The organism is Pseudomonas chlororaphis, assembly GCA_001023535.1.
GTDB classification, from domain to species: Bacteria; Pseudomonadota; Gammaproteobacteria; order Pseudomonadales; family Pseudomonadaceae; genus Aquipseudomonas; species Aquipseudomonas chlororaphis_E.
This window is the reverse complement of record CP011020.1, coordinates 230,686-288,356: the sequence shown is the minus strand read 5'-3', so window position 1 is coordinate 288,356 and position 57,671 is coordinate 230,686. Positions and strand designations below refer to the sequence as shown.

The window sequence follows — 57,671 nt, the reverse complement described above, 5'->3', positions numbered from 1 at the left end:
TGGTTGAAGCCGATCTGGTTTGCCAGGATGGTCTTGCCCGACCCTGGCCGCCCTTGAATGATGTAGGACGAGCCGGCGATGAGGCCTCCCTTCAACAGCGTATCGAGGCCATCAATCCCGCTCTCAAGGCGTTTAAGCTGTTTCAACTCTGGTCCCTCTGCGCTGATCTTCATCGAGATTCGGATGGTGCGCCGCTCATTCACGGCGCGTCTCGTATGCAAAGGTTGTAGTGTAACCCTGCCACACGGATTTACGGCTCAATGTTTATGGATATGCATGGAGACTGCCGGGACTGTGAAGAGTTCGCGGAAAGCGAGGGGAGGTTTCAACGTGCAGGTTCGGAAAAAACCACTCAGTGAGTGGTTTTTTTCAACGCGTGCACCGCTGGGGTAACCGTCGGCATGACCAGTCCGAAGGCCGCCGCTGCACCGACGGCCTGTTGGCGGTTCACCGAGCCGAGCTTGCGTCGGGCGTTGAGCAGGTGGAAGTCGATGGTCCGTTCCGAACACGTCAGGATGTGGCTGATTTCCCAGGTGGTCTTGCCGGCGCTGGCCCAATACAGACAGTCCAGTTCCTTGGGCGTCAGGTCCTGGCGGGGAGGGGCCGGCCCGCGCAACTGATGGCTCATCCCGGCGAGCAGGTAGGGGATGAGCATGAACAGTTGGTAGACGGCGGGGTTGGAAAACGCGTCCGGCTCGGTGATGTCGGTGTCATCGAGGGCCACGCTCAATGTCCCCCTGAGCAGTTCGTAGCGCAGCGGAATGCTCAGGCCGCTGCGCAGGCCATAGAGCTCGCGCTGCTGCCAGAAGTGCCGGGAGCGCCCCCGAGCACGCCGGCGTTCGCGGTCCCAGAAAAACGGCACCAGCTCGCGTCGGCAATGCCTGAGTATCGGGTCGATGTCGATCAGCCCGTCGCCGCGATAATGGTCCAGCCAGCGTTTGGGAAAGGTGGTAATGAGGCCGGCGAGCGGGTCGGTGTCCCTCGGCGTCGCCGGGCCCAGGCTGATGAGGTAGCTGCTGAAGCCGAGTTGGCGCAGCACTTTGTTCAACTGGCGCTCCCAATCGCAACGGTGGGCATCCTTGGCGAGATTCATGAAGGCGGCCAGCGGTGCGGTACGCCCGGCCGGCGGCCGGGGGGAGTTGTGTTTGTCCATAAACGAGTCGCTCTTGTCATAGCGGGAATGAAACGGCTGCAGCACGGGAAGAAGGGGCGCGTGCCCCTTCGAGCGGATCACTGGCGCACGTAACACTTGATGAAGCTGCGGAACAGGTCCAGGCCGTTTTCGGTCAGGATGCTCTCCGGGTGGAACTGCACCCCTTCCACCGACAGGTGACGATGGCGCACGCCCATGACATAGCCATCGTCCGTGGACCTGGACGTCACTTCCAGGCAATCGGGCAGTTGCTGGTCGCTGATCATCAACGAATGATAACGAGTGGCTTGTATGGCACGTGCATCGGTGTGGTCATAGACGCCCTTGCCGTCGTTCTCGATCGTGCTCACCTTGCCGTGCATCACGTGCGGGGCCCTGCACACCTGGGCGCCGAAGGCCAGGCCGATGGCCTGGTGGCCCAGGCAGACGCCCAGCAGCGGCAGGCGTCCCTGGAAATGATTGATCACCTCTATGTAACCGACATCGGCCGGATGCCCAGGGCCAGGGCCCAGCACGCAGAAATCCGGGGAGAACGCCTCGATGCGCTGGAGAAGGTCTGGCACGTCGTGACGCTCGACGCGGGTTTCCAGCCCCAATTGTTCCAGGTATTGGCTGATGATGAAGACGAAGCTGTCATAGGCGTCGATGAGGAATACTTTCACAGTCCGATCTCCTGTCCGGTTACCGCTCGGTACACGGAACCCATTTTGTACAACGTTTCTTTCCATTCCATCTCGGGGACCGAGTCGGCGACCACGCCGGCGGAGGCCCGCAGGTGGTAGGTGCCTTCATCGAAGACCGTCGAGCGGATGCACAAGGCGGTGTTGACGCTGCCGTCGAAACCGACCAGGCCCAGGGCCCCGGCGTAGATGCCACGGCGGTTGCTTTCCATGCCCTCGATCAGTTCCATCGCCCGGACCTTGGGTGCGCCGGACATGGTGCCGGCGGGGAACGAGGCCTTGATCACGTCGTAGGCGTCGAGCCCGGGACGCAACAGGCCGCGGACGTTCGAGACCATGTGATAGAGGTGCGAATACTCTTCCACCAGCATGAACTCATCGACCTCCAGCGAGCCGGCCTGGCAGACGCGGCCGATGTCGTTGCGGCACAGGTCGATGAGCATCAGGTGCTCGGCGCGCTCCTTCTCCGAGCGCGTCAGCTCCAGGACCAGTTCGGTGGGGTCCACGCCGGGTTTCTTGCCGACGGTGCCGGCGATCGGGCGCATCTCGATCAGGTCGTCCCTGATCCGGACGAACAGCTCGGGGCTGGCGCCGATCAGGTCGATACCGCCCACGTGGGCCAGGTACATGTAGGGCGACGGGTTGCGAAGCCTCAGGTTCTGGTACACCTCGAACGGTGTGACCTGCGAGCGAATGCGGATCTCATGGCCGAGCTGGATCTGGTAAACGTCACCGGCGCGGATGTGCTCCATCGCCACTTCGACGCGCTGGTGAAACTGCTCCGGGGACACCGTGCGGGTTTCCTCGAAGGTCGCTGGGTACGCCGGCAACTCCGGCGTTTGCGCGGGCTCGGCGGCGCTCAGAAAGGGGTAGTCTTGCACGGTGCGGGCCGCCCACAAGGGGTGGTTGTTGATCAGGGTTTCGACGATGCCGTTGCTGTGCAGATACACCAGGGTCTGGTAGACCGACAGGGCGATGAGCGGGTAGTCGTAGGTTTGCTCGGCCAGGTCGGGAAGCCGCTCGATCAGGCGAACGCAGTCGTAGGAAAAGTAGCCGAAGAACGCCAGGCTGGAAGGAGCATTGGCCGCCGGCTGGAACGCCGCCTGGATGGCCCGCAGCAGGTTCCAAGCCGCCTCGCTGTCCGGCAGGTGGATCTTGTGTTCGTGATCGATCTGCACGCCGTCTTGTTGCAGGTGCTCGCGCAGGTGCTCGCAAAGCGCAGGGCAACCGCGCAATTGTGCCTGGCCTTCATCGATGCATACTTCGAAGAGCGGGTCGAGCCCGATGATCGTCGCGCGGCGGTCGCGGCTCGGGCCGGAGAGTGATTCAAGAATAAAGACAGACTCACGACCTCGTTGAGCCGCGGCACTTGCATATATACCCAATGCGTCCATGGGTCGACGTTCTTCACGGCGAGTTACTTTGACGTCAATTAATTTTCTGTTCACGGTTAATACCATTTTCGAGGTGCAGCGATTCAGGCACTCCATTAAAAGAGCGCCACGGAAATATAAAGTGCGTAAACACTTTAAATAGGAATGGACGAATATCCTGAATGTTCGGGACGAACGCTGTTTATGCCGCGCGCAATACCAGGCCGGCCACGGATTGCGGCCAGTCAACGTGCAGGGCACAAGGCGCGAACGCCTTCGAGTTCAAGGATGAAGAGTCAGGATGTTGCTGGCAGGCAGCAGACAGGCGCTGGTCTTCGCTGGATTAGCGACGCCAGATATTGCTTTTGAAGATGGCCAGAATGGCCCGGGAACAGCTGTCGGGGCAGCTGTGGGAGGAACTGATAGCAGAAAGGTGATAGTACATTTTAGACATCCCAGTCTTGGCTAGGCACTGCGGGAAATAAACGGCAGTGCGGCGAAATTACCAGTGCCCCCCTGGGCTGTCAACCGTAAACCGGGACGGATATTCATCTTTCATTCATTGCTTAATGTTGATCAGCGCAAACGCTGTCCCTGTCCATTATGTAAACGCGCGTGCTCATAACAAGAAACGCGTGTGCGCACAACTGTGTAATCGCTCAGCTGGGTATTTGTAACTTCAGTCACTAACGTAGCGGCCGTTGAGTTTCAGTAACCCATCAACCCTGAGCGGCTGACATGAAAGAGCATCTAGAGACATTCAAGAAACGGTACGATCCGATCCACCAGGCCTATTGGACCGACGTCCTCAGCGACGCCGCGCTGGCGGCATGGCACCAGGAACAGTTGCGGGAAGTGATCGGCCATGTGAAGCGATCCTCGCCGTTCTACTCCAGGCACCTCGCCCAGGTCGACGAGCGTTCGCTGACTCTGGATGACCTTGCCAGCGTGCCTTTCACCACCAAGGATGACCTGCGCGAGGCCGGTTTCGACATCTTGTCCGGCCCCCTCGAAGACAGCATCTTCTACTACGAGACCACGGGCACCACCGGGCCTGCCACGCCATGCCCACGGGACCGCAAGGAAAGCTACGCGAGCAATCGCCAACTGGCCATGGCCTACCAGGCCGTGATCGAAAAGCATTTTCCGGGGGAGAAGACGGTCGTCGGCATCATGGGCCCGACCGAGGTCCATTCCTTCGGTGACACCCTGGGCGATGTCTGCACCCAGCTTGACCTGTGCAATGCCAAGATCTGGCCGCACTCGCCGGTGATCGGCTGGGCCAAGTCCCTGCAGTTGCTCAAGGATCTGCGCATCGGCGTGCTCGCATCTGCGCCGGGGTTGTTGCTGGCCATGGCGAAGGAAGCCGAGCGCCAGGGCTTCAATCCGCGCGAGGATTTCGCCTTGCGCGCCTTCATGATGAGCGGCGAACTGTGCACGCCGGCGTTGAAGAACAACCTCTACAGCTTGTGGGGCGCGCAGGCCTACAACAGCCTGTATGGCTCCCAGGAAGCGATGATCATCGCGGCCTGCAACGCCAACGATCAACTGGTTCCCCATCGCCTCAACTACATCATCGAAGTGCTCGACCCCAAGTCCGGGCAAAGCCTGGGCAGCACCGGCGATGGCGAGCTGTGCGTGACCATGTTGATTCCCGGCAGCAAGCCTTTGGTTCGCTACCGCACCGGGGACCTGGTCTCGATCCAGTCGCGGCCCGGCTACCCGCAATCGATGCGCCAGACCGTCAAGGTGGTCGGCCGGGTGAAGGACGCGGTGCAACTGAATGATCGTGCCTTCTCGGCCGCGCAGATCGAGCAGGCGCTGCTTGAAGGCGTCAAGCAGTGCCTTGGCTACCAGATCGTCCTCAGTCGCGCCAATGATCGCGATACCGTCATCGCCAAGCTGGAGATGTCGCGCTTCTTCGAGGGCGACCGCGGCCGCCTGGTGCTGCTGATCAAGGAACGCCTGCGCGAACGGCTGGGGGTCGAGGCCACGGTCATGGTGGTGAGCGACCTGGCCGATCACGTGAACCTCGGCAGTTGGTTCAGCTGGAAAGAAGCGCGCATCGTCGATCAGCGTCAAGGCCAGTGAGGTCAGCGATGAGCCTGTCTGTTCGCGTGATCGACCACGCCAATGAGCTGTTCGAGTCTGTCCGGCAACTGCGCAACCGTTACCTGGGGACCAACCCGGCCAGGGAGGATGACTTCGAGCGACGAGAGCAGTTGCGCGACGCCTTGTCCTATCACCTGGTCTACCTGGACAACGACGAAGTGGTCGGGACCCTGCGCGTCACGCCCCTGGGCCATGGCCTGAGTTTCGTCGAGCGGGCCGTCAACGTGCACGCCTATTTCCAGCAATCGACCGATGCCTTCGATGCCAATCGCCTGGTGCTGGATGAGCGCTATCGCGGGGGACGGCACCTGCGCCTGTTTCTCTTGCAAGCGGCCATCTGGCTGAGGGCCAACACCCATCTTCGGTTCATCTCGGCACTGTGTCGCGGCCCGTTGGCCGCGCTGTATGTCGGCCTGGGCGGGCGCGTGCTGGTGGATGACGTGACCTGGACCGGAGAGCAGGTCGAGCGGCGCTACAGCCTCGTGTACCTGGAACTCGAAAATGTTTACCACACCGTTAAAGGAGCCATTTGAAATGCAAGCATTCTTCAAGGAACTCGACGCCATCGTCGACGCGGGCTGGGCCCAGATCAAGCAGGGCGCCTACTGGAAATTCAGTCAGGAAAACCCGACATCGCCCGCGCTCTATCAGCAGTTGATGCTGCAGGTGTACCACTACACCCGCTACAACTCGGTCAACCAGGCCGCGTGTGCCTTCAGCGCCGATCCGGAAGAAACGACCCTGCTGCGTTTCGTCTACAAGCACGCCCTGGAAGAGCTGGGCCACGAGCGCATGGTGCTGCGCGACCTCGAATCGGTCGGGCTGCTGCCGCAGGAAATGCCGGCGCCCCTGGCGCCGACCCAGGCGCTGATTGCGTTCCTCAACGACGTGGCGATCCGCAAAGGGCCGATTGCGCGGCTGGGCTACAGCTACTGGGCCGAGGACGTCTACGAGCACATCCAGCCGATCCTGGAACGGTTCCGCGCCGACCTGGGCCTGAAGGACGAGCAGATGACCTTCTTCGTCGCTCACTCGACCATTGATGAGAAGCATGCCGAGGAAGTGCGCGTGGCCATGCAACGAGCGGTGAAGACCGAAGAGCATCGCCGCCAGATCAAGGAAGTGGCGCGTGTCACGTTGTGGCTGACCGGGCAACTGATGGAGGAGGCGTTACGCGCTTACCTGGTGAGTGAAGAAGGGCTGCGGGAGGCGTCCTGAATCATGAACCTGACCATCATTGTCGGTTCCAGCCGACCTTGTGGGGTCAGTGCACGGGTGGTGGCGCTGGTGCGCCGCCACCTGGGCGAGGAGGTCGAGGTCGATGCCATCTGGCTCAAGGACTACCGGATCGACTACTGCGACGCCGATAACGCCTGCTCGGAACAGGACTGCGCGATGCAGGACGACGTCGGGCAGTTGGTGGCGCGGCTGGATCGCGCCGATGCGGTGCTCTACCTCCCCGTCATGCACGCCTACGGTACCAACAGTCGCTTCCAGGCGTTCCTGGAGCGCGTCGGCTACGGCTTCCTGCGGCCGCGCCAGCGCCCCTTGCGCGACAAGCTCGCGGCGATTGCGGTCGTCGGCCGGCGCTATGGGCACACGGCCGTTTTCTCCCAGGTCGCGTTGAACGTGCTGCTCAACAAAATGATCCTGGTGGGGTCGGGCTTTCCACCGTGTTTCCAGACACAACTGGCCCACGACCCCGAAGCGGAGCAGGCCTTGTGCGAGACGCTGGACCGGCTCTGCGAGCACCACCGTCGACTTCACCCCACGGGGCTCGTGCCGGCCAAGCCGGAACGGATCCTGCGCCCCATTCAGTTTCAGAAGGGATAACCGTCATGCCATTGAAAGATTCATTGCTGGCGCTGCTGGTCGCGCTGCTCTGGGGCGCGCAGGTCACCGCCGTGAAGATCGGCGGCGCCGAGTTGCCACCGATCCTCATGGTCGCCATGCGCTACGCGATCATGGCGCTGTTTCTCCTGCCGTTGCTCAAGCGTCTCAAGCGCGAACAATTCGGGACCGTGGCGCTGGTCGCGACGATCACCGGCACCTTGCACTTTGGCTTGCTGTATTGCGGCATCGCCCGGGTAGATGCCTCGACCTCGGCGATCATCTACCAGTTGGCGGCCCCCTTTACCCTGATCCTGGCGTTCGCGTTGTTGGGCGAAGTGCTCAAGGTGCAGGTGCTGGTGGGCATCGTGCTGGCGTTCGCCGGGGTGCTGGTGCTGCTGGCCAAACCGTCGGCGAGCGGGAGTGTCGTGGGCATGCTGCTGGTGGCGCTGGCGGCCCTGGCCTTCGCGCTCGGGTCGGTGTTGACCAAGCGCCTCGGGCCGTTGGACCCGCTGGCGTTGAGTGCCTGGACCGCTGTGATTGCCGCACCGCAACTGCTGCTATGGTCGTTCATCCAGGAAGGCGGGCAATGGGCAAGTGTCCAGGCGGCCAGCGCCCAGGCCTGGTGGGCGGTCGTGTATACGGCGCTCAGTGGCGGCCTGCTGGGGTTCGGCCTGTGGTTCTGGTTGCTGGGGCGTAATTCGATGCAGCAACTGAGCCCGTACCTGCTCCTGGTGCCGTTGTTCGCGATCGCCGTCAGCCAGATCCTGCTCGCAGAAGGGATCAGCCAGCGCCTGGTGATCGGTGCCGCGTTGACGCTGTCGGGCGTGGCGTTGTGCCAACTGCGCGTGGCGCAACGGCTTTTTTCCAGGCTCGCGGGGCGCAAGCGGCAAGAGGTGGCGGATGAACAGCGTTGATCGGCTGTTGCTCGGCACCTTGCGCCTGGTCCACCGCTGGCAGTTCGGCCTGAAGCTGCGCTGGCACACGAGTGAGCAGTGACGCCTGGCGTACCTGCAAAGCACCGGCGAGCGGACAGGCCCGACCCTGGTCATCCTGCACGGCCTGGGCGCCAGCAAGGATCAGTGGGGGCCTGCGATCCTGGGCATGGCGCGCCGTCACCCGTGTCTCTTCGTCGATCTGCCGGGCCATGGCCAGTCCTTGTACGCGCCGTCCGCGGGTTACGGGCCGCAGGCCTTGCTGGCAGCACTTGAGGGCCTGTTGGATAAGGTCATCGAAGGCCCCTTCGTGCTGGTCGGCAGCTCCCTGGGCGGTTGCGTGGCCGGCCTGTACGCCGCCAGGCATCCCCAGCGGGTCAGTCACCTGGTCCTGTTGGCGCCGGCGGGACTGGGCCCGAACGCGCTCGGCCCGGCGTTGCAAGCAGGCCTGCAAGGGCAGGGCAGCGTCTTTGGTTATCGCACGGTCGAGGAAATGCGGCAGTTCTGGCGCTTGTTGTTCCGCCAGCCGCCCCGGGTAGGCGGGCGCCTGGCGCAGGCCATGGCCGCCAGCGGCAGGGCGAGGTTCGCGGCGGTACAGCGAGTGGTCGAGGACTTTCGCCGCGAAGGCCTGGATGTGCTGCTCGATCGGCTTCCGCAAATCGTTTCGAGAACGTTGGTGATCTGGGGGCAGCATGACCAGGTGTTCCTTCCCGCGACGCTGGATCACCTGCTCCAGCAATTGCCCGATGCCCGTGGCCAGTTGATCGAAGACTCGGGGCATGTGCCCTACCTTGAGCGGGGCGCCGAGGTCGTCGCGGCCATCACCGGGTTCATCTCGGCCCCCGGGCCTGCGCGCTGACCGTGGCGCGCCTGGGCATCAGATCTGCTCCAGCAACCAGCTACGGAACGCCCGCAGCGACGGCAGCATTTCGTTGCGGGGCGGGTAGGTCAGGTAATAGCTGCGGCGGCTGGCGACCGGCAGGTCAAGGCTGATCAGTTCGGCGTTGGCCAGCTCATCGGCCACCAGGATGCGCGGTACCAGGCCGATGCCGATGTCCGCCTTCACCGCCTGGATCAGGTGAGAGGTGAGTTCGAAGCTGGGGCCCAGGCGCATCATGCGGTGGGGCAGGTTGTAATGGCTGAACCAGTCGCCCCAGACGGTGGGGTTGTTCGCGACGTTGAGCAGCATCTGTTCGCTGATCCGCTGGGGGGTCCATGTCTGATGGGCCTTGGCCGCTTGCGCGGAAATGACCACGGTCAGTTCTTCGGCGTGCAGGCGATGGCTGATCAGGCCGGGCATATCGGCATGGCCGACGACGATGGCGGCATCGATGTCGCTGGTGTCGAAGTCGATGGCATCGATCCGGGAGTTGATGTGCACCAGGATGCCGGGGTGGGTCTTGTAGAACGCATGCAGCCGCGGCAGCAGCCACTTCGAACCGAACGTCGGCAATGTCGCCAGGCGCAAGGTGCCACTGCCGGACTGATACGCCATCGCCTGAAGTGTCGCGCTACGGATGCGCCCGAGCGCCTCACTCATTTCCCGCTGGTACAGGCGTCCGACGTCGGTCAGCCGGACCTGCCGGCCTTCACGACGAAACAGCGTCAGCCCCAATTGTTCTTCCAGAGCCTGCACCTGCCGACTGACGGCGCTTTGGGTCAGCGACAGTTCCACGGCGGCGCGGGTATAGCTTTCATGCCGGGCCGCGGCTTCAAATGCCAGCAGCAGCGACATGGACGGTGTGAGGTGGCGATAATTCATTCGTAAAAGTCATCGATAGCGGCAGGATTATCCGTTTGTCTGGCCGCAGAGCCTAAGGGAACATTGGCTAAAATGCCGGTAGGAGCCTGACCGATTCATGCGCCGGCGACAAGTATGACCTGATGAGACCCTTGAGAGGCCATTAAATGATCGCCCAATTGCCGGCCGTTGCCCCTGCGGCCCATTACCCGGAATTTCTCGAGGCCCTGCGCGCCAGCGGCTTTCGTGGCCACCTGAGTGCCGACTACGCCACCCGTACCGTGCTGGCGACCGACAACTCGATCTACCAGCGCCTGCCGCAAGCCGCGGTCTTTCCCCTGGACGCCGATGACGTCGCGCGCATTGCCCGGCTGATGGCCGAACCGCGCTTTCGCCAGATCAAACTGACGCCACGAGGGGGAGGCACTGGCACCAACGGCCAGTCCCTCACCGACGGCCTCGTGGTCGACCTGTCGCGGCACATGAACACCATCCTTGAGATCAACGTGGCCGAGCGCTGGGTGCGGGTGCAAGCGGGCGTGGTCAAGGACCAGCTCAACGCTGCGCTCAAGCCCCATGGGTTGTTCTTCGCCCCGGAGCTGTCCACCTCCAACCGCGCCACCGTGGGCGGCATGATCAACACCGATGCCAGCGGCCAGGGCAGTTGCACCTACGGCAAGACCCGCGATCATGTGCTGGAACTGCACAGCGTGCTGCTCGGCGGTGAGCGCCTGCACAGCCAGCCGCTGTCCGACGCCGAGCTGACGCAGGCCTGCGCCGAGCCCGGGCGCATCGGCGAGGTGTACCGCACCGCGCGGCAGATCCACGACACCCAGGCCGACTTGATCGAGTCGGTGTTCCCCAAGCTCAACCGTTGCCTGACCGGTTACGACCTGGCGCACCTGCGCGATGAGCAGGGGCGTTTCAACCTCAACAGCGTGCTGTGCGGCGCCGAAGGCTCGCTGGGTTTCGTGGTCGAGGCCAAGCTCAACGTGCTGCCGATTCCCCACTATTCGGTGCTGGTGAACGTGCGCTACGGCAGCTTCATGGACGCCCTGCGCGATGCCAATGCGTTGCTGGCCCACGAGCCGCTGTCGATCGAAACCGTGGATTCGCGGGTGCTGATGCTGGCGATGAAGGACATCGTCTGGCACAGCGTCGCCGAATACTTTCCGGCAGACGCCGAGCGCCCGACCCTGGGCATCAACCTGGTGGAATTCAGCGGCGACGACGCCGCCCAGGTGAATGCTCGCGTGGCGGCGTTCGTGGAGCACCTGCAAAGCGACAAGACCATCGAGCGCCTGGGCCATACGCTGGCCGAAGGCGCCGCGGCGGTGAACCGCGTCTATGCCATGCGCAAGCGCTCGGTGGGCTTGCTGGGTAACGTCGAGGGCGAGGTTCGCCCGCAACCGTTCGTGGAGGACACGGCGGTCCCGCCGGAGCGGCTCGCCGACTACATCGCCGAGTTCCGCGCATTGCTTGACAGCCACGGCTTGAGCTACGGCATGTTCGGCCACGTCGACGCCGGGGTGCTGCACGTACGCCCCGCCCTGGACATGAAGGACCCGGCCCAGGCCGCGCTGGTCAAGCCGATTTCCGATGCCGTGGCCGCACTCACCCAACGCTACGGTGGCTTGCTGTGGGGTGAGCATGGTAAGGGCCTGCGCTCGGAATACGTGCCGGCGTTCTTTGGCGAACTGTACCCGGCGTTGCAATCGCTCAAGGGCGCATTCGACCCTCACAACCAGTTCAACCCCGGCAAGATCTGCACGCCGCCGGACGCCAGCGAAGGCCTGCTCAAGGTCAACGAAGTGACCCTGCGCGGTGAACTGGATCGGCAAATCGACGAGCGCGTGTGGCAAAGCTACGGCACCGCCATGCACTGCAATGGCAACGGCGCCTGCTACAACTTCGACCCCGACGACGCCATGTGCCCGTCGTGGAAAGCCACCCGCGAACGCCAGCACTCGCCCAAGGGCCGGGCGTCGTTGATGCGCGAGTGGTTGCGCCTGCAAGGCGCGGCCAATGTCGATGTACTGGAGGCGGCACGTGACGGAGCGTCCTGGCTCAAAGGCTTGCCGACGCGGTTGCGCAACAACCGTGCGCGGTCACAGGGCGAGGCGGATTTCTCCCATGAAGTCTACGACGCCATGGCCGGCTGCCTGGCCTGCAAATCCTGCGCGGGGCAGTGCCCGGTCAAGGTCAACGTGCCGGAGTTCCGCTCGCGTTTCCTGCAGCTCTACCATGGCCGCTACCAACGGCCGCTGCGCGACTACCTCATCGGCTCGCTGGAATTCACCATCCCCTACATGGCTTACGCACCGGGTCTGTACAACGCGGTAATGGGCTCCAAATGGCTGAGCCGGCTGCTCGCGCGCCAGGTCGGCATGGTCGACAGTCCGCTGATCAGTCGCTACAACCTCCAGGCCACCTTGACCCGCTGCAAGGTCGCCGTCGCCAGCGTGCCCGCCCTGCGTGAGTTGAGCGCCGCACAACGTGAGCGAAGCGTGGTGCTGGTGCAGGACGCCTTCACCCGCTACTTCGAAACACCGCTGCTGGCGGCCTTCATCGAGCTGGCTCACCGCTTGGGCTACCGGGTTTTCCTTGCACCCTACAGCGCCAATGGCAAGCCGTTGCACGTGCAGGGGTTCCTCGGTGCCTTCAACCAGGCGGCGATCCGCAACGCCACCCAGCTCCAGGCCCTTGCCGACTGCGCGGTGCCCCTGGTGGGCCTCGACCCGGCCATGACCCTGGTCTATCGCCAGGAATACCAGAAGGTGCCGGGGCTCGACGCGTGCCCGAAGGTCTTGCTGCCCCAGGAGTGGCTCGTCGATGCGGTGGCGCCGCAGACGGCGCCCGTGGCGCGCACGTTCCGCTTGCTCGCACACTGCACGGAAAAGACCAACGCGCCCGCCAGCACGGCCCAATGGCAGACCGTGTTCGCCCAGTTGGGGCTCAAGCTGGTGACCGAGGCGACCGGCTGCTGCGGCATGTCCGGCACCTACGGGCATGAGGTTCGCAACCAGGACAGCTCGCGAACCATTTTCGAGCAGTCCTGGGCCGATAAGCTGGACAAGGAAGACGAAGCCTTGGCCACGGGCTATTCCTGCCGCAGCCAGGTGAAGCGCCTGGCGGACAAGCAGCTGCGTCACCCGCTGGAGGTGGTCTTGGAGCAGGTGTTGGCCGGGCAGACGCAAAAGGCTGGCTGAGTCCGGTGGGCTCAGCCGGGGATCTACTCTCTGGCTGGGCCTGCGCTTTCGCGAGCAAGCTCCCACACGCGGATTTGCCGGGGTGTGTGAACCTTCCGTGGATACAGCGCTCACTTGTTAAGCCGTCGCGCCGAGTGATCGTGCTGTCTCATCGCCGATAAGGAATTCGCATGCTCCACACCTCGCCACCGAATCCCCTCGACAGCCCTGTGCAACGCGAGCTCAGCCTGCGAGCGGTCACGACCGGGATCGTGCTTGGGATCCTGTTGACGCCTTCCAATGTGTACGCCGGGTTGAAGATCGGCTGGTCGTTCAACATGTCGATCATTGCCCTGCTGATCGGCTACGGCATTTGGCAAGGCCTGGCCCGGCGTTCCGGCGCCGGGGTGCCGTGGACGCTGCACGAAAGCAACATCAACCAGACCGTGGCGTCTGCCGCGGCCTCGATCATTTCCGGTGGGTTGGTGGCGCCGATTCCGGCGTACACCTTGCTAACCGGGCAGCAATTGGATGCCCTGCCGATGGTGGCCTGGGTGTTCTCGGTGAGTTTTCTCGGGATCTGGATTGCCTGGTACCTGCGACCGTCGTTGCTCAATGACAAGGCGCTGAAGTTTCCCGAGGGGATGGCGACGCTGGAAACCCTGTTGCACATCTACAACCACGGCCATGAGGCAGCAACGCGCTTGAAAGTGTTGCTTGGCGCTGCGTTCGTGTCCGGGCTGGCCAAGTGGGTCGACACGTTTATGTGGGCCTTGCCACGCTGGGCGCCGACGGGCCAGTTGGAGCGCCTGACCTTCACCGCTGACCCCTCGCTGCTGTTGCTGGGGTTCGGCGGCATTATCGGGATTCGTGTCGGCCTGAGCCTGCTGCTGGGGGCGTTGCTGGCCTGGGGCGGGTTGGCGCCGTGGTTGCTGGGGCAAGGCTTGGTGCAGTTGCCTCCTGGCAGCAGCGGTCCGCAGTTCGCGGCGCTGGTGGAGTGGTTGTTGTGGCCGGGCGTGAGTCTGATGGTCTGCTCGACGCTGGCCTCCCTGGCGATTCGCCTGTGGTCGTTGCACGCGTCCACCCAGGCCGGTGGCGGGGTGCTCTGGCGGGTGCCCAAGGTGGGGCCTGCCGCCGGTTTCGGGCTGGCGATTGTGCTGGTGGTGAGCCTGCAAGCGCTGCTGTTCGGCATCAACCTGTGGATGGCCTTGCTGACCATTCCCCTGGCCATCTGCCTGGCCGCCGTGGCCGCCCGGGTGGTCGGCGCCACGGGTATCCCGCCCGTCGGGGCCATCGGGCAACTGTCACAGCTGAGCTTCGGCATCGTGGCACCTGGGCAGGTGCCGATCAACCTGATGAGCGCCAACACCGCCGGCGGCTCGGCCGGACAGTGCACCGACCTGATGAACGATTTCAAGGTGGGCCGGGCGATCGGCGCGACGCCTCGCAAGCAGTTGATCGCCCAGACCCTGGGGATTTTCGTTGGCAGCATCGTCGGGGTACTGGCCTATCTGGCCTTGATCCCGGACCCACAGGCCATGCTGCTCTCCGAAGAATGGCCGGCCCCGGCGGTCGCCACCTGGAAAGCCGTGGCGCAAACCCTGACCCATGGCCTGGATTCCCTGTCGACGAGCATCCGTTGGTCGATTTTCGTCGGCGGCCTGGCCGGCTTGCTGCTGGGCATACTCGACAGCATGTTGCCCGAACGCCATGCCCGGCTGCTGCCCAGCACGGCGGCCCTGGGCCTGGCGTTTGTACTGCCGGCATCGGTGTCGTTGATGATGGCTTTCGGCGCCGTGCTCACCTGGCTGGTGAGCTGCCGCTGGCCGACCGTCACGGAACGGTTCGCCATCACCGCGGCAGCGGGGTTGATTGCCGGGGAAAGTATCACTGGGGTCGGGGCGTCACTGTGGGCGATGCTGGGCAACGGAGGATAGGCCTACCCCACACGGTGGCGCCGTCATCTCTTTGTGGGAGCGGGCTTGCCCGCGAAGGCGGAGGGTCAGTTTGCTCCGGTGCTGGATGGGCCACCGCCTTCGCGAGCAAGCTCGCTCCCACAAGGGGATCTGTGGCGGACACACCTCTCCAGTCCGCCAAATGACTCTGTGGGAGCGGGCTTGCCCGCGAATGCGGTGGGTCAGTCGCTGGGTTGGCTGGTTGAAATGACGCCTCGCTCTCGTCGTCTGACGGTTTGACTGAATGAAGAAGGGACCTTAGGGTCGCCTTGCGCTTGCGGCATTTGAGCGTCAGTGCCGCTGTCAATTATCTTCGGGCCAATGCCCTTGCCGAGGCCTACGTGGATCGACACCTGGATCGCCGCAATAACCTGTCCCTGGACAGCCTGAACTTCTTCCTCGCCGACGTCCGCGACGGGCTGGGGCCATACCTGGCCATCTATCTATTGGCCGTGCATCAATGGCAACCCTCCAGCATCGGCATGGTCATGACCCTGGCGGCCGTCGCCGGGCTCATCACCCAGGGCCCCGCCGGCGCGTTGATCGACCGCGTTCGCAGCAAGCGCGCGGTGGTGGCGGTCGCGGCCTTGCTGGTGACGCTGGGGTGCCTGGTGTTGCCATTCACCTCTTCGTTTGGTCTGGTGGCGTTGACCCAGGCCCTCAGTGCCGTGGCGGCGTCGGTGTTCGCCCCGGCCATCGCGGCCATTTCCCTGGGCATCACCGGGGCGAAAGCCTTTACCCGGCGGACCGGGCGCAACGAAACCTTCAATCATGCGGGCAACGCCTGCGCCGCGTTGCTGGCCGGTGGTTTCGCCTGGCTGTTCGGTCCCATCGCGGTGTTCTACCTGATGGCGGCGATGGCCTTGGCCAGCATCATCGCGGTCAGTTGCGTGTCCGCCGAAGCCATCGACCATGATGTGGCCCGCGGCCTGGAGACCGGCCAGACCGTCACCGGCGAGATGCCTTCGGCGTTACGGATCCTGCTGGATAACCGCACGCTGTTGCTCTTCGCCATGTGCTGCGCGCTGTTCCACCTGGCCAATGCGGCGATGCTGCCGCTGGTCAGTCAGAAACTCGCTCAGGCCAACGCGCACCTGGCCACGCCGCTGACCTCGGCGTGCATTGTGGCGGCGCAACTGGTGATGGTGCCGATGGCCTGGCTGGTGGGCCTCAAGGCCGACATCTGGGGGCGAAAGCCACTGCTGCTGGCCGGATTCCTGATCCTGCCGATTCGCGGCGTGCTGTACGTGCTTTCGGACGATCTTTACTGGCTGGTGGCGGTGCAATTGCTCGACGGCATCGGCGCCGGGCTGTTTGGCGCGCTGTTTCCGCTGGTGGTCAAGGACCTGACCCAGGGCACGGGACGGTTCAACGTCAGCCTCGGCGTGCTGTCCACTGTGTTCGGCCTCGGCGCCGCGTTGAGCAACAGCCTGGCGGGCTTCGTAGTCGAAGGGGCGGGCTACAGCGCGGCATTCCTGACACTTGCCGCGATTGCTGCGCTGGCCTTCGGCTTGCTGTTGGCCATGCCGGAGACCTGCCTGTCACGGCGTGCAACACGGCCTGAGGCCGCCGTGGCCATGGAATGATCTGCTTCGCATTTGAACGTCTGGCCCGGCACAACCTCTGAACCTTAAGCAAGGCGACACGCGCCTTGCCTTTGATCTTCGGAGGAGCGGTTAAGATGAACATTCTAATGGTCCTTACATCTCACGATCAGTTGGGCGATACCGGCAAGAAAACCGGCTTCTGGCTGGAGGAGTTCGCCGCGCCCTACTATGTGTTCGTCGACGCCGGGATGGACGTCACGCTGGCTTCTCCCCAGGGCGGGCAGCCGCCGCTGGACCCCAAGAGCAATGAAGAGGACGCCCAGACCGACGCCACCCGCCGGTTCCGCACGGACACCGAGGCCCAGGCTGCCTTGGCCAGCACGGTGCTGCTGGGCGAAGTGGATCCCTATGACTTCGACGCCGTGTTCTATCCCGGCGGCCATGGCCCGCTCTGGGACCTCGCCGAGGACCGGGACTCGAAGATCCTCATCGAGGCGATGTACGCCGCGAACAAACCCGTCGCCGCCGTTTGCCATGCCCCTGGCGTGTTCAAGAACGTCGTCGCCCCCGATGGCCAGCCGCTGGTCAAGGGTAAGAAAGTCACCGGCTTCACCAATTCCGAGGAAGACGCGGTGGGCCTGACCCAGGTGGTGCCGTTCCTGGTGGAAGACATGCTCAAGGCCAAGGGCGGCGAGTACTCCAAGGCGGCGGACTGGGCGGTCTATGTGGTCGAGGACGGACACCTGATCACCGGCCAGAACCCGGCGTCTTCCGAGGCCGTCGCCGAGGCACTGCTCAAGCGGTTGGAGCAGGAACAGACGGCCTAGCGCGGCCGAGGCCGAACGGCTGGGCAACCGCCTGAGCGCCGGTGGCTGCGTGCACAGGCGGCTTGGCGCCGTGGTCCGGGCCAGGGTCTTTTAATGAACCCGGGCCCGTCCATCAGGTCACTCCTGTGTCAGGAACGACACTACGATGGAGCTGCCTATGCGACCTATGGATTTCACCAGCCTGTCTTTCGCCGCACTGTTGTGCGCCGCTTGTTCGAGTCAACCGCCTGCCACATGGAGCTATGAAGACGCCAAGGAACGTACCCCTCTTGCCCCCGACCACGCGTACCCGGAGCTGTTTGAAGCGGTGCAGCGCCAGGGGATCTTCACCGACCAGAAACACTTCGTCGATGCGCTGCCCAAGCGCGATCCCGCGAAGATCCGCGCCGATTATCTTGCCCTTCATGAGCGCGACGGTTTCGACCTGAAGGGCTTCGTCCAAGACAACTTCATCGAATCCGGCGAAGCGCAAAGCCCACCGCCCAAGCCTGGCGCGCCGATCGAGGCGCACATCGATTCGCTCTGGCCGGTATTGAGCCGCACCTACCGCGAGGTGCCACAGTACAGCAGCCTGTTGCCGCTGCCGCAGCCCTACGTGGTGCCGGGCGGACGCTTTCGCGAGATGTACTACTGGGACTCGTATTTCACCATGCTGGGCCTCGAACACAGCGGCGACAAGGATCAGGTCCGGCAGATGACCGACAACTTCGCCTACATGATCGACACCTACGGTCATATCCCCAATGGCAATCGCACGTACTACCTGAGCCGGTCGCAGCCGCCGTTCTTCGCCTACATGGTGGAGCTGCAGGCTCGCATCGAAGGCGACCAGGCCTACGCTCGCTACCTTCCCCAACTGCAACGTGAGTACGCCTACTGGATGGACGGTGCGCAGACGCTCAAGCCCGGCGCGGCCGCCCGGCATGTCGTCAAGCTGGCCGACGGCAGCGTGCTCAATCGCTATTGGGACGCCAGCGCGACGCCCCGCCAGGAGTCCTGGCTGCAAGACATCAAGACCGCCGCCCAGGCGCCGGACCGGACGCGCCAGGAGGTCTGGCGCGACTTGCGCGCCGGCGCCGAAAGCGGCTGGGATTTCAGTTCGCGCTGGCTGGGTGACGGCAAGCGCCTGGAGACGATACGCACCACCGCCATCGTGCCGGTGGACTTGAACAGCCTCATGTATCACCTGGAGCGCACCATCGCCAAGGGCTGCGAGACCCTTCGCGACGTGTCGTGCGTCCAGGCTTACGGCCAGCGCGCCGACCGGCGTCAGCAGGCCATCGAACGGCACTTGTGGAAGGCCGATGGCGGTTACTACGTCGATTACGATTGGCAGCTCGACCGACAGCGTCCGGACCTGACGGCTGCGGCGCTGTTCCCGCTGTACACCGGGCTGGCGTCCAACGAGCACGCCAGGCGCACGGCCGAGGCAGTGCGCGGCGGCCTGCTGCGTGCTGGCGGGCTTGCCACGACCCAGGTCAGCAATGGCCAGCAATGGGACGAACCCAATGGCTGGGCGCCGTTGCAGTGGGTGGCGGTGGAAGGGCTGGACCGCTACCAGCAAGGCGACCTCGCGGCACAGATTGGCCAGCGCTTTCTCCAGCAGGTCCAAAACCTTTACCGCAAGGAGGACAAACTCGTGGAGAAATACAACGTGTCTGGCCAGGGGCAGGGCGGTGGCGGCGGTGAATACGCGTTGCAGGACGGCTTCGGCTGGACCAACGGCGTGACACTCAAGTTGCTGGAAAAATATGGAGCGAACGCCTCCAAAGCCCGCACAGGTGAATGACAGATACCCTCCCTATGGTGGACACACCTCTCCAGTCCGCCAAACAACCCTGTGGGAGCGGGCCCGCCCGCGAAGGCGGCGGGTCAGTTTGCCCCGATGCTGGATGGACCATCGTCTTCGCGAGCGAGCCCGCTCCCACAAGTGGATCTGTGGTGGACACACCTCTCCAGTCCGCCAAATAACCCTGTGGGAGCGGGCTTGCCCGCGAATGCGGTGGGTCAGTTTGCCCCGATGCTGGATGGACCATCGTCTTCGCGAGCAAGCTTGCTCCCACAAGTGGATCTGTGGTGGGCACACCTCTCCAGTCCGCCAAACAACCCTGTGGGAGCGGGCTTGCCCGCGAATGCGGTGGGGCAGTTTGCCCCGATGCTGGATGGACCATCGTCTTCGCGAGCAAGCTCGCTCCCACAAGTGGATCTGTGGTGGACACACCTCTCCAGTCCGCCAAACAACCCTGTGGGAGCGGGCTTGCCCGCGAATGCGGTGGGTCAGTTTGCCCCGATGCTGGATGGACCATCGTCTTCACGAGCGAGCCCGCTCCCACAAGTGGATCTATGGTGGGCACACATTTCCAGTCCACCCCATAACACTGTGGGAGGCGGCTTTAGGTCCCCAGCGCCAGGGCCGGGCCGTCGCCCTCTGGCACTGCGATGGCTGAGTCGCCGGGGGTCAGGATGACCTTGCGGCAATCTTCCTGTTTTTTGTCAAAGATCTTGTAGCCCTCGGCCGCCTGCTCCAGGGCCATTCGATGGCTGATGATGACCTCGGGTGCCAGGCGGCCGGTCTCGATGTGTTCGAGCAATTCGGGAAGGTAACGCTGCACGTGGGTCTGGCCCATCTTGAAGGTCAGCCCTTTGTCGAACGCGTCGCCAAACAGAAAACCGTGGATGAACCCGGAATACACCCCTGGCACACTCACGACCCCACCACGGCGTACGGCGGCAATGCACTGGCGCAAGGCCTTGCCACTGCTGCCTTCGAGCTTCAATGTGGCGAGCACGGTTTCGGTGGTGCTGCCCTTGGCTTCGAAGCCGACCGCGTCCACTACACCGTCGACCCCGCGCATGCCTTGGGTCTGGCGAATGATCGTGTCGGCGGGGTCATCGTCTTCATCGAAGTTGATCGGAATCACACCGTAGGTGCGTTGTGCGTAGGCCAGTCGATAGGGGTGATGATCGACCATGAAAATCCGCTCGGCCCCCAACATTCTCGCGCACGCCGCACTCAACAGACCGACCGGCCCGGCACCGTAGATCGCGATGCTCGAACCGTTGCCGATGCCCGTGTTGGTGACGGCTTGAAACGCGGTGGGCAAGATGTCCGAGAGGAACAGCACTTTCTCGTCCGCGAGGGTGCCCGGCACCTTGAACGGGCCGGTGTTGGCCTTTGGCACTCGCACATACTCGGCCTGGCCACCGGGGACGCCGCCGTACAGGTGGCTGAAGCCGAACAGTGCCGCTCCCGGTGGAATGGACTTCTTGTTCAGGATCGCGCCGCGGCCGGTGTTGGTGGTTTCACAGGCGGCAAACAAATCCATCTGGCAGAAAAAGCAGCTGCCGCAGGCGATCACGAATGGGATCACCACGCGGTCGCCGGGTTGTACGGCGGTCACCGCAGAACCCGTTTCTTCGACGATGCCCATGAACTCGTGGCCGAAGATATCGCCATGCTCGACCGTGGGGATCTTGCCGCGATACAGGTGCAGGTCCGAGCCACAGATGGCTGTTGCCGTTACACGCAAGATGATGTCGTCGCTGTCCACCAGAACCGGGTCCGGGACCGTGTCGACCTTGACGCTGTGCGCGCCGTGATAAGTAAGTGCTCTCATGACGTCCTGCCTTTTTAATCGGGTGATGGTAAAGGGCAGAGACGCAAGGTCGGATGGAAGTTCAGAGAGATCTCGTGGGCGCAGGACTGGCGGTTGTCCTGGGCTGGGGGACCTTGTGGTGGGTTGGAGAGGGCTTGCCGGCCTCTTCGCGAGCAAGCCCGCTCCCACAAAGAGATCTATGGCGAAAACACCTCTCCAGTCCGCCAAACAACCCTGTGGGAGCGGGCTTGCCCGCGAAGACGGTAGCGGGGTCAGCCCAGGGGCACGGCCGCTTGCCGGGCTTTGCGCTGGACCCACTGGGCCTCGTCCTTGAGTTCGAGGACTTGCCAGTGAATCTGTTCCAGCGAGGTGTTGTGCCCGACGCTGATCAGGATCGATTCCGGCAGGGCCTGCTTGAGCAGTTGGTAGCAGCGCTGTTCGTTGGCCGCATCCAGGGCCGAGCTGCTTTCGTCGAGGAACAGCACCGTGGGCCGGGCCAGCAGGGCGCGGACGAAGGCGCAGCGTTGCTGTTCGCCGATGCTGAGGGTCTGGGCCCAGTCCCGTTCCTGGTCCAACTGATCGCCCAGGTGCTGCAGGCCGATGTGCTCCATGGCCTGGCGCAGCGCCGCGTCTTCCTCGCGCCTTGGCGGGTTGGGGTACCACAGGGCTTCGCGCAGGCTGCCCAGCGGCAGGTAGGGTTTTTGCGACAGCGTCAGCGCCCGTTCACGGTCATAGTGGCTGCTGCCTGTGGCGTGGGGCCAGAGCCCGGTGATGGTGCGGATCAGCGTCGATTTGCCGTAGCCCGACGGCGCACTGATCATGAGGCTGTCACCGGGCTTGAGAGACAGGTTGAAGCCCTTGAACAATTGCCGGCCGTTCGGCAGCCAGACGTCCAGGTCCTTGATGTCGAGGCCGCTGGCCTGCTGTTCGAGGCGCACCGCAGACTTGACCTCGACGTTGTCCAGGCGCTCCTGGAACCCGTTCAAACGATCGATCACCGATTTCCATTCCGACAGCTCCGGAAACACGCTGACCAGATAGGCGATGGCCGCGTGCACTTCGCCGAAGGCCGCGCTGATCTGGGTCAGGCGGCCGAGGGGAAAGGCACCGGCGAAGAATTGCGGCGCCATGATGAACATGGGAATGACCGTGGCGCTGCGCAGGTAGAACGTCGAGTAGCCCATGATCAGCTTTTGCTTCTTGACCAGCGCCCAGAAGTTTTCCAGCGCCGCCTCCAGGCGTCGGTTGAAGCGTTCGTTCTCCACCGCCTCACCGCGGTATTGGGCCACCGAGTTGGCGTTTTCCCGCAGGCGAATCAGCGAGAAACGAAAGTCCGCCTCGCGCCGCTGTTGCATGAAGTTGAGGCCGGGCAGGGCGCGCCCCAGCCAGAACGCCAGGCCTGTGCCCAGCAGCGCGTACACCAGGGCAATCCACACCAGCAGGCCGGGGATGACCACCGACTGGTCGTTGAACGGCACGCTCACCAGGCTGGAGGCCTGCCAGAGAATGTTCAGGAACGAAAACAGCGACACCACCGACGTCAGCAAGCCCAGGCTCAACTTCAGCGACTTGACGATGAACAGGTCGATGTCCTCGGCGATCCGCTGGTCAGGGTTATCGACCTCGGTCTCGGTCAGCTTCAGCTTCTGGTAGCGCTGGCTGCCCAGCCATTGGTCGAGCATGTTGCGCGTGGCCCAGCGCCGCCAGCGTATGGTCAGCTTCTGCTGGAAGTGGAACGCGCCCACGGTAAAGGCGGCCGTGCCGACCTGCAGCAGGATGAATTGCAGGCTGCCAACGAGAAAACCGTGGTAGTCCAGGGCCTGCAAGGCGTTGTAGAAATGCAGGTTCCAGAAATTGTTGAGGATATTGACGCCCACCAGGCATAGGGTCATCAGCACGGTGCCCAGCAGCAGCAACAGGGCCGGGTACTTTTCCTCGGATACCCAGAAAGGCCGTGCGAGGCGCCAGAAATTGCGAAGTGTGTGCATGAGGTCTTTGGTAAGCCTGGTCGCTGACGACGTTGAGTTTACAGGGGCGGGAGGATAGGATCAGCCAATGCTAATCGTTTGCATTAATTAGGGAAAGTCACGGGAGCCCGTTATCGAATTTCCAGAATGGCTGAACCAGGCCTGGCCGCCGATAAAGCGCGTGATCCGACAGGGGCCTGGCGATCAGCCTTGCATCGCGTTGAACCAACTGGCCAACCCCGATGTGCTGCAGCCTTTGCTGGCCCGCTTCGCGCTGCGCTACCCCGGCGTGAACCGCGCGGCCGTGGTCTCGCAATGGTCGATGAACTACATGAGCATCGTCCTGCCGGCCACCCTGGCCTGTGTGTTGACCCGTCACTGCGCTATCGACTTCTGGGGCGAGCAAGCACAGTTGCTGCACGATGATGGCCAACCGTCGGCGCTGGGCCTGCCGAGCCGCCTGCCGGCCCTGGGCGCGCAAGAGCGCGCGGCCTACTGGTCGCGGTTGGTCCATGAGCACCTGGCGCCGTTGTTCATCCCGCTGGCGGCTGCCGGTGGCCTGGCACCGAAAATACTCTGGGGCAACATGGTTGCCATCTGGGACGGCGCTTTCGCGAGAATGGACCCCGACCTCTCCCGGGACGGGTTCGCCGAGGCGCACCGTTGGCTGGAGCAAGCTACGGTCAACGACGGGCGCCTGAAGTTGCGGGGCCTGCAACGCATGGTCGAGTCGCCCGCGCCGCAGATTTGCCCAACCTTGCCCTTGCGCCGGCATTGCTGCCTGCACTATCAGTTGCACGAGCCCGTCGAAGGCCAGCCACCGGTGCTCTGCGAGTCCTGCCCGAAACTGCATCGCCTGCCCCTGGCGGAGCAGGTGAGCTATCTGCATTACATCTATGAATAGGCGTGAGCCCCGGTAACGGGGCTCGCCAGATTATCCACGGGTCTGTCGACGACCTCAGGACAACACCGCCGAGGCCTTCGCCGCAGCCTGGGGCGCCACTTCGCTGAGCGTGCCGTGCTCGATGCGGATCAGCCGGTCGGCCAGGCCGAAGTAGGCGTCGTCGTGGGAAATGACGATCAGCAATTTGCCTCGCTCGCGCAGGTCCGGCAGGATCCGGGTGTAGAAAAAGTGCTTGAACACCGGGTCCTGGTCGGCCGCCCATTCGTCGAACAGGTAGCACGGGCGATCGTCCAGGTAGGCACTGAGCAGCGCCAGGCGCTTGCGTTGCCCGGTGGACAGGGCCAGGGTCGTCAGCTTGCCTTCCTCGATTTGCACCTTGTGATCCAGCTGCAGCTGGATCAGGTAGTCCTGCGCCTGCTTCACCAGGTGCGGATCGTCGCCGTCGAACAGGTTCTCGAACAGGCAGAAGTCGGTGAAGATCGCCGAGAAGTGCTGGCGGTAATGGTGGTTGTCGTGGCTGGAGGAGACTTGCTCGTCGAGCACGATGTCGCCGTTTTCCGGCCGGTAGAGGCCCGTCAGCAACAAGGCCAGGGTGGTCTTGCCGCTGCCGTTGCCGCCGGTGATGAACACCACTTCGCCGGCATTGAGCGTAAGGTCGATGGGGCCCAGCGTGAAATGGCCGTCCTCGCGCTCGCGGTAGTAGGTATGGCTGACCTGCCGGCACACCAGGCTGCGCACCTGGGTCGGGGTGATCGTCTCGATGGCCTCGTCGGCGGCCTGCATCTCGCCTTCCAGGGCGCGAATCTTGTTCAGCGCGACACTGGCCCGGCCCAGGGTCGGCAGGGCGTGCATCAGCTCCGACAGCGGCGTGATCATGTAGAGGATCGCCAGGATGTAGCCGGTGACCAGGCTGACCTGCAGCTCGATGAAGTGCGGCGCGGCGAACAGCACCACGCCGATCAGCAGGTAGAACACCGCATTGCCCCAGTTCATCACCAGCGCATAGATGCTCATGCCCCGCACGAAATCCCGGCGATATTGCTGGCTCACCGGAATCAGCAACCGAGTGAAGAAGTGTTGCCGGCGCGGGTGGTTGAGTTGCAGTTCCTTGCTGCCGTCGGTGAGCAGGCGGTACTGGTCGAACAACTGGTCCTTGAGCTCACGGGCCCGTGAGATCGAGGTCAGTGCCCGGCGTTGCGGCCAGTTGAAGCTGAGGCTGCCCAGGGCGATCAGCAACAGCGTCAGGCCGAGCAACGGCAGGCTCAGCCAGCCCAGGTAGGCCAGGCAGGCGGCGATGATCCCGGCGTTGACCAGCAGGATCGGCACCAGCTCCACCGCCTGGCTGATGGTTTGCGTATCGTCGGTCAGCATCGCCAGCAGGCGGTGCTTGCCCAGGCGCTGCAACTGCGCGTACGGCGTGTCGATCAGCTTGGCGCTCAGGTGCAGGCGCATGTCATTGACCGCTGCTTGGCCCAGGCGCAGCAGGCTGACGTCGGAGATCACCCGCGACACCGCCACCAGCGCCACCAGGGCGCCGAAGTACACGCCATCCATCGGCCGCAGTTGGTCGAACACCGTCAGGCTGTGGTTGATGTTGGCGATCAGGCCAGCCGCCGCAAGGCCGCAGATCAGGCCCGTCAAGGTCGCCACCAGCAGGGCGCGCCATGAACGTTTGGCCATGAGTAACAACAGATCCATTTCAAACCGCTCCGTGTGTCGCAAGGGCCTCGAGACGCGCCGCCAGTTGCTGCTGGAAGGCGGGCTGTTCGAGGACAGTGAGGTGCTGTGCCGGGATGACGTCGCGGGTCAGCGAACCGCTGCTCAGGCGTTCCCAGTGTGGATCGGCAAAGTCAGCCTGGGCCAGGGTGTCGCTGGCCCACCAGACATGCACCGGGCAGCTCAGCCGGGCCGGCTTGAAGCTGGCCAGCAAGTGCTGGGTATGCTGCTGGTAGCGCAGCCGCGTCTGCAAATGTTCCCAGCTGTCGCCATCGAGTTGCAAGCCTTGCTGGCGCGCCCACTGCACCAGTTCCGGCAGGCGTGCCGCCGCAGGCAGGGCATCCAGTTGCGCGGTCAACGCGCTCATCAGCGGCGCCGGCAATTGGCGCATCAGCGCCTGGCTGTCGGGGGTCAAGGCCTCGACCGCCGATTCCAGCAGCGCTTGGACGCTGTCCTCCGGCGCCTGGTGCTGGTATTGCGAGTCGATGATGCCCAGGAAGGCGACCTGTTCGCCCAGGCTTTCCAGGCGCGCCGCCGCGGCGATCGCCAGCAGTCCACCGAGGGAGAAGCCCAGCAGGTGATAAGGCCCGTGGGGTTGCTGTTGGCGCAGGTGTTCGACGTAGAGCGCGGCGAGGCTCTCGATGTCGCCTCCCAGCGCCGTGCTGTCCTCGGCCAGGTAGGCCGCCTGCAAGCCCCAGAGGTTCCAGGCCTGCAACGGCGCCAACAGCGCGCGGTAGTCCTGCACATGGCCGGTGGACGGGTGGAAGCAGAACAGGTTGGCCGCTTCGACGCCGGGCGGCGACAGCCTGACCAGCGGCGACAGTTTCAACTCGGCCTGCACCAGCGCCGCAAACGCCGAGACGCTGGGCGCGTTGAACACGGCGTTGACGGTCACTGGCGCCGACAGGGCGGTCTGCAAGCGGCTGGCCAGCGTTACCGCCGCCAGGGAATGGCCGCCCAGCTCGAAGAAGTCATCGTCGATGCCCACCCGCTCCAGGCCCAGGACCTGCGCCCAGACCTCGGCGAGCAGGGCCTCCAGCGGTGTGCGCGGCAAGGCACTGCCGACCGTGTCGAGCACTTTGTCGGCCCATTGCTGCAAAGTCTTGCGGTCGAGCTTGCCGTTGCCCATCAGCGGCAACGCTTCGACGATCCGTAGGGTCGGCAGCATGTAGTCCGGCAGGCAATCCTGGGCCTGGCCGTGCAAGCGCGCGACGCTGGTCGAATGCCCGGGTGCCAGGGTCATGAAGGCGAACAATTGCTGGCCGAGTTCGCCACGGGGAATGCACTCCACCGCCGCTTGGGCCACACCGGGCAGGCCGGCCAGTTGGGCCTGTATCTCGTCGAGTTCCACGCGAAAGCCGCGGATCTTCACCTGGCGGTCCGCACGCCCGGCGATCTCCAGGCTGCCGTCATGGAGGTAGCGCGCCACGTCGCCGGTGCGATACAGGCGCTCGCCGGGCTCTTGCGCCGACTCGATGAACCGTCCGGCGTCCTGTTGTGCATCCAGGTAACCGCGCGCCAGTTGCGGGCCGGCGATGTACAGCTCGGCACTTTGGCCGGGGGCGACGGGCGCCAGTTGCTCGTCCAGCAGGTGCAGGCGCATGCCGTCGAGACGGTCGCCGAGGGGCAGGCGGCGATAGTCCACGGCCGGTTCGAGCTGGTGCATCACCACCCCGACCGTGGTTTCGGTGGGGCCGTAATGGTTGAAGATCGTCAGGGCCGGCGCGTGTTCGCGAATGCTGCGCAGCAGGCGGGGCGAGCAGTTTTCACCGCCGAGGATCAGTTGCTTGCGCGGCAGCACGGCGGCGCTTTGGGCGTGAATCAGCCAGGCGTCGAGCAACGACGGTACGACCTTCAAGTGATCGACCGGATGCTGCGCCTGCCACGTGGCCCAGGCCTGGGCATCCATGGCGGTTTCCTTGTCCAGCAGGTGCAGTTCGCCGCCGCTGAGCAGCGCCGGGAACAGCAAGGTGTAGCCCAGGTCGGCGGCCAGCGAGGTGACCACCGCGCTGCGCTCGCCGGCCGCCAGGTGCAGGCGCCGGGAGACACTGGCGACGTAGCTGGCAAGCTGGCGGTGCTCGACGATGACGCCTTTGGGCGTGCCGGTGCTGCCGGAAGTGAACAGCACGTAGGCGGCGTCTGCGGGTTGGACCTCGTGCTCCGGTGCGTGGCTCGGACCTTGCTGCCAGAGCGTTTCCTCGCGCAAATCGAGGCTGGCGACGGCGGGCAGGGCGGGTGCCGGGCCCGCCGCGCCGCTGAGGATGAACGTCGGTCGCGCCTGTTGCAGGATGGCCAGGGAGCGTTGGGCGGGTTGATGCACGTCCAGCGGCACGAACGCGGCACCGCTTTTCAGCACGGCGAGCATCGCCAGCACCATCGGCGCCGAGCGATCCAGGTACAGCGCCACGCGGTCTTCGCGACCGATACCCTGGGACCGCAGGTAATGCGCCAGTTGGTTGCTGCGTGCGTCCAGCTCGGCGTAGTCCAGATGCCCATGGTGGTCGCGCAGGGCCACGTGATGAGGGTATTGGCTGGCGCAGGCGCTGAAGCGCGCCGGTACGCTGGCCAACACCGCTGCGCTGTCGAGTGGGCCCTGTAGCGCCGCCAGCGTTGCGGCGAAGCTTGGGGCCTGCAACGACAGCGCCGACAGCGGCGTGGCAGGGTTGGCGAGGGCATCGAGCAGCAGCGACTGCAGCTGTTCCAGCAGCATCGCGGCGGCCTGTTCGCTGTAGCGGTTCGGCAGGTGAGACAGGCTCAGGCGATAGCCACTGCCCGTCGTTTCAGCCACCAACAGCAGCTCCATGCCTGCCGGGATGGCGTGGGCGTCCAGTACCGTGAGCGTCGAGGCGCTGCTGCCCAGGACGTCGAGCCGCTCGGGCAGTTGCGCGCCCCACTGGAAGCCGTAGTGCGACGCTTCGACTGCCTGGGCGGTGCTGACGCCGCAGTATTCCTGCCATTCGGTGGCTTGCTCGCAGAGGTTTTGCAGGTGTGCCAGGGCCTGGGCGAACGAGCTCTCGGGGGCCGGTTGCCAGCGCAGGGGCAGGGGCTTGGCGAACAGGCCCCAGCAGTCGGCGAGTTCTTCGTAGTCGTCGCGGCAATCATGGACCCAGTTCAAGGTCAGGGCCGGGCTGTCGCCGCTGCTCAAGCGTTGCAGCAACACGGCCCAGGCGGTCATCAGCACCTGCTCGGCAGACGCATCGTGGCGCTGGCAAAAGCTGTCCAGGGCCGCGTTCAACAGCGGGCTGGCGAGCAGGCGAGTGGTCACCGGGGTGGCGGCGCGGTCGCTGCGCACCTGGCGGTAAAACAGTTCACCGGTGGTCGCGGGCTCCACCGCTTGAGTGGCCCAGAAGCGCCGGCCATGCTCGGCGTCTTCGTCGGCCTGCAATTCGTAGAGCCAGGCGCTGTATTGGGTGTAGGTCATGGCTTCGTCGTCGACCGTCGGCGCCTGCGCGCAAGCCAAGGCCTGGGCCAGGCGCAGCAAGGTCCCGCGGTCCGCGCCCAGGGCTGGCAGTTGCAGGCTGAGCCGATGCCGATCGGCCCCCACCGATTGCACCTCGACACGGATGGCGTCGTGTGCGGTGACGGCCGACTCCACCACCTGCAACGGCAGCAACAGGCCCGGCTCGGGCCGTACCCGCAGGCGTAGCGCTTCGTGGCAGGCGCTCAGCGCGGCGAGCCGTTGCTGCACGCGCTCCAGGGCCAGCGCGCCGCTGATCTCCAGCTCCAGGCGCGCCGACGGCAAACCGCCCAGCCACTGGCTGCGTTGCTGTGGCGAGAGGGCGAAGGCTTCTTCACGCTTTTCGTAGGCGCTCATGCCTGCACCTCCGCCGCCGGCTGCGGCGGCACGGCGGGCAAAGCCCCCTTCAATTGGTCACGGCGCATCATCTGGCCCATGGCGACACAGATCTTGCGCTCGCCTTCGAACGGGTCGCGGGCGTGGGCCACCAGCATGTTGTCGAGCATCACCATGTCACCTTTTTGCCAGGCGAACCGCACGGCGCAGTCTTCGTACGCCGCACCGATCACGTCCATCACCGCGTCTTCGATCACGCTGCCGTCGCCGTAATAAACGTTGCGCGGCAAGTGTTGCGGGCCGAACAGATTGATCAGGTTGCTGCGCACTTCAGGCTCCAGGCAGGCGGTGTGGTGCAATTGCACCTGGTTGAAGAACGACAGCTCGCCGGTCTCGGGGTGCTCGACAATGGCCGGGCAGTGCTGGGCGATGCGCAGGTTATCGGCCCCCAGCCATTCCCAGCGCATGCCCGATGCCTGGCATTGGCGCTCGACTTCCTCGCGCTGTTGGGTCTTGAAGAAGTCCTGCCAGCGCACGTCCAGCTTGTCGGTGAAGTGGCGCACGTAGAGCAGACCCTGGCTCTTCAAGCGGGCAACGATGTCGTCCGGCAGGCGCGCCAGCACCTGGCGGCAATCGACGATCGGCGTGCAGCCGCCCACCGGCGACGGTGTTTCGCAATAGAACCACTGCTTGCGCGGCCACTGCGGCAGGTGCGAGCTCTCGTTGTGGAAGAGAATCATGTGTTGTTCCGGGTACGGCGTGGAGTGGTAGATGTTCTTGCCGGAGGTGTTCTTCGGCAGGTCACCGTAGGTCCCGTAGAGGTCCGGTTCGATGGCCTGGGCGAACTGTTCGAAGGCGGCGGCGTCCGGCAGGTTGAAGCCGCGGAACAGCAGCCCGCCGTGGGTGCGCAATTGCTCGTTGATCCATGCCCGGGCTTGCAGCGCCCAGTGCGCCGGGTCGAGGTCGCCCAGCAGCGGTTCGATGACCAGCGGCAGGGGCTGCCCGGCGATCAGCGTGCGGGTGCGCACCTGTTCGTGGGCCAACTGGCTGACGGCGGTGGCCCGGGTCTGCTTGAGCTTGCTCAGCTTGGACAGCTTACGCGCGCTGCGTGCCGTCGCGTCGTCGGCCGGTGCTTCAGGCTGGGTCGGCGCGCTGCTGTCCTGAGGGTGCGCCAAGCGCCAGGACCAATCGTCCAGTGCTTGCCCGGAAGCCGAGGCGATCCGCTCCACCAGGCTTTCGAAGCCCTGTTCGAGGCGCTTGACGGTCGCTTCCTGCAGCACGCCGGTGCGGTACACCCAACGCACATTCAGGCCTTGGGCTTCGTCTTCCTCGACAAACACGGCGAGGTCGAACTTGCTGCTTTCCTGGCGCGGCACCAGGTGTTCCACCGCAAGGTCGGCCAGGCTGGCATTGCCGGTGGGCGTGTTCTGCATGACGAACAGCACCTGGACCAGCGGGTTCACCCCTGGCGTACGGGGCGGTTGCAGTTCCTCGACCAGTTTGTCGAACGGCACCTGCTGGTGCTGGAAGGCTGACAGGCAGTCTTCACGCAGGCGTTGCAGGCGCTCGTCGAACCCTTCGCCTTCGCTCAGGCGTGCGCGGATGGGCAGCACGTTGACGAAAAAGCCGATGAGGTGTTCCAGCGCCGGGTGTTCGCGGTTGGCCAGGTCGGTGCCGACGATGAAGTCGTTGGCCCCGGTGGCGCGCTGCATCAGGCTGTTGAAGGCGTTGAGCAGGACCATGAACAGCGTCGCTCGCTGCTGTTGCGCATAGGCCTTGAGCACCTGCGCCTGGGCCGGGCTGAACCGTTGCTCCAGGGCCGCGCCCTGGTAGTCGGGACGCGCCGGGCGCGGGTAGTCGAGCGGCAGCGGGATCAGCGTCGGTGCAGCGTCCAGTTGGCGGCGCCAGTAGTCGATGGCCCGTGCCAGTTGGCGTTGCTGCGCTTCGCTGCGTTGCCAGTAGGCGTAGTCGGCGTACTGGACCGGCAACACCGGCAAGTCCGGGGTCGAACCGCGAGTGTAGGCCTGGTAGCCGGTGATCAGCTCCTGCACCAGGATGCCCATGGACCAGGCGTCGGTGGCGATGTGGTGCAGCACCAGTTGCAGCACGTGATCGTCCGCGCCCAGGCGCAGCAACCGGGCGCGCAGCATCGGCGCCTGTTGCAGGTCGAATGGGGTGCCGGCCTGCTCGTCGATCAGGCGTTGCAGGGTGTGCGCCTGCTGTTCGCCGTCGAGCGGGGCCAGCTCGGTCGGCGTCAGGTCGACCACGGGGGCCGGGCTGATCACTTGGCAAGGTTGGTTGCCGTTGAGCTGGAAGGCGGTGCGCAGTGATTCATGGCGCTCCAGCACGGTTTGCAACGCCGCTTGCAGCGCCGGGATGTCCAGTGCGCCGCGCAACCGCACCACGGTGCTCATGTTGTAGGCGGCGCTCGGGCCTTCGAAGCGATCGAGGAACCACAAGCGTTGCTGGCTGAACGACAACGGCAGCGGCTGGTGCCGTGGCGCCAGGGCGATGTCGCTGTCGCCCGCGGACTCGACCGGGGCCTCGCGCTGGCGGTCCACCGCGGCGGCCAACTGCTCCAGGGTGCCGCGCTCGAACAGCGTGCGCAGCGGCAGGTTCACGTTCAGGCGTCGACGAATCCGCGACAGCACCTGGGTCGCCAACAGCGAGTGACCGCCGATGGCGAAGAAGTCGTCGTGCACGCCGACCGTGTCCAGGCCGAGAATCTCCTGCCACAGTTGCGCCAGGACCTGTTCGGTTTCGGTGCGCGGGGCCACGCACAATGCTTCGGTGGTCTCGGCCTGGGGCACACCGCGGGCGGCGAGGGCGCGGCGGTCGACCTTGCCGTTGGCGTTCAGCGGCAATTGCTCCAGCGCCAGCCAGCGCGCCGGCACCATGTAGCTCGCCAGTTGCGCGCCCAGGTAAGCGGCCAGCACCTGTGGCGCGGGCTCGTCGCCCAGGTCGGCGGTGCTGTCCAGCACGTACCAGGCGACCAGTTGCAGGGCTCCCCGGGTGTCGGGCAGCGCCAGGACGGCCGCGCTGTTCACCGCCGGGTGTTGCATCAGGCGGTTTTCGATCTCGCCGAGTTCGATCCGGTGGCCGCGGATCTTCACTTGCTGATCGCGGCGGCCGAGGTATTCGAGCACGCCATCGGCGCGCAGCCGGCCGATGTCACCGCTGCGGTACAGCCGTGCATCCGCCTGGAACGGGTGCGGGACGAAGGCTTCGCGGGTGCGCTGTGGGTCGTGCAGGTAACCGCGCCCCACGCCGACGCCACCGATGCACAATTCACCGGGAACGCCGATGGGCACCATGCGCAGTGCTGAATCGAGCACGAACACCTGGTTGTTGGCGGTGGGTTTGCCGATAGGCATGTGCAGGCAGTCGTCGGCCGGGGCTTGGGTGATTGGGTGGAAGGCCACGTCGTCCGAGCATTCCGCCGGGCCGTAGGCGTTCATCAGGGCGATGGTCGGGAAGCGTGCGAACCAGTCCCGCGCCAGGGCCGGTGGCAAGGCTTCACCGGTGGGCAGCAACCAGCGCAGGCTTGCCAGGGTATGGTGCGCCTGGCTTTCCTGGAGCATGCCGCGGATCAGCGCCGGCACGGTTTCCAAAAGCGTCAGCCCGTGCGCTTGGACGGCGTCGAGCAGGGCCACCGGGTCATGGGCCTGGGCGTCGGGAAGAATCTGCACGGTGGCGCCGAACAGCGGTGCGGCGAGGAACTGCCACACGCAGATATCGAACGCCGCCGACGCGGTCTGGGCAATCCGGTCGTGCTCGCCCAGGCCCAGGCTCGGGACCTTGCCGAACATGTTGTTGAGCATCCCGCGTTGCTCGACCATGACCCCTTTCGGTGTGCCGGTGGAGCCCGAGGTGAAGATCACGTAGGCCAGTTGGTCGGGGTCGTGGACATAGGTGACCGCCGGTGCCTCGCTGCCTTGCCAGAGCGCCTGGGCGATCAGGCAGGTGGGTTGTCGACGCAGGTGTGGCAGGACGTTGTCCAGGGTCGCGCTGGCGCTGTCGCACACCAGCAGCAGCGGGGCTTCGCCGAGGTCCAGCAGCTCCGCCAGGCGGGCCGGCGGCTGCTGGATGTCGAGGGCCTGGAACGCGGCGCCGGCCTTGAGTGTGGCGATCATCATCGTCAGCAGGGCCAGGCCACGCTCGGCAAACAGCGCCACCAGGGTTTCCGGGCCGGCGCCAGCCTGTTGCAGCGCGTGGGCGATGGCGTTGGTGCGACGGTCCAGTTCGGCGTAGGTCAGTGATTGGTCCTGGCAGACCGCGGCGATGTGCTGCGGGCGGCGACGGACCTGATCGGCGAACAGCGAGGCATAGCCGCGCTCCAGCGGGAAGTCGACGGCGCTTGGGTTGCACTCGACCTGCAAGTGACGGCGCTCCGCTTCGGGGAGCATCTGCAAGCTGCCCAGCGGTGCCTGTGGCTGGTCGAGCATGCTGGACAGCAATTGCACCAGGTGGCCGAGCATGCGCTGCACGGTGTCGGTGGTGAAGCGCTGGCTGTCATAGGACAGGCGAATGCCCAGGCGATCGCCGGGGTAGAGCACCACGGTCATCGGGAAGTTGGTGTGCACCCGGTCTTCATAGATGTCGATGCTGAAGGCATCCAGTTGCACGCTGCTGATGTCCAGCGGGGCGTTCTCGAACACCACCAGGCTGTCGAACAGTTGCTGGCCGCGGGGTACTTCGCTGCAACGCTGGATGTCCACCAGCGACGCGCTTTCGTGCTCGCGCAATTGCGCGTTGTGCGACAGCAGCGCTTGCAGCCAGTCGGCGACCGGCGCTTGCGGGTCGACGTCCACCCGCAGCGGCAGGCTGTTGATGAACAGCCCGACCATTTCCTCGACGCCGGCAAGGTCGGTGGGACGACCGGCCACGGTGACGCCAAACAGCACGTCGCGGTTGCCGCTGTAGCGCGACAGCAACAGCGCCCAGGCACCCTGGATCCAGGTGTTCGGCGTCAGTTGGTATTGCTGGCACAGCTGCTGCAAACGTTGGGTCTGGGCGATGCTCAGGGTCTGGTCGAAGTCACCCACCTGTTCCGGCGCCTGTTCGGGGCGCGCCACGGGGCTGTCCACGTGCAGTGGCGTCGGTTCGCTGAAACCGGCCATCTGCGCCTGCCAGAAAGCGTGGGCGGCGGCCATGTCATGGCGCTCCAGCCAGCTCATGTAGCCACGGAACGAACGCAGGCGCGGACGGGCTACCGGCTCCTCGCGCACGATGGCTTGGTAGATCGCCAGCAGGTCTTCCATCAGCAGGCCGAAGCACCAGGCGTCGGTGAGGATGTGGTGGAAGCTGCGCACCACGGCGAAGCGACGCTCATCCAGTTGGAATACCCGCAGGTGGGTCAGGGGCGCACACGCCATGTCGAAGCCTTGCAGGCGCTGGGCTTCCAGGGCCTGGTCCATCGCCAGGCGTTGCTGCTCGGTATCGAGATGGCGCAGGTCCTGCCAGTCGAACGCCGCCTGGGTCTGCCGGTAGACGCATTGCAGCGGTTCGTGGTCGTCCTGCCACCAGAATGCGGTGCGCATCATCGGGTGGCGTTGCAGGAACAGTTGCCAAGCCGCTTCCATCGCCGGGCGTTGCAACACGCCGTCCCAGCTGTAGCGCTGTTGCATCAGGTAGATCCCGCTGTGGGGTTGCAGCAGGGTGTGCAGCAGCATGCCCTGTTGCATTGACGACAGCGGGTAGACGTCTTCGATGTTCAGCCAGTCCAGCGGTTCGGCCGCCAGGGTCGCCGCTTGCTTGTGGCACAGCGGGAAGGCCTGGCTGGCGGGGCGCAGGTCGGCGGCGTTGATCAGCCCGGCCAGTTCGCCCAAGCGTTGCACGAGCTGCGGCGCCCAGGTGGCGGCGAGGGCACCCTGGCAGCGCACGTGCAGGCAACCGTCCTGCCACCAGGCGTCCAGGGTCAGCGGGCAGCTCGTTGCCGGCAATGGGCTCGCCGCCTCGACCTGGGCCAGGATGCCGTGTGCTTCGCGGTGACTGTCGCGGTTACCCTGCCAGCGAATGGCGACGGCTGCCGGCGGCAGGTCACGCAGGGGTTCTTGCAGGTACGCGTTGTCCGACAGGTAGCGCAGGGCACCGTAGTCGACGCCGTGCTGCGGGTAGGCCCGCCACTGCGCGGCCAGCGCCTGCACGCGTTGCAGCAGGTTGTCGCCTTCGGCCTGGAGGAAGTACGGCACCGCCAGGTCCAACGGGCCGAGGATGCGGGCCGGCTCAAGGTCGGCCACGGCAATCGGTGCATTGACGGGCAAGCGTTCGGCGGTGGGGCGCCCACCCTGTACGCTCAGCGCCAGCAGGCCGGCGCCGCCGTGCTCACGGCACTGTTCGGCCACGGCAGCGGCCAACAGGCTGTTCCAGTCCAGTTGCAGCACTTGGGCCACGCGCTTGAGGTCGCTGGAGAGGCTGGCCGGCAGCGCCTGTTCGACCAGGTCGGCCGATGCCTGGCTAGCAGGCAGTTGCAGGGTATCGGCACCGGCGTATTGCAGCCAGTGCTCCCAGGCCTCGTCCAGGGCATCCCCTTGGGCGTGGTCCTGCTGGTGCCGGGTCCACTGGGTGAAGTCGCCGCCACCATAGGACAGCCGCACCGGCCGTTGATAGCGCAGTTGCGCCAGCGCCAGGTTGAGGTCGCTCAGCAGCAGTGACCAGGACGCCTCGTCAACGCACAGCGGGTGAGCGGCCAGCAGCAAGAATGGCTTGCCGGCCACGTCCAGCAGTCGGGCATGCAAGGTCTGGCCGGCGTCCAGCTCCAGGGCATCGACGCCGGTCTGGGCCAGGCGCTGCAACTGCGCCGGTGTGCAGGCGGCCAGGGTTTCGGTGCCAATGACCGAGGCCTTGGCCGCGCCCAGCACCCGTTGTTGCCATTGGCCTTCGGGCAGCGCCTTGAGCGCCAGACGCAAAGCCTGGTGGTGTTGCTGCAATGCACTGATCGCCTGGCCCAGCAGTTCGCCGTCAAGGGCCCGGGCCAGCGCCACGCAGCGCCAGGTGGCGTCCAGCGGACCCTGTTCCAGGCGGGCCCGCTGGCCGGCACCCAGGGGCAGTTCGTAGCCTTCGGCGAGGTTGTCCGTCATTCCCTGGCTGGCGTCGGCACCCAGTACCCGGGCGATGTCAGCGATGGTGCGGTTCTCGAACAGTTGGCGCGGGGTGAGTTTCAGCCCTTGTTGGTTGGCGCGGGCGATGATCTGCAGGTTGATGATCGAGTCGCCGCCAAGGGCGAAGAAGTTGTCGTGCACGCTGACCCGTTCCAGCTTCAGGACGTCCTGCCAGATCTCGGCCAGCAACGCCTCGACGTCGTTGCGCGGGGCCACGTGATTGGCGCTGTCTTCGGCGGGCTTTTGCGGGGTCGGCAGGCGTTGGACGTCGACCTTGCCGTTGCGGGTGAGGGGCAGTTCATCGAGGGTGATGAAGTGCGCCGGGACCATGTAGTCCGGCACGCGGGCACTGAGGTCGTTGCGCAGCTTGGTGGCGGACAGCGATTGGCTGGCGACCAGCCAGGCCACCAGGCGCAGGGTGCCGTCCAGTTCCACGGCACGCACCAGGGCCTGCTCGATCAGCGGCGACAGGCGCTTGATCTGTGCCTCGACTTCCCCCAGCTCCAGGCGGTTGCCGCGAATCTTCACCTGGCTGTCGACGCGGCCGAGGAACGCCAGTTGGCCGTCCACTTGCCAGCGCACGCGGTCACCGGTGCGATACCAGCGCTGCTGTTGCGCATCCAGGTGGAAACGTTCGGCGGTGAGGTCGTCGCGGTGCAGGTAACCCCGGGCCAGGGCGCCGCTGATCAGCAGCTCACCGCTGACGCCGGTGGCGGTCAGGCGACCGTCGCCATCGACCACTTGCAAGTGGCGGTTGGGCAGCGGTCGGCCGAGGGCAATGCTGCGCAGGCCTGGGGTCAGTTCGGTGGCAATCGCGCCGACCGTCGCTTCGCTCGGGCCGTAGTGGTTGAACACCCTCAGCCCCGGCGCCAGGTGATTCACCTGCTCCAGGAGCGCCGGGCTGAGGGCGTCACCGCCGAAGACCAGCAGCGAGCGCGGCAACAGCCGCGCATCGGGCAGCGCCTGCAACAGGCCGGCGAGGTGACTTGGGGTGATCTTCAGCACATCCACCGGGTGCCGGTCGAAGAGCTCGGCCAGGGCCAGCGGGCTGAAACCGCTGTCCTCGTCCACCAACAACAGGCTGGCGCCGCTGCACAGGGCACCGAACAGCTGGGTGTGGCCGAGGTCGGCGGCAATGCTCGACAGCAAGCCGTAGGTGGCGACCGACGGCGGGTTGAGCACGGCGTGCACTGCCGTGAGGTAGTCGACAATGGCGCGGTGCTCGACCACCACGCCTTTCGGCGTGCCGGTGGAACCTGAGGTGTAGATCACGTAGGCCGCATCGGTCGGGCTGTGGGCCACGGCCGGTGGCGTGTCGGGTTGACGGGCGAGGGTGTCGGCCTGTTCCGCCAGCCACAACGCCTGGGTATGTTCGGCCAGTTGCTTGAGCAAGGGCGACGGTGTGGCGCCAAGCAGCAGCGCCGCGCGGCTGTCCACCAGCACGTCGACCAGACGCCCGGCGGGTTGCTTGATATCCAAGGGCAGATACGCCGCGCCGGCCTTGAGGGTGGCGAGCAGGGCGATCACGAAATCGGCGCTGCGCTCGAAGGCCAGTGCGACCACGCTGCCCTGGTCGATGCCCTGGGCGCGCAGGCAGTGGGCGAGGCGGTTGGCCTGCTGATCGAGTTCACGGTAGGTCAATGCGACCTGGTGATCGCGAACCGCCAGGTGCTCGGGGCAACGGGCAGCCTGCTGTTCGAAGCGCTGGTGCAGGCATTCGAGGGGCACTGGCAGTTGCGCGCCACGGCCTTGCGCCAACAATTGCTGGCGCTCTTCGGCGTCCAGCCATTCCAGGCGGTTGACCTGGCATTGGGCTTGGCTGGTCATCGCCAGCAGGATCGCGCGCAACTGCGCGGACAACACCGCGACTTCGGCGTCGCTGAAGCGGCTGCGGTCGTAGCTGATCAGGTAGTGCAGTTGGGTGTCCGGCATCACGATCAGCGACAACGGGAAGTGGTTGCGGCCCTGGGTGAGGGTGAGGCCGTCGACCTGCTGGTCGTTGGCCGGGGCGCTGAAGCTCAAGCCACCGGTGTCCTGGTTGAGGGCATCGGTCACCGGGAAGTTCTCGAACACCAGGATCGAGTCGAACAACGCCTGCTCGGCGGCAATGCGGGTCATCGCCTTGAGTTTGCCCAACGGCAGGTAGGCGTGGTGGCGCAGGTCGCTGTTGGCGTGCTGCAACTGTTGCAGCCAGTCCACCAGCGTCGGGCTCTCGGCCCACTGCACCCGCAGCGGCAGGGTGTTGATGAACAGCCCGACGGTGCTGTCCACCGCCGCCAGGTTCTCCGGCCGGCCGGCGACCGTGACGCCGTACACCACGTCGTCGCGTCCGGCGTGCTGGCCCAGCAACAACGCCCAGGCGCCTTGGATCAAGGTGTTGATGGTCAGGTCATGGCGCCGGGCGAACTGGGTCAGTTGCTCGGTTTCACCTGCGTCCAGGCGGCTTTCCCGCTCGGCGAACGGCGCGCCCGACGGCGCGGCCTGGCGAGTGGCGAAGGACGGCAGCGGGGTCGGTTCGCTCAGGTCCTGCAACTGTTCGCGCCAGAACTGTTCGGTGACGGCCATGTCCTGTTCCGCCAGCCAGGCGATGTAGTCGCGGTAAGGGCGGGTGGCTGCCAGGTGCGCCGGGCGGCCGTGGGCCTGTTCGTAGTACAGCGCCAGCCACTCCTGGACTGCGATGCCGACGCTCCAGCCGTCCATGAGGATGTGATGGAAGGTCCAGATCAGGTGCCAGCGCTCGGGCGCCAGGCGCACCAGGCACACGCGCATCAGCGGCGACTCGTTCAGTTCCAGCGGTTGGGCCCGTTGCTCAAGGCCCAGTTGCTCCAGGGCCGCTTGCGTGTCGGCGCGGTCCTGCCAGTCCAGTTCGGTCAGGGGCAGGTCGACGTCCTGCTGCACCACCTGATAGGCATCGTCCAGCTCTTCCCACAGGAACGCACTGCGCAGCACCGCGTGGCGTTGCATCAGCGCCTGCCAGGCCCCGCGAAAGGCGCCCAGTTGCAGCGGGCCGTTCATTTCCAGGGTCAGTTGCTGGTAGTACACCCGCGAGTCCGGTTCAAAGACACTGTGAAACAGCAGGCCGTGCTGGGTCGGCGAAAGGGAGTAGATGTCTTCGATGTTGTTCATGCTTGCTTGGTCCATTTCAAAGGCTTGAAAACAGTGAGCGTCGGTCTGGCGCCCCGCTGGGGTCAGGTGATGACCCCGCGGGCGCTGCGCCACTCACTGGCTTTGGGAGTTCGGTTTGGTCTTGAGCTTGCCCAGCAACTTGTCCAGGGATTTCTGGTTCAGCGCCTTGGCCAGCGGGAAGTCCGAAGGCATCAGTGCGCCGGCTTGCGGGTCGAGGCAGTGTTCGACCAGCGCTTGCAGGTGTTCGAGCAAGCGGGCGGGCAAGCGACTGTCGGTGTCCGGCGTGACGCTGTGCCATTCGACACGCAACACACCGTCCTCCAGCCAGGCCACCACTTCGCGGGCGTGAGTCACCCGGTTCGCCGGCGCCACGTCCGGCGGTGGTGTCAGGCCGCTGGCGCGTAACCAGCCTGCCGGTGCCTGTTCATGCCCAAGGTAGTTGAACAGCACATCGCCGTGACCGGCCGGCAGTTGACCGCGTTGGCGCAACAGGCCGTAGCCAAGCCCTTGGCCCGGCACCGCACGCAGCGCCTCCTTGGCCTGGCGGACCTGCTCGCCACGGGCGCCGCTGGCGCTGACCCGCAGCGGGAACAGCGTGGTGAACCAACCGACGGTGCGACCGACGTCCAGGCCGTCGAGGGGCGCATCGCGACCGTGGCGTTCGAGGTCCACGACGATGTCGCTGTGGCCGTTGGCCTCCGCCAGGGTGGCGGCCAGGGCGGCGATCAGCAGCTCTTCCGGTTGCGTGCGGTAGGCCGCCTGGGACTCGGTCAGCCATTGATGGGTGCGGGTCGCTTCCCAACGAGCCGACAGGGTCTGGCGTTCGGCGACTGTCGCCAGCGGCGCCGGGTTCGTGCCGACCTGGGTGCTCCAGTAGCGCTGTTCGCCGGTGACCTTGGCGGCGTGGGCGTGCAGTTGCTCGGACCACTGCCGGTAGGCGGTGGTTTTCGCCGGCAACGTCGGCGTCTCGCCGCGTTCCAGGGCTGCGTACAGCTGTTGGAAGTCTTCCAGCAGCGGGGTCCAGGACACGGCATCCACCACCAGGTGATGCGCCACCAGGTACAGGCGTTGCGGTTCACCTTCCAGCAGCGCGGCGGCAAACAACGGGCCGTGTTGCAGGTCCAGGCTTTGCGCGACCGCGGCCAGTTGATCGGCGTGAGTGCAGCAGGTCAGTTGTGCAGGCGCCACGGCGGCGATCTGCGCTTGCCATTGCACCTCGGCTTGCCCGGCGATCTGGCTGAAACGCAGGCGCAAGGCGTCGTGGTGCGCCACCAGCCGATCCAGTGCGGCCTGCACGAGGGCCGGTTCCAGGCGCCGGTCGCTGTCGGCCAGCACCGATTGGTTCCAGTGCGCGGGTTGCGGTTGCTGTTGGTCGAAGAACCACTGGTGCAACGGCATCAGCGGCATCGCGCCGGTGATCTCGCCCTGTTCGGCCTGGCTCAGCAGCGCGGTGGTCACTTGGGCCAGCGCCGCCGGGGTCGGCGAGCGGAACAGGTCGCGTGGGGTGAGCGAGTAGCCCTGCTCCCGCAAGCGGCTGATCAGCTTCAGGCCGAGAATCGAGTCACCGCCCAAGGCGAAGAAACTGTCTGTGGTGCCGACCTCACGGCCGCCGGTCAGGCTTTCCCCGAGCAGTTCGCCGAACAGTTGGCACAACAGGCTTTCCAGGGCGTTGCGCGGTGCGGCGTAGTCCTTGTGGGTTTGCGGCAACGGCAGGGCGGCGAGGGCCTTGCGGTCGATCTTGCCGTTGCTGTTGAGCGGCAGCGCCGGCACCTGGACCCACACCGCCGGCACCATGTAGGCCGGTAGCTCGGTAGCGAGCAGGCTATCGAGGTCCGATTGCGCGGTGGCGCTGCTGTAGAACGCCACCAGGCGGTTGTCGATCACCAGGGTGCAGGCCGCGGTGATGGCCGGAAGGTTCAACAGCGCCGCGTCGATCTCACCCAGTTCGATACGCTGGCCACGCAGCTTGACCTGATGGTCGAGGCGCCCGAGGTATTCGACGTTGCCGTCGGCGAGGAAGCGGCAGCGGTCGCCGGTGCGGTACAGGCGATCACCGTCGATGAACGGGCTGGCCAGGAAACGCTCCTCGGTCAGGTCCGGGCGCTTGAGGTAACCGCGGGCCACGCCGACGCCCCCGATGTACAGCTCGCCGATGCTGCCGATCGGCAACGGTTGCAGGGTTTCGTCGAGGATGTACAGGCGCAGGTTGGCGATGGGTTTGCCGATCGGCACGATCGTATCGTTCACCGAGCAACGCCACACCGAGACGTCGATGGCCGCTTCGGTCGGGCCGTAGAGGTTGACCAGGGCGGCCGGGTGTTGGCCCATGAAACGCCGCACCAGGTCCACCGGCAACGCTTCGCCGCTGGCGAACACCTGACGCAGGCTGTGGCAGTCGGCCAGGCTTGGCTCCTCGACAAAGGCGCGCAGCATCGACGGCACGAAGTGCAGCGTGGTGACCTGTTCCTGCTGGATCAACCGGCTGAGGTAGGCCGGGTCACGATGGCCGTCCGGACGGGCGACCACCAGGGTCGCGCCGGTGATCAGCGGCCAGAAGAACTCCCACACCGAGACGTCGAAGCTGTACGGGGTTTTCTGCAATACGCGGTCGTTCGGGCCAATCGGGAAGGCGTCCTGCATCCAGTACAGGCGGTTCATCAGGGCGCCGTGTTCGTTCATCACGCCTTTCGGCTGGCCGGTGGAGCCGGAGGTGTAGAGCACGTAGGCCAGGTCGTTGGCCTGCACACTGATCGGTTCGAACGCAGGCGCCTCGGGCAGGGCGTCGAGGGTCCAGGCCGAATGCCCGGCCGGCAGTTTCGGCAGCCACTGGGCTTGGGTCAGGGTGACCTTGGCGTCGGCGTCCTCGATCAGGAACGCCAGGCGCGCGGCGGGCAGGTCCGGGTCCAGCGGCAGCCAGGCGGCGCCGGCGTGGACGATGCCGAGCAGGGCGACGACCATGTCCACGGAACGCTCCATGCACACCGGGACGATGGTGTCGGCGCCGATGCCGGCTGCGCGCAGGGCACGGGCAACGGCTTGGGCGCGCAGGTCCAGTTCGGCGTAGCTCAGGCGTTGGCCTTCGAACACCAGCGCCGGGGCGTTGGGGCTCAGGGCCGCTTGCTGGCTCAGGGCGGTGTGCAAGTCACGCGGGCCGCTGTAGTGACGCTCGGTGGCGTTCCAGCGGTCCAGTTGCTGCTGATCCTGCTGCTGCGGGAACAGCTCGATCAGCGTGCGTGTCGGCGCCGCCACCCATGCATCCAGCAGCGCACACCATTGCGCGCTCCAGCGTTGCATCGTCGCTTCGTCGAACAGCGCTGCCTGGTACTCCAGCGCCAGTGTCATGTCGCTGCCGTCGTCCTGGACTTCCCAGCTCTGCTCGAACTTGGCGTCGATCACTGGCAAGGCCTGCTCTTCGACGTTCAGCTCTGGCCACTGGCGGCTGTCCACCCGACCGTAGTTGAGGGAGAACAGCACCTGGAACAGCGGCGTGCGGTTCAGGTCGCGGTGTTGGGCGACCGCGCCAACCAGGGTGGCGAAGGGCAGGTCGGCGTGCGCTTGGGCCGCGCGCAGGTCGGCTTCGAGGTGGGCGAGCAACTGTTCGGCCGGGGCACGCGGATCGACTTCGCTGCGGATCACCAGGGTGTTGACCAGGCAGGCGAGCAGCGCCTGGGATTGCGCCTGTTCACGCTGGTCGGCCGGGGTGCCGAGACGAATCTCGCGCTGGCCGCTATAACGCGCCAGCAGTGCACTCAGGGCCGCGGCCAGGACCACGTACGGGGTCGTGCCGCGCTGGCGGGCGAACTGGCGGATCGCCTCGGCCCGCTGGGCGCCGAGGCTGACGATCAGTTGGCGGGCTCGTCGATCCGCTTCGGCGCCACGAGGATGGTCCACAGGCAGGTCGAGTTGATAGTCGTCCTGGCCCAGGTGGTTTTTCCAGTAGTCCAGGCTGGCATTGCGTCGGGCCTGGGTGTCCGGGTGTTGTTGCCACAGGGCGAAGTCGACGTAGTCGATGTCCAGCGGCGCCCAGGTCGGCGATTGCCCTTCGAGACCGGCAGCGTAGGCCTGGGTCAGTTCATCGATGAGCAATTGCATGGCCCAGCCGTCGGTGGCGCTGTGGTGCAGGCAGACCAGCAGGAGATTCTCGTCGCTGCCCTGGCGTTGCAGCAGGTGCGCCCGCCAAGGCGCGGCGCGGGCCAGGTCGAACGGGCGCATCAACTCGGCCTGGGCCGTGGCGCAGGCGCCGGCCCAGTCTTGGGTGGTGACGGACGTGACCGTGAGCGCCGGCCCATGGTCGTCGATCAGCAGTTGCGGCTCGCCTTCGACCTCGACAATGCGGCTGCGCAGCACCAGGTGACGTTGGCTGACCTGTTCGAACGCTTCGCCCAGGACGCTGACCTGAAGCGCGCCGCGCAAGGTCAGGGCGAACGGCATGTGGTACTCGCGCGAATCCGGCACCAGGCGGCTGAGCAGCCAGAAGCGTTTTTGCGCCAGGCCCAACGGCAGTACGTCCGGACGTGGCTGCGGCGTGATCGACTCGCCTGGCAATGCGGCGCGCAGGTGTTCGGCCAGGGCCGCCACCGTGGGCTGGGCGAACACCAGTGCCAGGGGCAAGGCTACCCCAAGGCGCTCACGTACCCGGCTGACCAGGCGCGTGGCCAGCAGGGAGTGGCCGCCGAGCTGGAAGAAGTGATCGTCGACACTGACGCAGTCGCACGCCAGCACTTCGCTGAACACTTCGCAGAGCACGGCTTCGGTGGCGTTGCGCGGTGCCGTGTGAGGGCGTTCGCGCTGGCTTTGCGGCAACGGCAGGGCGGCCAGGGCCTTGCGGTCGAGTTTGCCGTTGCTGTTGAGCGGCAGGCGTTCGAGCTGAACGAAGAGGCCGGGCAACATGTGCGCGGGCAGGCTGGCGCCCAAGGCGCTGCGCAAGGCGGCTTCATCCGCGTCACCGCACCAGAAGCTCACCAGGCGTTGGTCGAGCAGCACGGTCGCGGCATCGCGAACGCCGTCCTGGGCCAGCAGCACCGCGTCGATCTCACCCAGCTCGATACGCTGGCCCCGCAGCTTGACCTGATGGTCGAGGCGCCCGAGGTATTCGATGTTGCCGTCGGCGAGGAAGCGGCAACGGTCGCCGGTGCGGTACAGGCGATCACCGTTGATGAACGGGCTGGCCAGGAAACGCTCCTCGGTCAGGTCCGGGCGCTTGAGGTAACCGCGGGCCACGCCGACGCCACCGATGTACAGCTCGCCGATGCTGCCGATCGGCAACGGTTGCAGGGTTTCGTCGAGGATGTACAGGCGCAGGTTGGCAATGGGCTTGCCGATCGGCACGATCGTATCGTTCACCGAGCAACGCCACACCGAGACGTCGATGGCCGCTTCGGTCGGGCCGTAGAGGTTGACCAGGGCGGCCGGGTGTTGGCCCATGAAACGCCGCACCAGGTCCACCGGCAACGCTTCGCCGCTGGCGAACACCTGGCGCAGGCTGTGGCAGTCGGCCAGGCTCGGCTCCTCGACAAAGGCGCGCAGCATCGACGGCACGAAGTGCAGCGTGGTGACCTGTTCCTGCTGGATCAACCGGCTGAGGTAGGCCGGGTCGCGATGGCCGTCCGGACGGGCGACCACCAGGGTCGCACCGGTGATCAGCGGCCAGAAAAACTCCCACACCGAGACGTCGAAGCTGTACGGGGTTTTCTGCAATACACGGTCGTTCGGGCCAATCGGGAAGGCGTCCTGCATCCAGTACAGGCGGTTCATCAGGGCGCCGTGTTCATTCATCACGCCTTTCGGCTGGCCGGTGGAGCCGGAGGTGTAGAGCACGTAGGCCAGGTCGTTGGCCTGCACGCTGATCGGTTCGAACGCAGGGGCCTCGGGCAGGGCGTCGAGGGTCCAGGCCGAATGCCCGGCCGGCAGTTTCGGCAGCCATTGGGCTTGGGTCAGGGTGACCTTGGCGTCGGCGTCCTCGATCAGGAACGCCAGGCGCGCGGCGGGCAGTTCCGGGTCCAGCGGCAGCCAGGCGGCGCCGGCGTGGACGATGCCGAGCAGGGCGACGACCATGTCCACGGAACGCTCCATGCACACCGGCACGATGGTGTCGGCGCCGATGCCGGCTGCGCGCAGGGCACGGGCAACGGCTTGGGCGCGCAGGTCCAGTTCGGCGTAGCTCAGGCGTTGGTCTTCGAACACCAGCGCCGGGGCGTTGGGGCTCAGGGCCGCTTGCTGGCTCAGGGCGGTGTGCAGGTCATGCGGGCCGCTGTAATGATGCTCGGTGGCGTTCCACTCGACCAGTTGCCGTTGGCGCTCGGCCGTTGGCAGTGGCGACCAGTCGCCAAGACGGGTGCGGGGGGCTTCGAGCAGGGTCTCAAGCAACTGCTGCCACTGTTCCAGCCAGCGCCGGGCAGTGGTTTCGCTGAACAGCGCGGTGCGGTACTCCAGCAACACCGACAGCACTTCACCGTCGTGCACTTCCCAGTTCAGGTCGAACTTGGTCGCCTGGGCGCTCACTGCCTGTTCGCTGACTTGCAGCGGCGACCACGACTGGCTCGACGCCTCGGCGTTCTGCATGGCGAACAGCACCTGGAACAACGGCGTCTGGCCGAGGCTGCGGGCCGGCTTGAGGTGTTCGACGACCTGTTCGAACGGCACGTCCTGATGCTGCTGGGCGTCCAGCACGGTGCCGCGGACCTGATTCAGCAGGCCTTCGAAATCCAGGTTCGGGTCGAGGTCGGCGCGCATCACCACGGTGTTGACGAAGCAACCGATCAGCGGTTGCAGCTCGGCGAACGGACGTTGGGCCACCGGGCTGCCGACCCGCACATCGCGCTGGTTGGCGTAGCGGCCCAGGAGCAGCTGCGCCGCCGCGAGCATCAGCATGTACAGCGTGGCGCCGCGTTGCTGGGCGAATTGCCGCAGGCGACCGACCAGGGCCGGTGGCAGTTGCCATTGCACGGCGCCGGCCGCTGGGGCGAGTTGGTCGGGACGACCGTGCTCGGTGGGCAGGTCCAGCAGGTAATCACCGTCCTCCAGCTGGTTGCGCCAGTAGTTCAACTGGCTGCTGAACGCGGCCTGCTGAGCGGGCTCGCGTTGCCAGAGCGCGTAGTCGGGGTATTGCAGCGCCAGCTCCGGCAGTGTGGCGCGGGTGCCCTGGCCATGGGCGCTGTAGCAGCGGCCCAGCTCATCCAGCAGGTTCTGGCTGGAGGCATCGTCGGTGGCGCAGTGGTGCACGCTGAGCAGCAACAACGACTGGGCGCGGCCGCTGCGTTGTAGCAGCGTGGCGCGGATCGGCTGTTCGCTGGCGAGGTCGAAACGGCGCCCGGTCTCGGTGTGGACGGCGGCGTCGGTCAACTGCTGCCAGTAAGCGTCGTCGGTTGCCTCCAGGGTGCTGACGCCCAAGGTGAGGTTGGCCTGGGGGTCGATGACCAGTGCCAACTCGCCGTCGTCGGCGCGCACGATGCGGCTGCGCAGGATTTCGTGACGCTGGGCCACTTGCTCAAGGGCTGCTTGCAGGGTGCGCGTGTCGAGTTCGCCGTCCAGTTGCACGGCGCTGACCACGTTGTACTCGCCACCGCCGGCACTCAATTGTTCAAGGAACCACAGGCGCTGTTGTTCGAACGACAGCGGCAGGCGTGCCGGGCGAGGCGCCGGTTGGAATGTCGCGGCGGGTGCTTGCAACGGGTCGTCCAGCAGCGCGGCCAGGGCTTGGAGGGTCGGGTGCTCGAACACCGCGCGCAGCGGCGGCACCGTGGCGAACTGTTGGCGCAGGCGGGCAAACAGCGCCGCCGCCAGCAGCGAATGGCCGCCGAGGTAGAAGAAGTGGCTGTCGCGACCGATCTGGGCCGCCGGCACGTTGAGCAGTTCCGACCACAGCGCGGCGAGTTGCTGTTCGGCGGCGCTGCGGGGCGGATCGAGGGCGTCCGGGGCGGCCTGGATGTCCGGTGCCGGCAAGGCCTTGCGGTTGAGCTTGCCATTGTCGGTCAGCGGCAGTTCATCCAGCAGCACGAACGCCGAAGGCACCATGTAGTCGGGCAGGGCGGCGCCGAGGGTCTTGCGCCAGGCATGGATGTCGGCCTGTTCGTCACAGGTCACGTAGGCCACCAGGCGCTTGTCGCCGGGCACGTCCTCGCGGGCCAGCACCACGGCCTGGCGCACGCCCGGCTGGGCGCCGATCAGGGTTTCGATTTCCCCCAGTTCGACGCGGAAGCCACGGATCTTGACCTGGTGATCCATGCGTCCCAGGTATTCGAGCTGGCCGTCGGGCAACCAGCGCACCAGGTCGCCGGACTTGTACATCCGGGCGCCTTCGACCGGCGAGAACGGGTCGTCGATGAACACCTTGGCGGTCTGCTCGGCGCGGTTGAGGTAGCCCAGGGTCACGCCGGCGCCGCCGATGTGCAGTTCGCCCGGTACGCCCACCGGCATCGGGTTGAGAAACCCATCGAGGACGTAGGTGCGCACGTTGGCAATCGGCCGGCCAATGATCGGGCGCTGGGGGAAATCATCGACCGCACAACCGGTGGCGTCCACGGTGCATTCGGTCGGGCCGTAGGTGTTGAAGAAGCGGCTGCCGGCAATCGATGGCAGGCGTTGCCACAGTTGCGCGTCCACCGCGTCGCCGCCGAACAGCACGAAGCGCGGCAGGTACACCTCGCCACGGCGCACGCCGTCGCTTTCGAGCAGGGCCTTGAGTTGGGCCGGAGTGCATTCGAAAGCGTCCAGGCGGGTTTCGGCGAAGAACTGCGCCAGCGCCTGTGGGTCGTAGCGCACGTCTTCCGGGGTCAGGTACAGGCTGTGGCCGTCGAGCAGCAGGATGAGCTCGGCCACCGAACTGTCGAAGGCGAACGAGTAGTTGAAGCTGGTGCGCATCGGCTGGTCGGTGTAGCGGCGATACAGGCCATGGATGCGCGCCCAGGCCAGGTTGACCACCGAGCCGTTGGTGACCAGGGTGCCCTTGGGCTTACCGGTCGAGCCAGAGGTGTACATGATGTAGGCCAGGTCGTTCGGCCCGGCGAGCGCCGGCAGGTTGTCGTCCGGCAGGTCGGCCAAGTGTGCCGCGTCGCTGTCCAGGCGCAGGCGGGGCAGGTCGGCGCCCAACTGCTCCAACAGCCCTTGTTGGCCGAGGAACAGCGCCGGTTGCGCGTCTTCGAGCATGTACGCCAGGCGATCCACCGGGTAGGTCGGGTCCAGCGGCACGTAGGCGCCGCCGGCCTTGAGGATGCCCAGCAGGCCGACCAACAGGTCCAACGAGCGCTCGACACACAGCGCCACCGGACGATTGGCGACCACGCCACGGCTGCGCAGGTAATGGGCCAACTGGTTGGCCCGACGGTTCAACTCGTCGTAGCTCAGGCGGCGGCCCTCGAAGCACAGTGCATCGCGCTCCGGGGTCCGCTCGGCCTGTTGTTCGAACAGTTGGGTGAAGGTCAGGTGGCTGGGCACCTGCATCTCGGTCCTGTTCCACTCCACCACGGTGCGTTGCCATTCTGCATCCATCAACAGCGGCAAGGCTGCCACCGGGCGTTGCGGCTCGGCGAGCATGTGTTCGAGCAGGTGCTCAAGGCGGGCGAGGGTCTGGCGGGCGCTGTCGGCGGTGAACAGGTCGAGGGCGAACATCAGCTCCAGCTGGATCGGCGCATTGGCCGGGCACAGCACGTGCAAGTCCAGGTCGCATTCCGAGTGCCGCAGCGGCGTGTCCAGTGCTTCGAACTCCAGCCCGGGGAAGCGCAGCCGCGATTCCATGGCCAACTGTTGCGCCACCATCACCTGATACAACGGCGCGTGGCTGAGGCTGCGGGGCAGTTGCAGGCTGTCCACCAGTTGCTCGAAAGGCAGGTCCTGGTGTTGCAGGCCACTGCGCAGGCGTTCGGCCACTTGTTTGACCAAGGCGGTGAAGTCTGCCAGGGGGGCAAAGTCGGCCCGGATCGCCAGGTTGTTCAGCAGGATGCCGAGCAGGCCTTCGGTGCCCGGTTGCTCGCGATGGGTCACCGGGGTGCCGACCAGCACCGTGGCATCGCCGCTCAGGCGGTGCATCAGCACGGCGAAACCGGCGAACAGCACCGTGAACGGCGTGGTGCCGAGACGGCTGGCAAAGGCTTGCACTCGGCCACTGAGGTCGGTGCTCAGTTCACGCTGGACGATCCCGGCGCGGTAGCTTTGCACCGACGGCCGTGGATGGTCGGTCGGCAGCGCCAGCAACGGGCTGCCTTCGCTGTCGCGCCGATCCAGGGTGGTGGTCCAGTAGTCGAGCTGGCGCTTGAGTTCGGTGCCTTGCAGGTGTTCGCGCTGCCAGAGGGCGAAGTCGGCGTATTGCAGCGCCAGGTCTGGCAGTTGGGCGGCGGCGCCGTTGCAGCGGGCTTCATAACCCAGGGCCAGTTCGCGCAGGGCGATGGTGGCCGACCAGGCGTCCGACACCAGGTGGTGCAGGGCGATGCCCAGCACGTGTTCCTGCGGCGCCAGGCGTAGCAGGCGTGCGCGCAGCAGCGGCGGGGTGGCCAGGTCGAACGGCTGCTCGAAGGTGTCTTGCAGGGCCGTGAACTGCGCGCCCTCGCGCGCCGTGGTGGAAAGTCCGGAAAGGTCGTCGAAGGGCAGGGCGATGGTCAGCGACGGGCTGATGCATTGGCTCGGCACGCCGTCGCGGCTGTCGATGCCGGTGCGCAGGATTTCATGGCGCGCCAGCAGGTCATTCAAGCTGGCGTGCAGGGCCTCGACATTGAGCTCGCCCTTGAGGTGCAGGGCGAACGGGATGTTGAACAGCGTCGTGCCCGGGGTCAGTTGCTCGATGAACCACAGGCGTTGCTGCGAGAACGACAGCGGCAGCAAGGCCGGGCGCGGTCGGGCGGTCGGCGCCGCGAGGGCGGTGGCCTGCGGCGCGGCGGCGTCGGCCTGGCGTGCGGCGATGGCGTCGGCCAGTAGGGCCACGGTCGGTTGTTCGAACAGCGTGCGCAGCGGCAGCTCCAGTTTGAAGTGGCTGCGCAGCCGCGCGACGATCTGGGTCGCCAGCAGCGAGTGGCCGCCGAGGGTGAAGAAGTTGTCCTCCACGCCAATGCTGTCGCGCCCCAGGACCTCGGCCCAGATGGCGGCCACGGCGCTTTCCAGCGCGTTGCGCGGGGCGATGCTTTGCCGGGTGTCGACCTGCCAGTCCAGCTCCCGGGCGGCCAGGGCCTTGCGGTCGACCTTGCCGTTGTTGTTCAGCGGCAGGCGTTCCAGGCAGACGAACGCCGCCGGCACCATGTACGGCGGCAACTGCGCCCGCAGGTGGTCGCTCAGCCCATCGCTGCCCAGTGTGTCGTCATGGGCCGACCAGTACGCCACCAGCCAGGCTTCGCCCGCGGTGTTTTCCCGCAGCAGCACGGCGGCTTCGCGCACGTTGGCATGCTGGGCGAGGCGGTGTTCGATTTCGGTCAGTTCGATCCGGTGGCCGCGCAGTTTTACCTGCTGGTCGCGTCGGCCGAGGTATTCGATCACCCCGTCGGCACGCCAGCGTCCCAGGTCACCGGTGCGGTACACGCGAGCGTTGAGTGATGGGTGGTCGATGAAGGCATCGGCGGTGCGCTTAGGGTCGTGCAGGTAGCCGCGGCCGACACCGACGCCACCGACGCAGATCTCCCCGGCCACGCCGACCGGCACCGGGCGCAGGCTTTCGTCCAGCACATACAGGCGGTTGTTGGCGGTCGGCTGGCCGATGGGCATGTGGCTGACGTTGGCATCGGGTGCGGCAAAGATCGGCTGGAACGCCACGTCGTCGGCGCACTCGGCCGGCCCGTAGGCGTTCATCAGGGCAATGTCGGGGAAGCGCGCGAACCAGTCCCGGGCCACGGTGGGCGGCAGGGCTTCACCGGTGGGCAGGACCCAGCGCAGGTCGGGCAGTTGCAGGTCGCACGGGCACAGGGCGAGCAAGGTGCGCATCAGGCTCGGGACGATTTCCAGCACGCTCAGGCGCTCGCTGGCGAGCACGTGCAGCAGGCGCTGCGGGTCGTGGGCGATTTCGTCCGCAAGGATGTGCACGGTGGCACCGAGCACCGGGGCGGCGAGGAACTGCCACACCGAAATGTCGAACGCCACCGAGGCGGTCTGGGGAATCCGGTCCTCGGCACCCAGCCCCAGGGCCGGGACCTTGCCGAAGATGTTGTTGAGCATGCCGCGCTGTTCGATCATCACGCCCTTTGGCGTACCGGTCGAACCCGAGGTGAACAGCACGTAGGCCAGGCTCTGCGGACGACCGAGCAGGGGCAGCGGCGCGTCGTTGCAGGATTTCCAGCAGGCTTCGGCGAACAACGCCGCAGGGGGTTGGTCGAGGCCACTGAGCAAGGGCTCGAGCAAGCCGCCGGCCGCTTCGCTGACCACCAGCAACGGCGCGCGGGCCAGGCCGAGGATTTCCCGCAGGCGCTCGGGCGGGTGGTTGACTTCCAACGGCAGCATGGCGGCGCCGGCCTTGAACACGGCGATCATCATGGTCAGGAGTGCCAGGCCACGGGGAGCGACCAGGGCGACCAGTTGATCTTCTCCGGCACCGGCGTCGCGCAAGGCGTGGGCCAGGCGGGTGGAGCGCCGGTCCAGCTCGGCATAGGTCAGCGACTCGTCGTCACAGCGCGCGACAACCTGATCACCGCGCTGGGCGACCTGGGCGGCGAACAACTGGGCGTAGCTCTGGTCGAGGGGGAAGTCGTGTGGGTTGACCGCCCAATCGCCCAGCAATTGCTGGCGTTCTTCGACGGCCAGCAGTTCAAAGCTGCCCAGGGGCGCGTCCGGCGCCGCCAGCATGCCTTCGACCAGGCTGGCGATATGCCCGAGCAGGCGTTGCACGGTAGACGCTTCGAAGCGTTCGCGGTCATAGGACACGCGGATGCCCAGTTGCTCGCCGGGCAGGATCACCACGGTCAGGCCGTAGTGGGTGTGCACGCTGTGGTCCATGCCTTCAAGGCTGAACTGGAAGCCGCCCTCGAGGATTTGCTCGTCGATGGGCGCGTTTTCAAACACCAGGATGCTGTCGAACAGGGTTTCGCCGCGAGGGAAATCGCTCCAGCCCTGGATGTCGGTCAACGGCGTGTGCTCGAAGTCGCGCATGTCGACGTTGAGCCCCTGCAGGGCACCCAGCCAATCGCCAAGGGTAGCGTTCGGGTCAACCGAGACCCGCAGCGGCAGGGTGTTGATGAACAGGCCGATCATTTCCGCCACGCCGGTCAGGTCCGCCGGACGGCCGGCCACGGTGACGCCGAAGACCACGTCCTGCTGCCCGCTGTAGCGCGACAGCAGCAACGACCAGACGCCCTGGAAAAACGTGTTCGGGGTGATCCGGCGGCTGCGGCAGAACGCGGCCAGCGCCTGGGTCTGCGTGGCGCTGAGGTGAATCAGTTGATCGTCCACCAGCACCGCGTCGGTGTAGCGGTCGCGGGCCACGCCGTTGTCCACGGTCAATGGAGTGGGCGCATTGAGGCCTTGCAGTTGGCCACGCCAGAACTGTTCGGCCTTGCTCGCGTCCTGGCGTTGCAGCCACTGGATGTAGTCGCGAAACGGCCGTGGGCTTTTCAGCTCGGGAGTGCGGTCGTTGCACAGCGCTTCGTAGACCTTGAGGAAGTCCACCGTCACCAGGGAAATGCACCAGGCATCCATCAGGATGTGGTGGAAGCTGCGAATGAATTCGTACGACTCGTCGGCCAGGCGCACCAGGCGGAAGCGAATCAGCGGTGGCTTCGACAGGTTGAAGCCGACTTTCTGCTCGTCTTCGAGCAGGGTGCGGATGCGTGCCTCCTGTTCGTGAGGGGCGAGGCCGCGCAGGTCGAGGGTATCCAGGGGCACCTTGACCTCGCGGTGGATCACCTGCACCGGTTGCTTCTGGCTTTTCCATTGGAAACTGGCGCGCAGGGACGGGTGCAGCGCCACCACCTGGCGCCACGATTCGAGAAACAGGGCTTCGTCGATGGCCCCGCCGATGCGGTAGCGATCCTGCATCAGGTAGACACCGGAGTCTTCGTGGAGCAGGGAATGGAACAGCATCCCCTGTTGCAGCGGCGACAGCGGGTAGATGTCTTCGATCGGGTTGCCGGTGGTCTTTGCGGTGGTCATTGAAAGCGTCCTGCGTAAAAAGGGGCGACGGTGATGGCCTGGCGACGGGTGAAACCGCTCACAGGTCGGCCTCGTTCAGTTCAGCCATCAGCGCTTGCATTTCGTCATCGGACAGGCCCGAGGCGCTGAACTCGGTGCTCTGGGCGAGCGGTTCGGCGGCGGACTCGGCCAGCGGTTGCGCGACGTCGGCCATGGCGGCGATGGTCTGGCGCTCGAAGACCTGCTTGGCCGAGAGCGCGATGCCTTGCTCGTGGGCCTGGGCCACCACTTGCAGGCTCAGGATCGAGTCGCCGCCAATGGCGAAGAAGTTGTCGGTGACACTGACCGACGCCAGTTTCAGCACCTTGGCAACGATGGCTTGCAAGGCGGTTTCCATGGCGTTGCGCGGCGCCACATGAGTGCTTTCGTCGAACTGATCCGGGTCGGGCAGTTGCCGGGCGTCGAGCTTGCCGTTGGGGGTGCGCGGAAAGGTCGCCAGGGTCAGCACCCGGGCCGGCACCATGTACGAGGGCAGGCGTTCGCCCAGGAAACGCTTGAGCGCTTCGGAGTCCGGTGCATAGCCGTGGGCGGCGAGGATGTAGGCCAGCAGGCGCTTGCCGGCGGCATGTTCCTGCACGATCACCGCGGCTTCGCGCACGTCGCTGTGAAGGCACAGCTGGCGTTCGATTTCACCCAGTTCGATGCGGTAGCCGCGCACTTTCACCTGGTGGTCCTTGCGCCCGAGGAACGCCAGGCGCCCGTCCGCCAGCCAGCAGGCCAGGTCGCCGGTGCGGTAGGCGCGGGTGCCGTCGGCCAGGGTGACGAAAGCCTTGGCGGTTTCGTCGGGTTTGTTGCGGTAGCCGCGGGCCAGGGTCGGGCCGGCGAGGACGATCTCGCCCGGTTCGCCGATGCCGCAGGCCTGGTCGAATTCGTTCAGCAGGCGCAGGTCCATGCCGGCGATGGGGCGGCCGATGCTGACGCTGCGGTTGGGCTCCAGCACGTCGTAGCTGGCCCAGACCGTGGCTTCGGTGGGGCCGTATTCGTTCACCAGGCGCGCCTGGGGCAGGGCCTTGTGGTGCTGGCTGACCAGCGTCGGCGGGCAGGCCTCGCCGGCGACGATCCAGCATTGCAGGCTTTCGCTGCCACCGGCCCGTTGCAACTGCTCCAGCAACGCTTGGTAGAGCGACGGCAGCGACAGGCCGTGACTGACGTGATGCTGGGTTACCAGTTGCGCCAGGCGCGCCATCTCCAGTTCTTCCCCTGGCGCCGGCAGCACCAGTCGCCCGCCTTGGGCCAGGGTCCAGAAAATCCCCGCGACCGAGCTGTCGAAGGCAAACGATGACAGCAGCAGGTAGGCGCGCACTGGCGTTTCATAGGCGGCCATGCGCACCTGGGTCGAGAAACTCAGCGCGCCGTGGCTGATTTCCACGGCCTTCGGAGCGCCGGTGGAACCGGAGGTGTAGATCAGGTAGGCGAGGGCGTCCGGGTCCGGTTGGGGCAGGGGCGGCAGGTCGGCGTGGCCTTGCTCTTGCAAGTCATCGAGGACGAAGCGTTGCAGGCTGGCCGGCACGCTGTTGGCCAGGTCGGCGCTGACGACGATGTGGGCGATGGCGCTGTCGGCGAGCATGTAGGCACGGCGTTCGGCCGGGTACGTCGGGTCGATCGGCACGTAGGCGCCACCGGCCTTCAACACCGCCAGCATGGCGACGATGGCGGCGTTGCCACGGGGGAACAGGATGCCCACCGGCACGTCGCGACCGATGCCGGCAGCCACCAGTTGATGGGCCAGGCGCGTGGCGCAGGCATCGAGGCGGGCGTAGCTGAGGTCGCCGGCCTGGTCGCTGAGGGCGATGGCGTCCGGTTGCTGGCGAACCTGGCGGGCGATGAGTTCAACCAGCGTCACGGGTTCGATCACCGGCAGGTGGGCGCCGGTATCCAGCAGTTGCGATTGCAGTGGGCCGCCCAAGGGCAATTGCGCCCAGGCTCGCTGCGGTTCGGCCAGGGCGCCCAGCAGCAGTTGCAGCCACTGCTCGCCGAGGCAGCGCACGGCTTCGTCGCTCAGCACGTGGCGATCGTACGTCAGGTCTGCCAACAGTTGGCCGGGCAACTGGCGCACGTTCAGACAGGCCTTGAGCGGGTTCATCCGCGCGTCGGCGTAGCGTTCCCGGGCGTCGCCCGAGCGCCATGCGAAGGCGTAGCCGGTGCTGAAGCCCTCGGTGTAATAGTCTTGCCAGCCGGTGCCGTGCTCGACGCTGGCGCGTACTTGCTGGCTCTGTTGGGCCAGGGTGGCCTGGGCATCCAGGTCGATGTTCAGGGGCAGGCCCTGTTCGAACAGGCCGAGGGCGCTTTCCAGCTCGACGCCACGGCTTTCATGGATCAGCGTGACCGGGACCTGTTGCTGGCCCGCCAACCGGCCGAGCACCGCTGCCCAGGCCGCCAATAGCAGGTCTGCGTTCAGGCTCGGGTGACGGCTGAGGTCGTCCGGCAGCGCCAGCGTGTGCCGTGCTGGGGCAAAACCGCTGCCGCAGGGCGCCTCAAGGGACAGCTGCAAGGTGGGCTGCTCGGTCTGGCCCAGGGTTTTCCAGAAGCGCGTGCCCGGGTGGTCCGGTTCGTCTTCAACCAGGCTCCAGCGCCATTCGGCGTAGTCGGCGTACTGCAGGGTCTCGGACAGGTCCGGCGGAGTGTCCTGCAACAGGGCGTTCGCCACCAGCCTGAGGCTGGCGAGGTCGAAATGGCTGCTGGCGCCGGCCAGGTCCAGCACGGCGCGGTCATCGGACAGGTGCACCACGGTCACGGCCAGCGGCGTGGTCCAGTCCCGCGGCTGCGATGCCAGGCGCGCCAGTTCGGCCTCCTGCTCGGCGACAGGACGTTGACGCAGGTCCACCGACGTCACCGCCAGCGAGCCGCTGTCGTCGATCACTTGCACCGGGTGGCGCAGGCCGGGCACCGGCATCAGGCGCGTGCGCAGAATCTCGCAGTCGGCCAGCAGCGTGCGCAGGCGGTTGTCCAGCGCGTCGACGTCCGTCGGGCCGGACAGCGTCCATTGCAGGTGACAGCCGTAAGGGTGCGCGGCGACGCCATTGAGGTGTGGGTAGAGGGCTGCCTGTTGCGGCGAGATACGAAAACCTTGAAGTCCGCTCATGTTCAACTCGTCTGGAAAGGGGGCTTGGATCGGGGTGACACCGCGCCCGCCGGGGCTCGCTGACCGAGAGTCGAGCGAGCCGCTGGCAAGCGGTGGGTGGACCCGTTGGAAGTCAAACGGCGACGTCGCTCGACAGCAGGGCTTCGGCCATGCCGGTCATGATTGCGCGCTTGCCGGTAAAGGGTTCGCGACCGTGCACCGCGAGCATGTTGTCGATGAACAACACGTCGCCCGGCTGCCAGCTGAATCGCACCAGCGAGTCGAGGTAGGCCGCTCGCAGCGACTCCAGTACCTGCGGCTCGATCGGTTCGCCGTCGCCGTAGAAGGTGTTGGTGGGCAGGTCCAGGTCGCTGAAGTTGCTTTGCAGCGAATCCCGGATGCGCGGTGGCAGGGTGCTGATGTGGAAGAAGGTCGCGTGGTTGAACCAGACTTCTTCGCCGGTGCGCGGATGACGCACCACGGCCGGCCCGCGCTGACGGGTGCGCAGGCGATTGTTGTCCTTCCATTCCACTTCGATGCCGACGCTGGCGCAGTAGGTTTCCACTTCGCTGCGATCTTCGGACTGGAACACGCTCTGCCAGGGCAGGCCGAAACCGTCGCCATAGTTGCGCACGTACAACACGCCTTTTTCCCGGAAGCGTGCTTCGATTTCCGGGCTGATGCGGGCCTTGACCGCGCGGGTCGAGCCGATCGGCGTTTCGCCACCGGTCTCGGAAGCGAGCTGACAGTAGAAGAACAATCGCAGCGGGAAGCGTGGCGAGTAAGAGTGTTCGTTGTGGGGGAAAATCATCTGGTCGGCCGGGTAGTCGGTCGAGGTGTAGATGTTGCCGCCGACCCGGGTTCGGGGCGAGGCGCGGAACATGTATTCGAGGGCGCCAGGGGAGAGCGCGGCGATCACCTGGTCGAACTGCTCGACCGACGCCACGTTGAACCCGCGAAACAACAAGGCGCC

24 protein-coding genes and 1 pseudogene (2 of these 25 only partly in view) are annotated in these 57,671 nt (G+C 65.8%); 12 read left to right on the top strand and 13 right to left on the bottom strand.

Annotated features, from left to right (window positions below; genetic code table 11):
• The 4 genes from VM99_01080 to VM99_01065 form a co-directional block, all read right to left on the bottom strand.
• A protein-coding gene (locus tag VM99_01080) for a serine/threonine protein kinase (protein ID AKJ96712.1) crosses the window boundary here: on the bottom strand, positions 1-173 show its beginning. The gene continues 1,243 nt to the left of window position 1, outside the view; the window shows 173 of its 1,416 coding nt (coding positions 1-173); its start codon is at positions 171-173; its stop codon lies beyond the left edge, outside the window.
• 179 nt (positions 174-352) lie between these two features.
• Positions 353-1,153: a LuxR family transcriptional regulator gene (locus tag VM99_01075; GenBank protein ID AKJ96711.1), complete on the bottom strand. Its 801-nt coding sequence runs from the start codon at positions 1,151-1,153 to the stop codon at positions 353-355.
• Between the two features lie 77 nt (positions 1,154-1,230).
• A complete protein-coding gene (locus tag VM99_01070) occupies positions 1,231-1,815 on the bottom strand; it encodes an anthranilate synthase subunit II (GenBank protein AKJ96710.1) in 585 nt (194 codons plus the stop codon).
• Positions 1,812-3,227 carry an anthranilate synthase gene (locus VM99_01065; protein ID AKJ96709.1) on the bottom strand — a complete coding sequence of 472 codons (1,416 nt, stop codon included), beginning with the start codon at positions 3,225-3,227 and terminating at the stop codon, positions 1,812-1,814. The genes VM99_01070 and VM99_01065 overlap by 4 nt, the downstream gene beginning before the upstream one ends.
• Before the next feature lie 717 nt (positions 3,228-3,944).
• On the opposite strand from VM99_01065, the gene VM99_01060 reads away from it, so the two are divergent.
• The 6 genes and pseudogenes from VM99_01060 to VM99_01035 all read left to right on the top strand — a co-directional run bounded on the left by VM99_01060 (position 3,945) and on the right by VM99_01035 (position 8,942).
• Positions 3,945-5,297, top strand: a complete 1,353-nt coding sequence (locus VM99_01060) for a coenzyme F390 synthetase (GenBank protein ID AKJ96708.1) — start codon at positions 3,945-3,947, stop codon at positions 5,295-5,297.
• Positions 5,298-5,305: 8 nt separating this feature from the next.
• On the top strand, positions 5,306-5,851 hold the full coding sequence (locus tag VM99_01055) for an acetyltransferase (GenBank protein ID AKJ96707.1): 546 nt from the start codon (positions 5,306-5,308) through the stop codon (positions 5,849-5,851).
• Between the two features lies 1 nt (position 5,852).
• A complete protein-coding gene (locus VM99_01050; protein ID AKJ96706.1) occupies positions 5,853-6,536 on the top strand; it encodes a transcriptional regulator in 684 nt (227 codons plus the stop codon).
• Positions 6,537-6,539: 3 nt separating this feature from the next.
• The gene (locus VM99_01045) at positions 6,540-7,151 is read left to right on the top strand and encodes an FMN reductase (protein AKJ96705.1); all 612 of its coding nucleotides are present in this window, start codon (positions 6,540-6,542) and stop codon (positions 7,149-7,151) included.
• A gap of 5 nt (positions 7,152-7,156) precedes the next feature.
• Positions 7,157-8,065 (top strand): hypothetical protein, encoded by a 909-nt coding sequence (locus VM99_01040; GenBank protein AKJ96704.1) that lies wholly within the window; start codon positions 7,157-7,159, stop codon positions 8,063-8,065.
• A pseudogene (locus VM99_01035) lies at positions 8,052-8,942 on the top strand (lipase). The gene VM99_01040 and the pseudogene VM99_01035 overlap by 14 nt, the downstream one beginning before the upstream one ends.
• An 18-nt stretch (positions 8,943-8,960) precedes the next feature.
• On the opposite strand, the gene VM99_01030 reads toward VM99_01035, so the two are convergent.
• Positions 8,961-9,845: a LysR family transcriptional regulator gene (locus tag VM99_01030; GenBank protein AKJ96703.1), complete on the bottom strand. Its 885-nt coding sequence runs from the start codon at positions 9,843-9,845 to the stop codon at positions 8,961-8,963.
• Between the two features lie 146 nt (positions 9,846-9,991).
• On the opposite strand from VM99_01030, the gene VM99_01025 reads away from it, so the two are divergent.
• From VM99_01025 to treA, 5 genes are all read left to right on the top strand, one after another.
• The gene (locus VM99_01025) at positions 9,992-13,033 is read left to right on the top strand and encodes a membrane protein (protein ID AKJ96702.1); all 3,042 of its coding nucleotides are present in this window, start codon (positions 9,992-9,994) and stop codon (positions 13,031-13,033) included.
• A gap of 170 nt (positions 13,034-13,203) precedes the next feature.
• The gene (locus VM99_01020) at positions 13,204-14,949 is read left to right on the top strand and encodes a peptide transporter (protein ID AKJ96701.1); all 1,746 of its coding nucleotides are present in this window, start codon (positions 13,204-13,206) and stop codon (positions 14,947-14,949) included.
• A gap of 359 nt (positions 14,950-15,308) precedes the next feature.
• Entirely contained in the window at positions 15,309-16,553 is a 1,245-nt protein-coding gene (locus VM99_01015; GenBank protein ID AKK01658.1) for an MFS transporter, read from the top strand.
• A 95-nt stretch (positions 16,554-16,648) separates the two neighbouring features.
• Positions 16,649-17,341, top strand: a complete 693-nt coding sequence (locus VM99_01010; protein ID AKJ96700.1) for a dimethylallyltransferase — start codon at positions 16,649-16,651, stop codon at positions 17,339-17,341.
• A 157-nt stretch (positions 17,342-17,498) separates the two neighbouring features.
• The gene (treA, locus tag VM99_01005; protein AKJ96699.1) at positions 17,499-19,130 is read left to right on the top strand and encodes a trehalase; all 1,632 of its coding nucleotides are present in this window, start codon (positions 17,499-17,501) and stop codon (positions 19,128-19,130) included.
• A 604-nt stretch (positions 19,131-19,734) separates the two neighbouring features.
• On the opposite strand, the gene VM99_01000 is transcribed toward treA, so the two are convergent.
• Positions 19,735-20,958 (bottom strand): alcohol dehydrogenase, encoded by a 1,224-nt coding sequence (locus tag VM99_01000; protein ID AKJ96698.1) that lies wholly within the window; start codon positions 20,956-20,958, stop codon positions 19,735-19,737.
• Between the two features lie 251 nt (positions 20,959-21,209).
• Positions 21,210-22,925 (bottom strand): ABC transporter ATP-binding protein, encoded by a 1,716-nt coding sequence (locus VM99_00995; GenBank protein ID AKJ96697.1) that lies wholly within the window; start codon positions 22,923-22,925, stop codon positions 21,210-21,212.
• A gap of 235 nt (positions 22,926-23,160) precedes the next feature.
• On the opposite strand from VM99_00995, the gene VM99_00990 reads away from it, so the two are divergent.
• Positions 23,161-23,808: a transporter gene (locus tag VM99_00990; GenBank protein ID AKK01657.1), complete on the top strand. Its 648-nt coding sequence runs from the start codon at positions 23,161-23,163 to the stop codon at positions 23,806-23,808.
• 54 nt (positions 23,809-23,862) lie between these two features.
• Here VM99_00990 and VM99_00985 read toward each other — a convergent pair whose 3' ends face one another.
• From VM99_00985 to VM99_00960, 6 genes are all read right to left on the bottom strand, one after another.
• The gene (locus tag VM99_00985; protein AKJ96696.1) at positions 23,863-25,506 is read right to left on the bottom strand and encodes an ABC transporter ATP-binding protein; all 1,644 of its coding nucleotides are present in this window, start codon (positions 25,504-25,506) and stop codon (positions 23,863-23,865) included.
• A 1-nt stretch (position 25,507) separates the two neighbouring features.
• Complete coding sequence (locus VM99_00980) at positions 25,508-29,338, bottom strand: peptide synthetase (GenBank protein AKJ96695.1); 3,831 nt, start codon at positions 29,336-29,338, stop codon at positions 25,508-25,510.
• Positions 29,335-39,543 (bottom strand): peptide synthetase, encoded by a 10,209-nt coding sequence (locus tag VM99_00975; protein AKJ96694.1) that lies wholly within the window; start codon positions 39,541-39,543, stop codon positions 29,335-29,337. The genes VM99_00980 and VM99_00975 overlap by 4 nt, the downstream gene beginning before the upstream one ends.
• 93 nt (positions 39,544-39,636) lie before the next feature.
• The gene (locus VM99_00970) at positions 39,637-53,598 is read right to left on the bottom strand and encodes a peptide synthetase (protein ID AKJ96693.1); all 13,962 of its coding nucleotides are present in this window, start codon (positions 53,596-53,598) and stop codon (positions 39,637-39,639) included.
• 58 nt (positions 53,599-53,656) lie between these two features.
• Positions 53,657-56,719, bottom strand: coding sequence for a peptide synthetase (locus VM99_00965; GenBank protein ID AKJ96692.1), 3,063 nt, complete (start codon positions 56,717-56,719; stop codon positions 53,657-53,659).
• 112 nt (positions 56,720-56,831) lie between these two features.
• Positions 56,832-57,671, bottom strand: the 3' portion of a protein-coding gene (locus tag VM99_00960; protein ID AKJ96691.1) for a taurine catabolism dioxygenase TauD. 207 nt of this gene lie beyond the right edge of the window; 840 of the gene's 1,047 nt are visible here — the last part of the coding sequence; its start codon lies beyond the right edge, outside the window — the gene reads right to left on this strand; the stop codon is at positions 56,832-56,834.

What these genes read in the sequence shown, in the direction of transcription:
- VM99_01020 (AKJ96701.1), top strand. Translation starts at nt 13,204, where the DNA reads ATGCTCCACACCTCGCCACCGAATCCCCTCGACAGCCCTGTGCAACGC.
- VM99_01075 (AKJ96711.1), bottom strand. Translation starts at nt 1,153, where the DNA reads ATGGACAAACACAACTCCCCCCGGCCGCCGGCCGGGCGTACCGCACCG.
- VM99_01025 (AKJ96702.1), top strand. Translation starts at nt 9,992, where the DNA reads ATGATCGCCCAATTGCCGGCCGTTGCCCCTGCGGCCCATTACCCGGAA.
- VM99_00985 (AKJ96696.1), bottom strand. Translation starts at nt 25,506, where the DNA reads ATGGATCTGTTGTTACTCATGGCCAAACGTTCATGGCGCGCCCTGCTG.
- VM99_00965 (AKJ96692.1), bottom strand. Translation starts at nt 56,719, where the DNA reads ATGAGCGGACTTCAAGGTTTTCGTATCTCGCCGCAACAGGCAGCCCTC.
- VM99_01000 (AKJ96698.1), bottom strand. Translation starts at nt 20,958, where the DNA reads ATGAGAGCACTTACTTATCACGGCGCGCACAGCGTCAAGGTCGACACG.
- VM99_01040 (AKJ96704.1), top strand. Translation starts at nt 7,157, where the DNA reads ATGCCATTGAAAGATTCATTGCTGGCGCTGCTGGTCGCGCTGCTCTGG.
- VM99_01010 (AKJ96700.1), top strand. Translation starts at nt 16,649, where the DNA reads ATGAACATTCTAATGGTCCTTACATCTCACGATCAGTTGGGCGATACC.
- VM99_01055 (AKJ96707.1), top strand. Translation starts at nt 5,306, where the DNA reads ATGAGCCTGTCTGTTCGCGTGATCGACCACGCCAATGAGCTGTTCGAG.
- VM99_01065 (AKJ96709.1), bottom strand. Translation starts at nt 3,227, where the DNA reads ATGGACGCATTGGGTATATATGCAAGTGCCGCGGCTCAACGAGGTCGT.
- VM99_01060 (AKJ96708.1), top strand. Translation starts at nt 3,945, where the DNA reads ATGAAAGAGCATCTAGAGACATTCAAGAAACGGTACGATCCGATCCAC.
- VM99_01030 (AKJ96703.1), bottom strand. Translation starts at nt 9,845, where the DNA reads ATGAATTATCGCCACCTCACACCGTCCATGTCGCTGCTGCTGGCATTT.
- VM99_00970 (AKJ96693.1), bottom strand. Translation starts at nt 53,598, where the DNA reads ATGACCACCGCAAAGACCACCGGCAACCCGATCGAAGACATCTACCCG.
- VM99_00980 (AKJ96695.1), bottom strand. Translation starts at nt 29,338, where the DNA reads ATGAGCGCCTACGAAAAGCGTGAAGAAGCCTTCGCCCTCTCGCCACAG.
- VM99_00975 (AKJ96694.1), bottom strand. Translation starts at nt 39,543, where the DNA reads ATGAACAACATCGAAGACATCTACTCCCTTTCGCCGACCCAGCACGGC.
- VM99_00995 (AKJ96697.1), bottom strand. Translation starts at nt 22,925, where the DNA reads ATGCACACACTTCGCAATTTCTGGCGCCTCGCACGGCCTTTCTGGGTA.
- treA (AKJ96699.1), top strand. Translation starts at nt 17,499, where the DNA reads ATGCGACCTATGGATTTCACCAGCCTGTCTTTCGCCGCACTGTTGTGC.
- VM99_01050 (AKJ96706.1), top strand. Translation starts at nt 5,853, where the DNA reads ATGCAAGCATTCTTCAAGGAACTCGACGCCATCGTCGACGCGGGCTGG.
- VM99_01045 (AKJ96705.1), top strand. Translation starts at nt 6,540, where the DNA reads ATGAACCTGACCATCATTGTCGGTTCCAGCCGACCTTGTGGGGTCAGT.